The sequence below is a fragment of the Micromonospora sp. BQ32 genome (assembly GCF_059358895.1).
The window spans coordinates 57,427-115,097 of the sequence record NZ_JCADBI010000004.1 but is presented as its reverse complement, the minus strand read 5'-3'; the positions used below and the strand labels follow the sequence as shown (position 1 = coordinate 115,097).

At 68.2% G+C, this 57,671-nt stretch carries 47 protein-coding genes and 2 pseudogenes (2 of these 49 only partly in view); 11 read left to right on the top strand and 38 right to left on the bottom strand.

All coding sequences use genetic code 11. From position 1 onward, the window contains the following. Nucleotides 1-850: the 3' end of an MMPL family transporter gene (locus tag AC5L30_RS10095; protein WP_494866696.1), read on the top strand. The gene continues 1,445 nt to the left of window position 1, outside the view; 850 of the gene's 2,295 nt are visible here — the last part of the coding sequence; its start codon lies beyond the left edge, outside the window; it ends in the stop codon at nucleotides 848-850. Between the two features lie 224 nt (nucleotides 851-1,074). On the opposite strand, the gene AC5L30_RS10090 is transcribed toward AC5L30_RS10095, so the two are convergent. Beyond that, nucleotides 1,075-1,338 (bottom strand): MerR family DNA-binding transcriptional regulator, encoded by a 264-nt coding sequence (locus AC5L30_RS10090; protein ID WP_494866694.1) that lies wholly within the window; start codon nucleotides 1,336-1,338, stop codon nucleotides 1,075-1,077. Between AC5L30_RS10090 and AC5L30_RS10085 the strand changes: the two genes are divergently transcribed. Continuing rightward, the gene (locus AC5L30_RS10085) at nucleotides 1,325-2,362 is read left to right on the top strand and encodes a zinc-binding dehydrogenase (RefSeq protein WP_494866692.1); all 1,038 of its coding nucleotides are present in this window, start codon (nucleotides 1,325-1,327) and stop codon (nucleotides 2,360-2,362) included. The genes AC5L30_RS10090 and AC5L30_RS10085 overlap by 14 nt on opposite strands. A gap of 107 nt (nucleotides 2,363-2,469) precedes the next feature. On the opposite strand, the gene AC5L30_RS10080 is transcribed toward AC5L30_RS10085, so the two are convergent. From AC5L30_RS10080 to AC5L30_RS10060, 5 genes are read right to left on the bottom strand one after another with little or no spacing between them, the layout of a single operon-like run. Beyond that, nucleotides 2,470-3,888 carry a nitrosuccinate lyase gene (locus tag AC5L30_RS10080; RefSeq protein ID WP_494866690.1) on the bottom strand — a complete coding sequence of 473 codons (1,419 nt, stop codon included), beginning with the start codon at nucleotides 3,886-3,888 and terminating at the stop codon, nucleotides 2,470-2,472. Further along, the gene (locus tag AC5L30_RS10075; protein WP_494866688.1) at nucleotides 3,888-5,864 is read right to left on the bottom strand and encodes an FAD/NAD(P)-binding protein; all 1,977 of its coding nucleotides are present in this window, start codon (nucleotides 5,862-5,864) and stop codon (nucleotides 3,888-3,890) included. Before AC5L30_RS10075 ends, AC5L30_RS10080 begins: the two co-directional genes overlap by 1 nt. Then, a complete protein-coding gene (locus tag AC5L30_RS10070; RefSeq protein WP_494866686.1) occupies nucleotides 5,861-7,069 on the bottom strand; it encodes an FAD-dependent monooxygenase in 1,209 nt (402 codons plus the stop codon). The genes AC5L30_RS10075 and AC5L30_RS10070 overlap by 4 nt, the downstream gene beginning before the upstream one ends. Beyond that, nucleotides 7,066-8,637, bottom strand: a complete 1,572-nt coding sequence (locus AC5L30_RS10065; protein ID WP_494866685.1) for a class I adenylate-forming enzyme family protein — start codon at nucleotides 8,635-8,637, stop codon at nucleotides 7,066-7,068. The genes AC5L30_RS10070 and AC5L30_RS10065 overlap by 4 nt, the downstream gene beginning before the upstream one ends. 10 nt (nucleotides 8,638-8,647) lie before the next feature. After that, nucleotides 8,648-9,190 (bottom strand): SRPBCC family protein, encoded by a 543-nt coding sequence (locus tag AC5L30_RS10060; protein WP_494866683.1) that lies wholly within the window; start codon nucleotides 9,188-9,190, stop codon nucleotides 8,648-8,650. 263 nt (nucleotides 9,191-9,453) lie between these two features. Between AC5L30_RS10060 and AC5L30_RS10055 the strand changes: the two genes are divergently transcribed. Then, nucleotides 9,454-11,232: a helix-turn-helix domain-containing protein gene (locus tag AC5L30_RS10055; protein WP_494866682.1), complete on the top strand. Its 1,779-nt coding sequence runs from the start codon at nucleotides 9,454-9,456 to the stop codon at nucleotides 11,230-11,232. An 11-nt stretch (nucleotides 11,233-11,243) separates the two neighbouring features. On the opposite strand, the gene AC5L30_RS10050 is transcribed toward AC5L30_RS10055, so the two are convergent. The 4 genes from AC5L30_RS10050 to AC5L30_RS10035 are packed head-to-tail and all read right to left on the bottom strand — an operon-like array spanning nucleotide 11,244 to nucleotide 14,903. Next, the gene (locus tag AC5L30_RS10050) at nucleotides 11,244-12,227 is read right to left on the bottom strand and encodes an NADPH:quinone reductase (protein WP_494866680.1); all 984 of its coding nucleotides are present in this window, start codon (nucleotides 12,225-12,227) and stop codon (nucleotides 11,244-11,246) included. Next, nucleotides 12,224-13,069, bottom strand: a complete 846-nt coding sequence (locus AC5L30_RS10045) for an arylamine N-acetyltransferase family protein (protein ID WP_494866678.1) — start codon at nucleotides 13,067-13,069, stop codon at nucleotides 12,224-12,226. Before AC5L30_RS10045 ends, AC5L30_RS10050 begins: the two co-directional genes overlap by 4 nt. A 3-nt stretch (nucleotides 13,070-13,072) precedes the next feature. After that, nucleotides 13,073-13,882 (bottom strand): arylamine N-acetyltransferase family protein, encoded by an 810-nt coding sequence (locus AC5L30_RS10040; protein ID WP_357252416.1) that lies wholly within the window; start codon nucleotides 13,880-13,882, stop codon nucleotides 13,073-13,075. 4 nt (nucleotides 13,883-13,886) lie between these two features. After that, nucleotides 13,887-14,903 carry an amidohydrolase family protein gene (locus tag AC5L30_RS10035; protein ID WP_494866676.1) on the bottom strand — a complete coding sequence of 339 codons (1,017 nt, stop codon included), beginning with the start codon at nucleotides 14,901-14,903 and terminating at the stop codon, nucleotides 13,887-13,889. 171 nt (nucleotides 14,904-15,074) lie between these two features. Between AC5L30_RS10035 and AC5L30_RS10030 the strand changes: the two genes are divergently transcribed. Continuing rightward, on the top strand, nucleotides 15,075-16,082 hold the full coding sequence (locus AC5L30_RS10030; RefSeq protein WP_494866675.1) for a 3-oxoacyl-ACP synthase III family protein: 1,008 nt from the start codon (nucleotides 15,075-15,077) through the stop codon (nucleotides 16,080-16,082). A 55-nt stretch (nucleotides 16,083-16,137) separates the two neighbouring features. On the opposite strand, the gene AC5L30_RS10025 is transcribed toward AC5L30_RS10030, so the two are convergent. From AC5L30_RS10025 to AC5L30_RS10015, 3 genes are all read right to left on the bottom strand, one after another. Beyond that, complete coding sequence (locus tag AC5L30_RS10025; RefSeq protein WP_494866673.1) at nucleotides 16,138-17,232, bottom strand: IS701 family transposase; 1,095 nt, start codon at nucleotides 17,230-17,232, stop codon at nucleotides 16,138-16,140. A gap of 418 nt (nucleotides 17,233-17,650) precedes the next feature. Next, complete coding sequence (locus tag AC5L30_RS10020) at nucleotides 17,651-18,346, bottom strand: NAD(P)-dependent oxidoreductase (protein WP_494866672.1); 696 nt, start codon at nucleotides 18,344-18,346, stop codon at nucleotides 17,651-17,653. A gap of 20 nt (nucleotides 18,347-18,366) precedes the next feature. Continuing rightward, on the bottom strand, nucleotides 18,367-19,803 hold the full coding sequence (locus AC5L30_RS10015; RefSeq protein WP_494866671.1) for an MFS transporter: 1,437 nt from the start codon (nucleotides 19,801-19,803) through the stop codon (nucleotides 18,367-18,369). A gap of 156 nt (nucleotides 19,804-19,959) precedes the next feature. Between AC5L30_RS10015 and AC5L30_RS10010 the strand changes: the two genes are divergently transcribed. Further along, entirely contained in the window at nucleotides 19,960-20,661 is a 702-nt protein-coding gene (locus tag AC5L30_RS10010; protein ID WP_494866669.1) for a TetR/AcrR family transcriptional regulator, read from the top strand. A gap of 46 nt (nucleotides 20,662-20,707) precedes the next feature. Here AC5L30_RS10010 and AC5L30_RS10005 read toward each other — a convergent pair whose 3' ends face one another. Beyond that, on the bottom strand, nucleotides 20,708-21,373 hold the full coding sequence (locus tag AC5L30_RS10005) for a flavodoxin family protein (protein ID WP_494866667.1): 666 nt from the start codon (nucleotides 21,371-21,373) through the stop codon (nucleotides 20,708-20,710). Nucleotides 21,374-21,563: 190 nt separating this feature from the next. On the opposite strand from AC5L30_RS10005, the gene AC5L30_RS10000 reads away from it, so the two are divergent. Together AC5L30_RS10000 and AC5L30_RS09995 are read left to right on the top strand one after the other, a co-directional pair. After that, nucleotides 21,564-21,983, top strand: coding sequence for a YybH family protein (locus AC5L30_RS10000; RefSeq protein WP_357252435.1), 420 nt, complete (start codon nucleotides 21,564-21,566; stop codon nucleotides 21,981-21,983). A gap of 203 nt (nucleotides 21,984-22,186) precedes the next feature. Beyond that, nucleotides 22,187-22,822 (top strand): NADPH-dependent FMN reductase, encoded by a 636-nt coding sequence (locus tag AC5L30_RS09995; protein ID WP_494866665.1) that lies wholly within the window; start codon nucleotides 22,187-22,189, stop codon nucleotides 22,820-22,822. A gap of 826 nt (nucleotides 22,823-23,648) precedes the next feature. Here AC5L30_RS09995 and AC5L30_RS09990 read toward each other — a convergent pair. The 13 genes from AC5L30_RS09990 to AC5L30_RS09930 all read right to left on the bottom strand — a co-directional run bounded on the left by AC5L30_RS09990 (nucleotide 23,649) and on the right by AC5L30_RS09930 (nucleotide 42,161). Further along, on the bottom strand, nucleotides 23,649-29,123 hold the full coding sequence (locus tag AC5L30_RS09990; RefSeq protein WP_494866664.1) for an ATP-binding protein: 5,475 nt from the start codon (nucleotides 29,121-29,123) through the stop codon (nucleotides 23,649-23,651). A gap of 12 nt (nucleotides 29,124-29,135) precedes the next feature. After that, nucleotides 29,136-29,324: a hypothetical protein gene (locus AC5L30_RS09985; protein ID WP_494866663.1), complete on the bottom strand. Its 189-nt coding sequence runs from the start codon at nucleotides 29,322-29,324 to the stop codon at nucleotides 29,136-29,138. A gap of 14 nt (nucleotides 29,325-29,338) precedes the next feature. Continuing rightward, nucleotides 29,339-30,499 (bottom strand): FAD-dependent oxidoreductase, encoded by a 1,161-nt coding sequence (locus AC5L30_RS09980; RefSeq protein WP_494866662.1) that lies wholly within the window; start codon nucleotides 30,497-30,499, stop codon nucleotides 29,339-29,341. 103 nt (nucleotides 30,500-30,602) lie between these two features. Then, entirely contained in the window at nucleotides 30,603-31,364 is a 762-nt protein-coding gene (locus AC5L30_RS09975) for an alpha/beta fold hydrolase (RefSeq protein ID WP_494866661.1), read from the bottom strand. Beyond that, a complete protein-coding gene (locus AC5L30_RS09970; protein ID WP_494867183.1) occupies nucleotides 31,361-33,667 on the bottom strand; it encodes a beta-ketoacyl synthase N-terminal-like domain-containing protein in 2,307 nt (768 codons plus the stop codon). The genes AC5L30_RS09975 and AC5L30_RS09970 overlap by 4 nt, the downstream gene beginning before the upstream one ends. After that, nucleotides 33,667-34,938, bottom strand: coding sequence for a beta-ketoacyl-[acyl-carrier-protein] synthase family protein (locus AC5L30_RS09965; protein ID WP_494866660.1), 1,272 nt, complete (start codon nucleotides 34,936-34,938; stop codon nucleotides 33,667-33,669). The genes AC5L30_RS09970 and AC5L30_RS09965 overlap by 1 nt, the downstream gene beginning before the upstream one ends. Further along, nucleotides 34,935-35,339, bottom strand: a complete 405-nt coding sequence (locus AC5L30_RS09960) for a 3-hydroxyacyl-ACP dehydratase FabZ family protein (protein ID WP_494866659.1) — start codon at nucleotides 35,337-35,339, stop codon at nucleotides 34,935-34,937. The genes AC5L30_RS09965 and AC5L30_RS09960 overlap by 4 nt, the downstream gene beginning before the upstream one ends. After that, on the bottom strand, nucleotides 35,336-36,592 hold the full coding sequence (locus AC5L30_RS09955; protein ID WP_494867181.1) for a beta-ketoacyl-[acyl-carrier-protein] synthase family protein: 1,257 nt from the start codon (nucleotides 36,590-36,592) through the stop codon (nucleotides 35,336-35,338). Before AC5L30_RS09955 ends, AC5L30_RS09960 begins: the two co-directional genes overlap by 4 nt. Then, nucleotides 36,589-37,029, bottom strand: a complete 441-nt coding sequence (locus AC5L30_RS09950) for a hotdog family protein (protein WP_494866657.1) — start codon at nucleotides 37,027-37,029, stop codon at nucleotides 36,589-36,591. The genes AC5L30_RS09955 and AC5L30_RS09950 overlap by 4 nt, the downstream gene beginning before the upstream one ends. A gap of 170 nt (nucleotides 37,030-37,199) precedes the next feature. Further along, nucleotides 37,200-37,970 carry a 3-oxoacyl-ACP reductase family protein gene (locus AC5L30_RS09945; RefSeq protein WP_494866656.1) on the bottom strand — a complete coding sequence of 257 codons (771 nt, stop codon included), beginning with the start codon at nucleotides 37,968-37,970 and terminating at the stop codon, nucleotides 37,200-37,202. Further along, on the bottom strand, nucleotides 37,967-38,473 hold the full coding sequence (locus AC5L30_RS09940) for an ester cyclase (RefSeq protein ID WP_357252461.1): 507 nt from the start codon (nucleotides 38,471-38,473) through the stop codon (nucleotides 37,967-37,969). The genes AC5L30_RS09945 and AC5L30_RS09940 overlap by 4 nt, the downstream gene beginning before the upstream one ends. Then, complete coding sequence (locus AC5L30_RS09935) at nucleotides 38,460-39,650, bottom strand: FAD-dependent oxidoreductase (protein WP_494866655.1); 1,191 nt, start codon at nucleotides 39,648-39,650, stop codon at nucleotides 38,460-38,462. The genes AC5L30_RS09940 and AC5L30_RS09935 overlap by 14 nt, the downstream gene beginning before the upstream one ends. A gap of 948 nt (nucleotides 39,651-40,598) precedes the next feature. After that, a complete protein-coding gene (locus AC5L30_RS09930; RefSeq protein WP_494866654.1) occupies nucleotides 40,599-42,161 on the bottom strand; it encodes a DHA2 family efflux MFS transporter permease subunit in 1,563 nt (520 codons plus the stop codon). 130 nt (nucleotides 42,162-42,291) lie between these two features. Between AC5L30_RS09930 and AC5L30_RS09925 the strand changes: the two genes are divergently transcribed. Then, nucleotides 42,292-42,885 (top strand): TetR/AcrR family transcriptional regulator, encoded by a 594-nt coding sequence (locus tag AC5L30_RS09925; protein WP_494866653.1) that lies wholly within the window; start codon nucleotides 42,292-42,294, stop codon nucleotides 42,883-42,885. A gap of 24 nt (nucleotides 42,886-42,909) precedes the next feature. On the opposite strand, the pseudogene AC5L30_RS09920 reads toward AC5L30_RS09925, so the two are convergent. From AC5L30_RS09920 to AC5L30_RS09885, 8 genes and pseudogenes are all read right to left on the bottom strand, one after another. Next, a pseudogene (locus AC5L30_RS09920) lies at nucleotides 42,910-43,422 on the bottom strand (IS630 family transposase); the annotation flags it as partial. A 158-nt stretch (nucleotides 43,423-43,580) separates the two neighbouring features. Next, entirely contained in the window at nucleotides 43,581-45,110 is a 1,530-nt protein-coding gene (locus tag AC5L30_RS09915) for a phytoene desaturase family protein (RefSeq protein ID WP_452301367.1), read from the bottom strand. Beyond that, nucleotides 45,110-46,213, bottom strand: a complete 1,104-nt coding sequence (locus AC5L30_RS09910) for a 3-oxoacyl-ACP synthase III family protein (RefSeq protein ID WP_494866652.1) — start codon at nucleotides 46,211-46,213, stop codon at nucleotides 45,110-45,112. The genes AC5L30_RS09915 and AC5L30_RS09910 overlap by 1 nt, the downstream gene beginning before the upstream one ends. A gap of 10 nt (nucleotides 46,214-46,223) precedes the next feature. After that, on the bottom strand, nucleotides 46,224-47,201 hold the full coding sequence (gene fabD, locus AC5L30_RS09905; RefSeq protein WP_494866651.1) for an ACP S-malonyltransferase: 978 nt from the start codon (nucleotides 47,199-47,201) through the stop codon (nucleotides 46,224-46,226). A gap of 145 nt (nucleotides 47,202-47,346) precedes the next feature. Beyond that, complete coding sequence (locus tag AC5L30_RS09900; protein WP_494866650.1) at nucleotides 47,347-48,351, bottom strand: ParB/RepB/Spo0J family partition protein; 1,005 nt, start codon at nucleotides 48,349-48,351, stop codon at nucleotides 47,347-47,349. A gap of 388 nt (nucleotides 48,352-48,739) precedes the next feature. Beyond that, entirely contained in the window at nucleotides 48,740-49,189 is a 450-nt protein-coding gene (gene acpS / locus AC5L30_RS09895) for a holo-ACP synthase (RefSeq protein WP_357252480.1), read from the bottom strand. 4 nt (nucleotides 49,190-49,193) lie between these two features. Further along, a complete protein-coding gene (locus tag AC5L30_RS09890) occupies nucleotides 49,194-49,601 on the bottom strand; it encodes an acyl carrier protein (protein ID WP_387198915.1) in 408 nt (135 codons plus the stop codon). A gap of 747 nt (nucleotides 49,602-50,348) precedes the next feature. Continuing rightward, on the bottom strand, nucleotides 50,349-50,966 hold the full coding sequence (locus AC5L30_RS09885; RefSeq protein WP_494866648.1) for a TetR/AcrR family transcriptional regulator: 618 nt from the start codon (nucleotides 50,964-50,966) through the stop codon (nucleotides 50,349-50,351). A gap of 196 nt (nucleotides 50,967-51,162) precedes the next feature. Here AC5L30_RS09885 and AC5L30_RS09880 point away from each other — a divergent pair, with 196 nt between their 5' ends. Both AC5L30_RS09880 and AC5L30_RS09875 read left to right on the top strand, forming a co-directional pair. After that, nucleotides 51,163-51,618, top strand: a complete 456-nt coding sequence (locus AC5L30_RS09880) for an anthrone oxygenase family protein (protein ID WP_357252489.1) — start codon at nucleotides 51,163-51,165, stop codon at nucleotides 51,616-51,618. A gap of 1,194 nt (nucleotides 51,619-52,812) precedes the next feature. Continuing rightward, nucleotides 52,813-53,007: pseudogene (locus tag AC5L30_RS09875) on the top strand (IS630 family transposase); the annotation flags it as partial. A 43-nt stretch (nucleotides 53,008-53,050) separates the two neighbouring features. Here the strand turns inward: AC5L30_RS09875 and AC5L30_RS09870 are convergent. Beyond that, nucleotides 53,051-53,914 (bottom strand): RNA polymerase sigma factor, encoded by an 864-nt coding sequence (locus AC5L30_RS09870; protein WP_494866647.1) that lies wholly within the window; start codon nucleotides 53,912-53,914, stop codon nucleotides 53,051-53,053. Between the two features lie 314 nt (nucleotides 53,915-54,228). Then, entirely contained in the window at nucleotides 54,229-56,496 is a 2,268-nt protein-coding gene (locus AC5L30_RS09865; protein ID WP_494866645.1) for an MMPL family transporter, read from the bottom strand. A 292-nt stretch (nucleotides 56,497-56,788) separates the two neighbouring features. Between AC5L30_RS09865 and AC5L30_RS09860 the strand changes: the two genes are divergently transcribed. Further along, nucleotides 56,789-57,328: a PadR family transcriptional regulator gene (locus AC5L30_RS09860; protein ID WP_494866644.1), complete on the top strand. Its 540-nt coding sequence runs from the start codon at nucleotides 56,789-56,791 to the stop codon at nucleotides 57,326-57,328. Between the two features lie 257 nt (nucleotides 57,329-57,585). Here AC5L30_RS09860 and AC5L30_RS09855 read toward each other — a convergent pair whose 3' ends face one another. Next, on the bottom strand, nucleotides 57,586-57,671 hold the end of the coding sequence (locus AC5L30_RS09855; protein ID WP_494866642.1) for a DUF808 domain-containing protein. Its footprint extends 943 nt past the window's final position; the window shows 86 of its 1,029 coding nt (coding positions 944-1,029); its start codon lies off the right edge, out of view; its stop codon occupies nucleotides 57,586-57,588.

Genomic DNA, 57,671 nt, shown 5'->3' with positions numbered 1-57,671 from the left:
CCTGAGCCCCGTCGTCGAGGCGGTCCGGAACACCGAGGGCATCGCCTACTCGACTCCACCACGGATCAGCGAGGACGGGCAGGCCGCCATCTTCATGGCGTTCCCCAAGACCGGGTACCAGGACGAGGCGACCGCGGACCTGGTGCACGAGCTGCGCGACGACGTGCTGCCCGCGACGCCAGGCGGCGAAGACGTCTACCTCGGCGGCCCGAACGCCGGCGCGATCGACTACGCGGAAGACACCAGCTCACGACTGCCCCTGATGATCGGGGTCGTCATCGTGCTGTCCCTGGTGCTGCTGCTCCTGCTGGTCCGGTCGGTCACGATCGCGCTGCAGGCCGCGGTGATGAACCTGCTGTCGATCGGCGCGGCCTATGGCGTGCTGGTCGCGGTCGTGCAGTGGGGATGGCTCGGCTCGGTCCTCGGGTTCCCCACCGAGATGCCGATCACGACCTGGGTGCCGATGATGATGTTCCCGCTCCTGTTCGGCCTGTCGATGGACTACGAGGTCTTCCTGATCTCGCGGATCCGGGAGGAGTACGAGGCCACCGGCGACACCCGCAGGGCCGTCACGCGCGGCTTGGCACGGACCGCCAAGGTCATCACCGCCGCCGCCGCCATCATGATCGCCGTCTTCACGACCGCCCTGCTCGGCCCCGACGTCTCGGTCAAGCAGATCGGTCTCGGCATGGCTGTCGCCGTGCTCGTTGACGCCACGATCATCCGGATGATCCTCGTCCCAGCGGTGATGGAACTGTGCGGCAACGCCAACTGGTGGATGCCCGGACGTCGGGCGCCAAAGATCACCTCGGCACCCCCGGCCGAGGTTGAGGAAGCGGCCAGAGTCTGACCCTTCCTCGGGAGGAGTGCGGGGAACCCCCTGAACACATTCCCCGCACTCCTTCCCCAAGCCCCCACCGCAATAGGGTCCGACATACGGCGAGTCGCTCGGCCCGATCGTGGTCGCGCCGATCGCCGGTGCCCCCGCCGCTCAAAGCTCGCAGAGTTTTCGGTGGAAACTGATGTCGTCGAGTGTCTGGTGAAGTTCGGCAATACGTCTGTGGGCTTCGGCGGTCAGTTCCGTGTGGAGCCGCTTCCAGTCATCGAAGTTGGACTCGGGCCAAGGGTCCCCAGCAGGGTTGCGGTCTCGTTGATGCTGAGCCCGATCCGCTGGGCGACCTGTGCAACTCTCACCCGGCAGGCGGCGTGGTCATCGAACCGGCGCTGGTTGCTGCTGGTACGGATGGCGGTGATCAGGCCACGAGCCTCGTAGAACCGGACCGCCGAACTGCTTACACCGCTGTCCCGGGCGACGTCTCCGACGGTGAACGTTGCCAACAGAAATTGTCAACGGCGATCCGGCACCGGCGGGCCAGACGGATCAGGGGAAAACACATGCGTGATTCAGGTAACCAAGTACGGCGGTCCGGCGGTACTGGTGCCGGTAGACCTGCCCGACCCGCAAACAGGGACCGGCGAGGTTGTCGTACGGGCCGAGGCTATCGACACCATCTATCTTGAAACCCAGATCCGGGGTGGTTGGGGCGAGGTGTTCGGTGTCACTCCGCCGTATGTACCCGGCGGCGCAGCAGCGGGAACGGTGGTCTCCACCGGTTCGGGCGTCCCCGCATCCTGGGTGGGCCGACGAGTCGTTGCCGGCCCCGGAACGCGGGGATCCTATGCCGAGCTGATCCGCACCGGCACGGACCGGCTGGTGCCGGTCCCCGACGGCCTGGACCTGCGGGCCGCGGCTGCTCTTGCGCACGACGGCGTCACCGCCATCGCCATCATCGATGGGGTTGGAGTCAAGCCGGGCGACCGGGTGCTGATCCTGGGAGCCGCGGGCGGCATGGGAACGCTGCTGGTCCAGCTTGTGCACCAGCTTGGTGCACAGGTCGTCGGGGCTGCCCGTGGCGCGGTCAAGCTCGCGCTGGTGCGGCGGCTCGGCGCCGACGCTGTCGTCGACTACACCGAGGACAGCTGGACCGACGCGGTACGTGACGCGTTTGGCGGCCTGCCGGTCGACGTGCTGCTGGACGGCGTCGGGGGCCCTCTAGGCAGGCAGGCATTCCATCTGGTGGCCGACGGCGGACGCGTGTCGTCGCATGGGGCGGCGAGCGGCGACTTCGCCACAACGGACCAACAGAGCACCGGCTCCCGCGGCATTGTGGTGCGTGGTATCGCGGACGTTCAGTTCGAGGCGCCGGACATGGTGCGGCTCGCAAGCAAGGCTCTGACCGACGCCGCGGCGGGACGGGTACGTCCGGTCATCGCACAGGAATATCCGCTGTCCATGGCAGCCGACGCTCACCGTGCGATGGAGGCTCGGTCGATCCCGGGTAAGGCGCTGCTCATTCCGTGATGGGCCGGTCGACCGCTCCCAATCGCCTGTGGTTTTCGGCGTTCATCAGCACCAGGTAGGTGCCGTCCGGGTCTGGACGAGCCGTATGGCGGGCACGGACCAGCTCATCACCGTGCTCCCTTAGGGCCCGGCCGGTCGCCGAGCACCCCGTCCACCAAGTGGCCCGCCGCGCCGAGATACCGGGACGGATCGCCGATCCGAGCCAGGTCTTCGGCGGTGTAACGGTCCCGCAGTTCCGGTGTTTCCGCCAGAACGTCGAACAGGCTACGCAGGGTGGCCTCTGCTTCCGCTGAGGCCCGGGTCAGCACCTCCTTGATCCGGTCCCGGCCGACCGTACGGGAGAGCTGGGCGGCGATCCGCTCGGAGGTGAGCTGACCGCGAGTGATCGTGAGGTTGACAGCCATCCGATCCGGGTGGACCACCAGCCCTCGTGCCAGTGTCACGGCCGTCTCGGCGGCACCGCCGGTCAGCCGCAGGCACTCGCGCAGCAACAACCACTCGGCGTGCCACACCCCGGCGGACCGCTCGTCCTCACTGACCAGCGCCTGGGTGAGTCCGGCCGCCATCGGCGCCACCTGGAGAGCGGCGCTGCGGATCAGCGTGGCGAAGACCGGATTCCGCTTGTGCGGCATTGCCGAGGAAACACCTCGACCGCTGGCCGCAGGCTCCGCCACCTCTCCCACCTCGCTGCGGGCCAGCGAGAGCACGTCGACCGCGATCTTGCCCAGAGCGCCGGCCACGAAGGCGAGCACCGCGGCGAGGTCCGCCAACGGAGTACGCAGCGTGTGCCACGGCAGCGCCGGCCGGCTCAGCCCAGTCTCCTCCGCGAACGCCACCACCAGGCGGTCCACGTACTCGGGACCGGGCTCGGTGACGCCGTCCAGCGCCGCGTACTCGAGATAGCCGGCCAAGGTACCGGCCGCCCCGCCCAGCGACACGGGCAGGCCCTCGTCCCGTACCCGACGCAGGCGGACACGCGCGTCCACCAGCAACTGATGCCAGCCCGCCGCCTTCAGCCCGAATGTCGTGGGCGCGGCGTGCAGGGCCAGCGTGCGCCCGGCCATCGGCACGTCGCGGTGAACGAGGGCCAGCTCGGCGAACGCGTCGGCGGCCTCGCCGAGATGGCCGTCCACCACGGTCAGTGCGTGGTGTGCGACCATCATCGCCGCGGTGTCCAAAATGTCCTGGCTGGTTGAGCCCCGATGGACGTACTCGGCGGATGCGGGGTCGAGCTCCGCGACGGCTCGGGTGAGTCGGCTGACGAGTGCCACCACCGGATTCGCGGTGTCCCGGGCGGCCAGCGCGATCTCCCGGAGGTCAAAGAGCTCGGCCCGGGCAGTACGGGTGATCACCGCGGCGGCCTGCGGCGGCATGGTGCCCAACCGGGCCTGTGCCCGGGCCAGCGCCGCCTCGGCGTCCAGCATGGCCTGCAGCCATGCCCGGTCCCCGACGACCTGCTCGACCCTCGTGCCGGCGCGCACCGGCGACAGCAGCCCGCTGTCTACCGCCACGTCCACGTCGCCCATCACACGATCACCCCGTGGATGCCGGCGACCCCCGAGGCGTCACGGTCGGTCACCGTAGGCCCCACTGGCGGCAGTGACCTGAGTTCCGACGCGATCGCGTCGGCGTCGGCCAGGATCACCGAGTCGACGCCGGGCCGGACGCCGGCCGCGGTGACCCAGTGCACCGACTCGGTGGGCACACCGAACGCGAACCGGCGAGGGTGCGCCTGGTCCTGGGCGTCGATGACCCGGTACGGACGTTCGGTCACGGCCAGTCCTCCTGTTTCATGTCTGCCTCCGTTGCCGTACGGGATCCGGTACGGCCGGCATTGTTCGGTGTCGAGCATGTGGCGCAGCAACGGCTCGGCTGTGCCGGGCAGATCCGCCTCGGGTAGTCGCGCCTCGATGAGAACTCCGGCACGCACCGGCGGCCCGGGCACCACCCGCGACGTCGCGACGAACGCCGGCGTCTGCGTGTCGATGACGATCTGGGTACCGGGCCCGGTCAGCTCCAGGACACCCGCCTCGATCAGCGCGACCATCTCCTCGACGCGCCGAGCCGGTGGACCGATCGACAGGAATGCGTTGAGCGGCGTGTACCACCCGGTCAGCTCGTCGCGGTAGGAGTCGCCGTCGATGCCGCCGTGATCGACCGCCAGGCGGATTTCGTTGCGCAGATCACGAAGAACGTCCAGAGCGGCCTTCAGCGGCCCACGAACATTGCCCGCGTGCGCCTCGGCCACGTCGCGAGCCAGGTACTCGATGAGCCAGGCCCGGAAATCATCCCGATTGCCGAAGGTGCGATCACGGTACGGATGGGCCAGCCGCTCCCAGTCCCAGCGGTCCACCGTCGGTACCTGGCACTCGTCGAGCAGAGCCGCGTGCCGCCCTTCCGGCGCAGCCAGGTAGCGCTCCACGAAGGAATCGGCCTGGTCGACCGACCCCGCCCGGCGCAGCCACGTCGCGTAGTAGACGCTCTCCACCTCGGCGGCGATCAGTGGCCACAGGTCCCGCCGGAACCGGATCGACTCGCCGCGCGCACGACGCGCTCGCAACTGCGCCACCGCCTCCGCGGTCAGCAGCCGGGGCATGTACCGGCCGGACACCCCCTTCTGGTTGTCGCCGCGGGCGTGCGCCGGCACTCCGCGCCGCGAACTGGCGTACAGCATCGGCTCGGCCCCGCTCGGTCGGTACCGCAGGCGCCGGTCGGCCCGGTCAAACGTTCCCCCCCGACCCACCGTCAGCAGGATCAAAAAATCGAAGAAGGTCAGCCCGAGCCCCCGCAACAGCACCGGCTCACCCGCGGCGATGTGATCCAGATCGACGTCGGCCGGACTGGCTGGGGGCAGGTAGGTCAGCCCGTGGATCCGGGACAGGCTCGCGGCGCGGGCCTGCCGGGGATCCAGCCGGGAGGCCACGTGACCCAGGGTGAGCACGACGGCGTCCAGGTGGTGCAGCCGGGTGCCGTCGGCCATGCGTACGCCCTGCGGGCCGCCGGTGACGCCCGAGGTGTCGGCGATCGCCACCGCCCGGGAGCGGTGACAGCGAACCGACATGTGCGGCGGCGCGTTCGCGACGACCCGACGGAAACTGTCCCGCAGGTAATGGCCGTAGAACGCCCGGCTGGGATAGTCGTCGGGGCCGAGTTCCCGGGCCTCGTCGAGGATGGCCTGGTCGTGCCCGCCGAGCGGGCCGAGCAGCGCCACGCTCTTCGCCCACTCGTAGAGGCTGGGTCCAGGCTCGATCGGGCCGCCCAGCCGAGAACTCGGGTCGGTGTAGACGGTGATTTGCGAGGCGACCGTATTGGTGAGCAGCAGCCGTGACTGGTCCGTGCGCCACACCGCGCCGGAACCAGGGACGGCGGGATCCACCACGTGCACGGTGATGCTGGCGCAGGCCCGATCGCGACGTTCCTGGGCACAGAGTCGTTCCAGGACGGACAGGCCGCGCGGTCCGGCGCCGACGACACAGATCTCCAGATGACCGGTACGGGTCATTGCACGGCTTCACTCGGTCGTCGGGCGGCTACCCGGGCCCCGTGCATCCAGGCCACCGTGTCGTACAGGTGCTCCGGCGCCATCGCGGCGAGTGCGCGGTTGCGGGCCGACGCGGCGTCGCCGGCAGCGTGCCAGAGCCGGATGCTGTCGCGGGAGATGCCCTGTACCGCCGAGGTTCGCTCCCGTCGCGCAGCGGCGTACTGGAGGAGCACCCGGCGCACCGGCTCGACGCCGTGGCCGAGCAGGTCGCCGAGTACCACCGCGTCCTCCAGGGCCTGGCAGGCCCCCTGCGCGGCGTAGTGCAGCATGGGGTGCGCGGCGTCGCCGAGCAGGGCGACCCGGCCGTCGGTCCAGCCGTCGATCGGTGGCCGGTCGACCAGCACCCAGGCACGCCATTCGTCGCTCAGGCTCAGCAGGTCGCGGACCGCAGGGAGCTGGGACATCGCGGCCCGCACCAGGGCGCCCTCGGTCGGACGGCCGGCGATCAGCGTCGGCGCACCGTTGGAGTGGCTGGCCGCCATGTTGAGGTAGGCGCCGCCGCTGATCGGGTAGTGCACGAAGTGGCAGTCCGGGCCGGCCCACCAGGTGACGGCGTCCCGGCGTACCCGGGCGGGAACCCGGTCCATGGGGACGATGGCGCGGTATGCGGTGATGCCGGAGTTACGCGGCTCGCCGTCGTCGATCATCTGACGGCGGATCCGGGAATGGATGCCGTCGGCGCCGATGATCACGTCGGCCGGCAGCTGTTCGCGGGAATCCAGATGGACGGTGGCGCCGGCCGCGGACTGTGTGTACCTGGCGACGGACGCGTTGGGGCGCAGGGTTATCCGGGGCCGCCCTCGGCAGGCGTCGAGCAGCTGGCGGTGCAGCTCTGCGCGATGGACCACCACGTACGGGCTGCCGAATCGACGCTCGTACTCCTCGGTCAGCGGCATGCTGGTGACGTGCTCGCCACTCACTCCGTCCATGAACCGCAGCTCGGACATCGCGACGGCGCTCGCCCGGACCTGCGGGCCCAGGCCCAGCACGTCCAGCGCGTACAGGCCGTTGGGCGCCAGCTGGATACCCGCGCCCAGCTCGGTGAACTCCGGCTGGCGTTCCAGGACCGTCACGTGATGTCCGTGTGCCGCCACCGCGAGGGCGACGGCGAGCCCGCCGATGCCGCCTCCGGCGACCAGGACACGTACGGGTGCTCGCGTGCTCATTTCGCCGCGCTGCCCCGGTCGAGCAGCTGTCGGGCCAGCTCCAGCCGCTTGATCTTGGTGGTGGCGGTCTCCGGGAGGTCCTGCAGACGCCACTGCACGGGCTGTGCCATGGGAGGCAGGGTGGCGACCGCGGCGGCCCAGCGGGCGATGTCGAGCGGGCGGTCCCCGTCAGTGCAGATCACCGGGACCGGTGGCCCTTGCGGAGCCGGCAGGATGATCACTTCGACGAGTTCGTCGAGTTGGGTGAAGAGGGTGTCCTCGACCGCGAGCGTGCTGCCGAACCCGTCGATCTCGTCCACCTCACGGTCCAGCAAGTGCAGGCAACCCCACCGGGTCCGGTAGCCCAGGTCGCCCATCCGCCACCACGATCCGTGGCGCTGACCCTCGTACCGCTCCTGCTCGCCGAGGTAGGTCACGATGCGCCCGTCGGTACGCACCTCGATGTAGCCGGGATTCTCGGAGGTGGGGCGGCGCCCGTCCCGGCTCACCACCCGCACGTCGGTCATGCCGGGGAACGGCATGCCGACGCAGCGCCCGTCGGCGCCCTCCGGCCGCTGGCGGGTGAAGGCGCGGGCAGCCACCGGACCGACCTCGCTTTGCCCGTACAACTGACCGAAGACCGGATTCGGATACGCGGACGCCGCGAGCATCCGCCGCACGGTCCGTGGATGGATGGCATCGAACGTGCTGCTGAAGTAGCGCACCGCGGCGAGCGGCCGACGAGGGTCGTCCGCCAACCGCTCCCAGCGCAGGAACGAGTTGGGATGGGTCTCCAGCACGCCCGGCCGGTGGGCCGCGAACAGATCCGCGGCGCGGTCCGGGTCGTTGTCGGCCAGCACGATCAGCGGAAACCCCCGCAACAGGGTGATCGCCAGAGCGGTGAACAGCCGGGAGTGCACGAAGGAGACGTGAATGGCCACCGGGCAGCGGCGCCGGACCAGCGCGGCGATCGACGCCTGCGGCCGGTAGCGCGCCTGGAGCGTCCGGCTGGTGTGGACGGCCAGCTTCGGTATGCCGGTGGTGCCCGAGGTGTGGGTGATCAGGGTGGGCTGATCCGGCACCATGATGATCGGAGCGACCTCCGGCACGCCGGTCAGCGCCCGCAGGGCGGTGGCACGGGGATGCTCGCCGGCTGCGAGCAGCACCCCGGCGGTCTCGGTGAAGACCGGCTCCGGCAGCTCGTGCTCGAGCTTGGCGCGGTCGGTCAGCAAGTATGGCCGGCCGGCGCGACGGATCAGCTGAAGGACCGTGGCGCCGTCGAGCTGGGGAGAGAGCAGCACCGGCACGGCGCCGATCCGGGCCAGCGCGCATGCGGTCAGCGTGATGTCGAAATTGTGAGACTTGTACACCACCACGCGGTCCGTGGGCCGCACACCCACGGCGTGCAGCCGGGAGGCGACGTCGGCGATCAGGTCGGCGATGGCACCGACGGTGATCCGCCGCCCCAGCTCCGGCGCCACGTCGAGGTCGTGGTCGAGGGTGATGTCGGTGCCCGGGTGGGCGGCCGCGGCTCGCTCGAAGAGCGTGCCCAATCGGATGCCGCGGTTGGCGATTCTCTGCAGCAACATGTCAAGACTCCTACCGCTCGCTCTCGACGATCGCCCTGATGCGGCGCAGCGTCTCGTGCAGGTCGGCGCCGACCTTGGCGCCCCATTCGGTGATGAACCGCCGGCGCTCGTCGTCGCCCATGTCCTGGATGATCTTTCGGATTCCCTCGGTGGGCGTATCCATCCGGAAGTGGTGCACGAGCCGGCAGCCGTTCGGCTCCCGGATCATCCGGAAGCCCCACACGCTCGTCTGGGCACGGCCCTGGCTGTCTCGCATCGCCCAGCTGAACTCCGTGCCGGGGACGGCCGTGTGGATCTCCGCCTCGGTGGTCCAGGTGCCGCGCACGACCGGCGCCCAGGAGACGACGTCCTCGCCGCGCAGGTTGTGCCCGCGGAACACCGCGCCGGGCGTACCGGGGGTGCCGCTGATCCACTCGCCTCCGGTGCACTCGGGGCTCCACTCCCGGCTGCGGGGAAGGTCGCTGACGAGCGCGTACACCTCGGTCGGGGTGGCTTCGACGATGAGTTCCGCCTGTGATTCGAACAGTGGCGTGGTGGTCTCGGTTTGGGCCATGGGGAGAATCGTCGGTAGCGACTTCCGGGGGGTCAAAGCGTTCGGAGCTGATCCATCAGGTCGCCACCGTCGCTCGCGCCGACCGGCGAATTACTTGATTCACGCCATATTCTTCGCGCCGTCCGACGCTCTAGCCTGAATCTCGGGTAGCGATCCAAGTGCGCGGCGTGACGATGGGTGATGCGACATGCACACCCGCTCGGCATCGTCGGAAGGTGCCGCGCGCCAACGCCCGGGACGCGACTATGGACACGGGGAGAGTCATGTCTACGAAGATCGACCAAGGCGCCACCGTGCTTGCGGAACCGCTGCTGTCGGCCCACCCACGTTACGGATCCGTACACGTCGCTGAGCCGGACGGAGTTGCCGGCCAGGTGCAGGGCCTCGCGCCACCGCAGGACGAGGGAACCCTGCTCCAGGACATCGCCCGTCAGGGGCGGCGGCTGCTCGACGCACCGGTCGCATTCGTCGCCGTCGTGTCTGAGGAGGGGCCCGCGATCACGGTACGCGCGGTGGACGGCTCCGGCATGGGCAACGAACTGCGCCTGCCGGGGAGCCACCCGTCCGCTGCGGCGCTGCTCGACGGCTCGTCTCTCTGGTGCCTCTCGGACGATGCCCGGGGGGCCGCCGGACAGCCCGGGGTCGGCCCGCGCGACCCCCGCGAGGAACCGTTGCACCCGGTGATCGCCGTACGACTCGGCCGCGTTCATGGATCCGCCCCCCGCCGTTCGGTCACCGCGCTGTACCTCAGCGACCGGCGGCCCCGGGCGATCATCGTCAGCGAGCGCATCCAGCTGACCTCGTTCGCCCGGCTGGCCGGTGCGGCGATGGAAAAGACGCAACTGCTCGACCTCGCGATCGCCCGGCTCTATGGGCTCGAGCAGCAGTCCGCCCGCGCCGCCGCCGACCTGGACCGGCTACAGGCTCTGCGCTCGGTGCACTACGGCTTCATCGACCTGGCCGTGGCTAGGGGTGACGCACAGGCTTTCGTCGACGAGGCGGACCGGCGGATCGGCGGATCGGTGCGTCTGTGCACCGCCGACGGCCTCGTGGTTGCCGCGAGCCGCCCCACGGCCGGACGCGGCGGCCTCACCGAGGCGCTCCCTGGTCCGGCCGCCTCCGGTCGGGATCCGATCGCCCACGACGTGCGTTCCTGGGTGGTCCCGGTACTGGCCGGTGACCGGCGAATGGGAAGCCTGCTCGTCGAGATCGACAAAGCGCCGGGCGAGCCCGATCACCAGCTACTGCTCCTGATCGGCCAAGCGGCGGCGGTCATCCTGCGGCAACTCGACGACAGCATGGAGAGTCAGGCCCGGCGGGCGCTGCTCAATGAAATGATCACCACGCCGAAGCCCGCCGACACACTCGTGGAACAGGCCCGCAGGCTCGACGTCCACCTGGACCGGCCGTACGTCGTGGTGGTCCTGCGTCCGGACGGCGTCAGCCCGCACTGGGCGTCGGTGTGGAGCGCGGCATTCGCCGCCCGTAGCGGTGGGCTGTCCGCCATGCACGACGGCGACATCGTGCTGCTACTGCCGGGAGACACCGACCCGGCCGAGGTCGCCCGAACGGCCGCCGACGAGTCGGGATCGCTCTTCGGCCGGCCGGTGACGGCAGCCGCCTCCAACCCCAGCTCCGGCCCCGTAGGCGTGGCCGCACGGTACCGGCAGGCCCTGCGCTGCCTGGAAATCATGATCCTGATGGACCTGGGCGGCCGTGGCGTATCCGTGCAGGAGCTCGGTTTCCTGCCCATGCTGCTGGCCGGGCGGGAGGGCATCGACCAGTTCATCGACACCACGCTCCAGCCGATCCTGGACTACGACCGGCACCGCAACGGCGACCTGGGCCGAACGCTTGACGCGTACTTCCAGTCCGGGCGCAGCCCGACCAACGCGGCGAAACTGCTGCACATGCACCCGAACACCGTCACCCGGCGGCTGGAGCGGGTGACGCGGCTGCTCGGCCCGACCTGGCAGCGCCCGTCACGGGCACTGGAGATACAGCTCGCGCTCCGCCTCCACCGCCTGCTCACCGAGCTGTGACACCCGCCGGGTCAGCCGGGTACGACGAGTGCCCGGCGCCCGCGCATCTCTCCGTCCTCCACCATCTGGTGCACCTTCGCCATGTCGGACAACGGGAAGCGGACCACCTCCCGTGGGTTCAGCCGGCCCGCGGCCAGCAGCCGGTTGACGGCGCCGGCAGCCTCCGCGAGCTCGGCGGTCGTCGCGTGCGAGATGACGAAGCCGACGATCGACCGATCCATCATGTAAAGGTCACCGACGGGCAGTGCCGGCCTGGTTCGGGCACCGGCGAGCAACACGATCCGGCCGCGGGCCGCGAGCCGCCCGACCACCAGATCCAAATCGTTGGTGCCGGAGGTGTCCAGGTAGATGTCGATGCCCTCCGGGCAGGCCGCCGACAACCGTTCCCCGAGATCGGGCGCCGCGTAGTCGATGACCTCCGCAGCGCCCGCGGACCGGCAGAACGTCTCGTCCCGGGGCGCGACGGTCGCCACCACGCGACCTCCCAGGGCCACCGCCAGCGTGATCAACGCCGTGCCGACGTTGCCGCCGCCCCCGCCGACCACTACCGTCTCGCCGGGACGCAGGCGTCCGTGCACGGCCAACGCCAGGTACGCGGTCGCGGCCGGATGCAGCACGGTTACCGCCTCCGCCGACGCCTCCGCAGGCAGGTGATAGAGCCGATCCGCGGGCACCACGACCCGCTGCGCCGCGGCGCCCTGGCGGCCTCCGTGGCCGAGGCTGTTGCACCAGACCCGCCCCCCGGCGTGGAAATCGGCGACACCATCACCGGCGCGTGCGACCACACCGACCAGGTCGCGGCCCACGACGAACGGCAGCGGGACGTGCGTCCGGAACACGCCCGAGCGAACAAATGTGTCGACATGATTGACCGTCGTGGCCACGACGTCGACAAGCACATCGGTCGGTCCGGGATGCGGCGTGGGCAGATCGCCGTACCGGATCGCGGCGGCCGGCCCGAGCCGGTCGATGTACGCGGCACGCACGGTCGTCACCGCAGCACCAGGCTTTTAAGGCCGTCGTCACTCTGGAAGAAAGACATGCGCATGGAATCGTCGGCGTACGGACCCGGCGCCGGGGGCTCGTCCAGGGTGATCCCGAACCAGCGCTGGTATGCCTCGAGCACGGCGGCGTCGCCGACCAGGGTCTCGGTGGTCTGCCGGCCGTCGGCGAGGACGGTCAGCTTGTTGCCCTGCAGGGTGACGCGGCCATTCTCCAGGGGCAGGGAGCAGAACATGTTCTGCAGGAACGGTGACGCCGGATGGGTGCGGTACCACCACAGGTTCTGCCGGAAGTCTGGCAACTCGGCCGGCTCGTCATAGAAGCGGTACTGCAGCAGATCGTTGCGGTACACGTCGGTGGTGTCCGGCTCCGGGCGTCGTGTGCTGAACCGGCCGTGCGGATCCACATGCGGCTCGGTCGTGCCGAGCCGCATCGGAAAACGACTGCTCTTGCCGAAGCCGACGTCGGACATCCAGCGTGAGCCGGTGTCCGGGAAGTGGACGGTCATCATCACGTGATTGTGCGGGGCGGTGAACCGCCCGGAGATCCAGACCCGGCACTGGTGCAGCGTCACCGGGAAGTTCAGTGCCTGCAACAGCAGGTAGAAAGCGGTGTTGATCTCGTAGCAGCCGCCGCCCCGCCGCCGGTACACCACCTTGTCCACGATCCGCTCGTCCATGTAGATCTCGTGACCGAGGTGATAGTCGATGCTCTCAAACGGCACCGTGAGGGTGTGACGCTCCTGCAGGTCACGCAGTGCGGCGAGGTCCGGGCGCTCGGGTCGGTCGGCGCCGATCCGGACCAGGTAGTCCTGTACTTGCTGCTCGGTCAGCACGGTTCAGTCCTGTTCGTACGACATACGCATTGACTTGTTGGCGTGCGGGCTCGGCACCGGCGGCTTGTCGAGCGTGATGCCGAAGTACTTGTCGTACGCCGCCAGCAGATCCTCGTCGTTGGTGATCCGTTCGATCCGCCGCTGATCCCCGTCGATCACCACGAGCTTGTTCTCGCGCAGGATGACCCGCCCGTTCTCCGTCGGCAGGGTGGTGGACAGGTTCTTCAGGAACGGCGAGTCGGGCGAGGTGCGGTACCACCACACGACCTGCATGCCGTCGCTGGCCACGATCGGCTCGTCGTAGAAGCGGAACTGCAACACGTCGGCCCGGTAGACGTCGGTGGCGTTGTCGGCGACCCGCTTGGTCGAGAAGGTGCCGTGCGGGTCGTCCTGCGGCTGCGGCGACTCCAGCAACAGCGGATAGCGACTACTGCGGCCCAGCCCCACATCGACCAGCCACCGATCGTCACCGAACCGCACGGTGCTCACGGAGTGGTTGTACGGGGGCGTGAATTCCTGCCCGAGCCAGACCCGGCCCTGGTGCATGGTGATGTCGAAGCCCAGCGATTCAAGCAGATAGTGGAACGAGGTGTTGATCTCCCCGCAGCCGCCGCCCCGGCGCTGGTACACGATCTTCTCGACCACGCGCTCGTCGACGAAGATCTCCTTGCCGAGGTGGTAGTCGATGGTCTCGAACGGCACCGTCAGCGAGTGTCGCGCGTGCAGCAGCCGCAGCGCGTCGGCGTCGAGACGCTCCGGCCGCGAGGTGCCGATCCGGTCCAGGTACGCGGCGACCGTCGTGTCGTCGAGCATGTCTTCACCTCTCTGTGGATGGGAAGCTCTCCGTGGGGCGGAAGCGGGGAAAGAGCCTCTCCGCGTTGGCGCGATTGACCGCGGCCCATTCCGGCGGGTCGAACTGCGCGAGGCGAGCCACTCCCTCACCGTTCGAGGCGCCAAAGTTCTCCGGCATGAACGGGTAGTCGGAGCCGACCAAGATCCGTTCGACGTTGGCGAAGAGCCGGAGTGAGGCGAACGAGTGCCGGCCACCACACATCGCCACGTCGAAATACAACCGTCGGAGCGCGGCGATCGGATCGTCGGGGAGGCGGGCGGCGAGCTCGCCGTTGATGATCGAGCCATAGGTGAGCCGGTCGGCGTAGTAGCTGATCCCACCACCGCCATGCGGCAGGATCATCGGCAGGTCAGGGAATCGTTCCAGGGTGCCGTTGTAGAGAAGCTGGGCGGCCAGCCGCACCGACTCGAACGGGAACTCGTAGAGGGAGAGCGGCAGGCCGAAGGTGGGCTGACCGACCGAGGGCGGAACTCCCGGGTGGATGAAGATCGGTGTGCGCCGCCGCTCGGCCTCGGCCAGCAGCGGATCGAGCCGACGGTCCCCGACGTAGATACCGTCGTAGTTGGTCAGCAGCCCGAGCCCGTCGAGGCCGAGCACGTCGATCGCGTACACGAACTCCTCGACGCAGTCGTCGAGGTGCGGGAACGGCAGCACCGCGAACGCGCCGAAACGGCCAGCGCCGTCGGCCACGAATTCGGCGAGATACTCGTTCAGTCGGCGCGCGAAAGCGCGGGATCGGGAACGCTCCAGCATCGGCACGCCCGGCCACAGGTTGACCACGGCCGCGCGTATTCCCTGCCGATCCATCATGGCGAGGCTGCTGGCGACGCTCCAGGACGGCCGATCGACACCGGAAAGCACGGCGACGCCGCCCATATCGCGGACTTCTGCGCTGTAAAAGTCCGGAATGATGTGGTGGTGCACGTCGATGGCATCCATCCACGGCGATCCGGTCGACTCGTTGTCGGGGTTGACGTCCACATTCGAATTCTTGCTATCGCACATGTCCCTGCCAAGGACGCCGGAGCTAATGTGTCACCTCTCTTTCGACTGTTGCTCGGGCGGTCCGGGTGCCATACATTAAGCGACAGAATCCGCGCCCGTCCGTATCGCTTTCGTCGACGGGCTCCGGCGAAGGAATGGATTTGGTGAATGCTCACATTTCCACGAGGCGAACGGCCGGTCGGCGTGCTCGGCACCGGCTCGTACCTGCCGGGCAGGGTGGTGACCAACGCCGAGGCGGCCGAGCACGCCGGCGTGACCGGCGACTGGGTGTTCGAGAAGACGGCGATCCGGGAACGGCGATGGGCCAAGGCCGACGAGGCGACCTCTGACCTCGCGATCAGCGCCGCGCGAATGGCCCTCGCGGATGCCGGCATCGACGCCGCGGACCTGGCGCTCGTCGTCGTGGCCACCTCGACCCCGGATTCCCCGCAACCCCCCACCGCCAGCATCGTCGCGAGCGAGATCGGCGCTGGCCGCGGCACGGTCGCGTTTGATGTCAACGCGGTGTGCAGCGGCTTCAGCTACGGCCTGGCCGTCGCCGAGCGGCTGGTGGCCGCGAATGGCGACCGCCCGGCGCTGGTGATCGGCGCCGACGTCTACTCGCGCATCCTGTCTCCGCGCGATCGCCGCACGACGGTCCTCTTCGGTGACGGGGCCGGAGCCGCGGTGATCGGCGTCGGCGCGGCGCACAGCATCCTTGCCACCCGGCTGGTCAGCTTCAGCGAGGCGCACGGCCTGGTCGGGGTGGCGGCCGGCGGCAGCCGCTTGCCGGCCTCGGAGCAAACCATGCGTGACGGCTCGCACTACTTCACCATGGACGGGCGCGGTGTACGCGACTTCATCGACGACCACGTAACCCCCGGCATCGCCGGGTTCCTGTCCGAGCACGGGATACGGCCGCAGGAGATCAGCCACCTGGTGTCACACCAGGCCAACGGACGGATCCTCGCCACCATGGCGGATCGGCTCGGAGTGTCGTTCGAGCGGTTCGCCACCACGTTGGGCGTCTACGGCAACACCGGGGCGGCGTCGGTACCGATCACCTACGACCAACTGCGCCGCTCCGGTGCGGTCCGCCCCGGTGACCTGCTACTCCTCGCCGCGTTTGGTGGCGGGATGACCATGGGGATAACTCTTCTGCAGGCGGCCCGGTAGAAGGAACTCGGGTACGGCGGGCGCCGCCGCGGTGAGCGCGGCGCCCGCCCACCGCTCAGGACGTACGCCGAAGGGCCGGTTCCGCGCAGCCCCGCGCCGCGAGGACGGTGTGCGCCGCCGAGGCCAGCGTGACGTGTCGGTGCCAGCCCCGGTACGAGCGACCGGTGAAGGCGCGCATACCCACCCGGTCACCGGTCATCTCCAGATCGTGTCCCACCCGTGGGACCAACGACGTCAGGCGGACCAGGTCAGCGAGGCCGACATCGCCGCGGCTGGTCAGCCACAACTGGCCGGGACCGGACCCGCCGGGCGCGCTGAGCTCGACCATGAGCAGTGGGTCGTGTGCCCGGGTGCTGGGCAACCGAACCGCGACGGTGCCGGCCAGCACCGGCGGATTCGCCGTCAGGCCAAAGACCGGCCGCCGGCTGTGCCGTGCCGCCGCCGCCAGGTCACCGGCGCACTCGGCGGCCGACCGCCCGGCGGCGACGAGGCGCAGACCGGCTGGGATGCGAATCAGCACCGGCGCGCCACTGGCGCGGAGCCGGCGGACCACCGTCCCGGCCTCCATCTCCCGTGCGTCGACCAGCACGAGGTCGTCCGCCGCAACGCTCAGTTCGAGATAGGTCTCCACGGTGCAGGCGCCCAGGGACTGCGCGACCATGTCGTCCGGGATGGCCGCGCGCCGCCGGCGGTGCTCGTCGGCCAGCCAGTCCTCGTTGAGGTGCAGACGCCAGTTGACCGGGGCGACGAAGTCGGGCGTGGCGGCCCAGAGGCCCACGGCGTGCTGCGCGTTGAGCGACTGTCCCAGGCCCGGCGAGTACTTCCGGCCTACCCCCACCGAGTGCGTCCCGGCCTTGCGGATTAACGTCGGGTGCAGCACCCAGGCCGACACGTTGGCAACCCGGGCGACATGGCGGGTGAGTGCCTGGCGGACCGGCATCCAGTCCCAGGTGGAATCGCTTACGAAATGGTGCAACGCCTGCTCCGCCGCGGGTTCTTCCGATATGGCGGCAATGTTGCGAATGGATTTGCGCCCACGGGTCAGGAGGAGCCCTCGGATGTATTCCGTGCCACGCCTGCGTTGGTCACTTCGCGGTAGTCCGGCCAAGATGTCCGTACACAAGTCCGTGACGTCGTCGTGCAGACGCATCCTGCCTCCTCGGGGCATCCAGCGGCGAACACAATGAGCTTGTAATGCGCAGCGGGGATGGTCGAGGTGCTGACAGCACCGCCTTTGAGGCAGCGGTGGTTGCCGGAGGCGCATCTCACGCGATGACGCCGGAGAGAGCGACTCGGACGGCGCTGAACCTGACATAATCGATTGCCGGCAAATGCTGAGGCCCGCCGGGGTCGTCCACGACGGGCCTTGTAGATCGGTCTCTCCTGGTGGAATCCACGTGATGCCCTGGTGACCGCAGCCGGCTGATCGCGCAGCGTCTACGCCGGTACAGGCGACCTGATGACCGCGGTCGACCTCCCCGCCCGGACCATCTCCCGGCTGATGGGCCTGGCTGGGCAGCCGACCGTCGCCCCGGCCGCTGCTGTCGCGGCAGCCGGGGCGATGCCGTTCACTTGCCGATGTGAAGCGCTTCCCGGACGAACATCTGGGCGAACGTCGGGGCGCCGGTGGTCGTGACCACGTCGATGAACTGACCGAGGTGATTGTCTTCGGTCGCCTCGCGAATCAGCAGGTCAGCCAGATCGATGCGGGACGTGAACCGGCCGGGCAGCCGGCGCGGCTCGGCGCGGTAGTCGGTGACGACGTCGCCGTCGAACAGACCGGCGGGACGGATCACCGTCCAGTCCAGGCCGCTCGCCCCGACCAGCTTCTCCATCCGGGCCATGTCGTCGTAGACGGTGCGGCCCATCCGGAGCAGGATCGGCGCGATGATCTTCTTGAAGGTGAACGTCTCACCCTCGGCGTGCTCGCCGGTGGTGCCGGTCGACGTCACGCAGACCAATCGGCGCAGGCCGTGGTCCTTCATCGCGGCGATGATGTTGGCCGCCCCCTGCGAGTAGACCCGCACCGTCTCCTTGGTGTACGGGACGCCGAGACTGGAAATGACCGCCTGCTGCCCCGCGATCACGGCGTCCACCGCGGCCGCGTCCAGCACATCCGTGCCGACCACCCGCAGCCCCGCTCCACTGATCGGGAAGGACTCCGGGCGGCGGGTCACCGCCGTGACGAGGTGTCCCCGAGCCAGTGCCATCTCCGTTGTCAGCCGGCCGGTCGGGCCGTTCGCGCCGAACACCACGAGTTTCATCGAACCTCACCTCTTCTTGACTACGTTCCTACCGATCGATGGTCCGGCCGGCCGGTCGTCCGGGCCACGACGACCGCGCCGAGTACGACGCCGGCCGCGACGGTCAGCGCCGTCGCGTAGCCGGTCACCGTCGCCTCATTCCGCGTCGGGGCGTCGGTGCCCGAGCCGATCAGCAGCGCCGCGGTGGTGCTCGTGGCGACGGTGTTGAACAGAGCGGTGCCCACCGCCGCCCCGACCTGCTGCACGGCGTTGTAGAGGCCCGACGCGACGCCGCTGCCGGCGGAGTCGGTGCCTGCGGTCACCTCGCTGGTCAGCGGGGTGAGCACAGAGCCAAGCCCCATCCCGGCGAGGATCTGTGCCGGCAGCAGGTAGAGCAGGAAGACATCGGGGGTGTCCGCCCGTGCCCGGGACAGGATCAGGATGCCGGCGCCGAGGGCCAGCAGGCCCGGCACGGTGATCACCCGGGTCGACACACGGCCGTGTAACAGTCCGGCGACCACCGCGCCGGCCACCGCGCCCACGCTCGTCACCACCAGGACCAGACCGGCCCGGACGGGGGAATACCCCAGCACCGTCTGGGTGAAGTAGGTCATGAACAGGTAGCAGCCGAACAGCGCCAGCTGTAGCAGGAAGACGGTGAGAAGGGCGCCGCCGCGCCGACGGTGAGCGACGATGCGCGGGGGCACCAGCGGGTCGCGGGACCGCCGTTCCACCACGACGAAGGCCGCGAGCAGTGCCCCGCCGGCCAGCAGCAGGACGAGCGTGTACGGGTCCGCCCAGCCGTGTGACGCCCCCGCGCTGAACCCGGCCACCACCGTGACCACCGACGCCACGCTCAGCAGGACCTCGGTGGCTGCTGGGAAGCGGCCGCCGGTGAGGCGCTCGCCCCGCGGCAGCGCACGAGCGCCGAACAGGCCGATCGGCACGATCACCAGGTTGATGAACAGGCACCAGCGCCAGCCCGCGTACTCGGTGAGCAGGCCGCCCGCGATCAGGCCGATGGCCGAGCCGGCCGCGCTCACCGCCGCGAACGCGCCGAAGGCCCGACCCCGCTCCCGCCCCTCGGCGAATATCGTGGAGAGCAACGCGAGCGCGGCCGGCGCGAGCAGGGCCGCGCAGCATCCCTGTAGTGCCCGCCCGGCGATGAGCGCCGGCGCGTTCGGCGCGGAACCGGCCAGGGCCGAGGCCACGGCGAAGCCGGCCAGCCCCCAGACCAGTGCCCTGGGGTGCCCGACGATGCCGCTGATCCGGCCGCCGGCCAGGAGCAGCGCGCCGAACGGCAGGACGTAGGCCGTGATCACCCACTGCCGGGCCCCGTCCGACATCTGGAGAGCGTCCTGCACGGACGGCAACGCGATGCTCACGATGGTCGAATCGAGCACGATCATCAATTGCGTCAGGCAGATCGTCGCCAGGATCCATCGCGAGCGGATCGCAGCCGGTGCCGCCGTGGTCACGTCGTTCACCTTTGTCGCACTCGCCCCCCCTGGCCGGGCTCGCGCAAGAGCCACTGGAACGCCGGTCGGGCACCAGAACGTTGTTCCGGTGCCCGACCAATGTACTACGCTCACCTCGAGAACGGTCAAGCGAGGGCTCGGAAGGCAGGTGACGCCATGGCCGGTCAGGCACGTCCCGGCAAGAGTGTGTGGCTCAGGACCACCTCCCCACGTCACCACAACCCGCCACTGAGCCTCACGCGCATCGCGACCGCCGCCGTCGAGCTACTCGATCGGGACGGCGTCGGTCAGCTCACCATGCGCCGGCTCGCCGAGCATCTGGGCGTGGGCACGACGACCCTGTACTGGCACCTCGATACCAAGGACGACGTGCTCGACCTGGCGGTCGACGCGGTGTTCGCCGAGTCGGCACCGAAGCAACACAGCGACGACTGGCGGGCGGACATCACCGCCCACCTCACCGACTGGCGCGAGACACTGCTGCGACACCCATGGTCGGCGGCGCTCCCCCTGCGGCAGCGTCCCGCCGTCGGCCCCGGCTTTTTGTCCTGGATGGAATTTCTCCAAGCCGCCCTGACCCGGGCCGGATTCAGCCACCGCGACGTGGCCGCGGCGAGCTGGGTCCTGTACAGCCATGTCCAGGGGTCCGCAGGCAGCCAGACCGCGCTGCGCTGGTCGGCCGAGGAACGTCAGGAGGGTCAGCGGTTACTGGACGACCAGCGTGCCCTCTACCCGACCCTGGTCGCGCAACAGCACCTGCTCGACGACGACTGGGCCGGAAACTTCCAGCTCGGGCTGGCGTACGTGCTGGACGGCCTCGCCGCCCGCATCCGCCCGCCCGGCAACCAGGCCCGATAAACGCCGGACCGGCCCGCACCATGTGCGGGCCGGTCCGGAACGGGAATCAGAGGTCGTACTTCTTCAGCACCTCGTGACCCACGTACTGGATCGCCGAGGTGGTCTGCTCCCGGCCGATCTTGAATGCGGTGGCCACCTCGACCAGACGCAGCGCCTGGTACTCGATCGCCGCGAGGTTGTCCTCGTGGACGTTGCTCGCCTCGTGCCGGGAAACGCTGCACGTGCCGTACGGGGCGCCGTTGTTCGGCAGCCCCAGCACCGCGACGCTGGAACCGTTGGGCACGATCAGCGAACCCCAGTGGCAGATGCAGTTGTGCAGAGCCAGGATGGCCGTCTGCGCGCCAGCGTGCGGCATCGAGCCGGACGCGAAAACGCTCACCACCTTGTTGGCCAGGTCACCCGGAATGGCAACCGGGCCGGAGTGGTCGATGAAGTCGATAATCTGCGGAGCCGGCAGGCCGAAGTGCACCGGCGTGCCAATCATGATGGCGTCAGCCGCCACCAGATCCGCCATGGTCGCCACCGGCACATCCGCCGTCTCGGCGTTGAGCTCGGCGTACGCCTTGCGGTCCAACACGATGGGATTGGGCAGGTCGGGAACCCTGTAGAGCTGCGCTTCGGCGCCAGCCTTCACCGCCGCGGCGGCCGCGGCCACGGCGAGCTGGTGGGTATTCCCGCTGCGGGAGTGGAAGACGATTGCCACCTTGATCACAGAACGCTCCTCACGGGTCGATGCGCCTGGGCATCGCACGGACCATCTATGGGCATCCTGTCGACCGCGACCGCGCCGACAAACGGCACGAACCTTAGTTAGTCACCTCCGGGCCGTTTCCGCCCCCGACCTGACACAACCGGGCCGCCACCGTTGACCGGCGCGTCCCGGTCCCGATGTGCTGCGACCCATGTCGAACGCACCCGAGAAGCCGCTCACCGCACCGGCCGATCCCGAGGAACTCGTGCCGCTGTTCGAGCACGCCTTCAACACCCGCAACCTCGACCTGCTCGAGGAACTCTTCGAGCCCGACGCGCTGCTGGTCCTGGCCCCCGGCGAGGTCCTGGCCGGCGACGAACGGCGCGCACGCAACCAGGAGAAGCTCCCGCACTTCCTGCCTATCAAGGTCGCCATCCGCCACCAGTACATCACCGGGGACATCGCCCTGCTGATCAACGACTACGTGCACGAGGGAACCACCCCGGATGGCAAGCACCTGCGTATCGAAGGCACCGCCGTCGATGTGCTCCGGCGCGGCGCCGATGGCGCCTGGCGCTGCCTTATCAGCAACCCGGCAGGCATCAAGACCGCGGGCGAACTCCCGCACTGACGACGCGGGTGGACCCTGCGGTGCCCAGCCCGGCCACCTGGCGGCGGCCTCTTACGCGATCCTTCGCCGGGAACGGCGCCGGTCCCGCGCCGCGCCGGCCCGCTGCCTTCCGGTGAACGGGCCCGCATCCGCACCGGCGAGTAGATCCGCCCGGCGCGCGGTCCTCATGCCGCCGCCGGGCCCTACGGATACGGAGAACAGGTATGACGAAGCTCCTGGTCGTCGTCGGCAGCATCCGCCCCGTCCGGGCTGCCGACCTGGTCCTGCCCTGGCTGGCGCGGCGGGTCAGCGCGCACGGTGGCTTCGAGGTCGAGATCGCCGATCTGCGGGACTGGGCGTTGCCGATGTTCGCCGAACACCTGGGTACGGTCGGCGACATCGACGACCCCACCTGCTCCGACCCGGTCCTGCGAGCCTGGAACACGAGGGTGCAGGAGGCCGACGCCTTCATCGTCATCACCCCGGAGTACCACCACAGTCTGCCCGGCAGCCTGAAGAACGCCATCGACAGCGTGTGGCCCGCATTCGGCTTCCGGAACAAGCCGGTGGCAGCCGTCGGCTACAGCGCTGGCATCGGGGGTGGCAGCCGGGCCGTCCAGCATCTGGCGCAGATCGTCATCGCGGCCGATGCCGTGCCGCTGCGCAGCACCGTGTTGCTGCCCTTCGTACAGACGGCCTTCACCGCAGCCGGGGAGCCGGTCGACCGCGCGACGGACGTCGGTCTGCGAATCATGCTCGACGACCTCGCCTGGTGGGCGACCGCGCTGAACAAGGCCCGCGCGGAAGGCGAACTCGCGCCTGGCCAGGCGCGCATGATGTCAGCGCTGACGTCGGCCTAGTGTCGTGCGCTGGGGCGACTGCGGATTCGGCGGCTCCGTCTCGCATTCGCTGTCGGCGATGCGTGACGCTGTTCGCTCGGCTGTCCGGGACAGTCCCGGACAGTCCGGTATACCCGCGGGCCATGCCGCCCCGCCCGAATGCCCGTGATGCTGCTGACGGCAATCGATCAGATGCCCTGCCGCAGTGGCCGACGGTGGAGCGCATTGCCGGACGCCGCCCGCGGGTCGTCGTCCTCGGCAACACCGACCCGTCGGTAACCGAATTGGGTAAAGGGCTGCTCGTGGGACGAGCCTTACCGGATCGGGTCCTGCCGGGCCGGGCTCGCTGACCATCGCGGTCACCGTACTCCTCAGCCTCGGCGGGGGTCTGGTCCTTCTCCTCTCAACGGTGCGACACCCCGAACGGCTGAAGCTCGTCGTGAGCGGGATCTGGGCCGTGGCCGGACCCGCACTGGCGTACCCGGTCGGCGCCTGGCAGGTGGTGCCGGCGCTGGTGTGGGCCGTCGGTGCTGGCCTGTCGGCAGCGGCACTGATCCTCGCGGGCACACGCTGGAATTCGGCCCGGACATACCATGGCCGCTGGGCGTGGCTACGCTGGCTGAGCGCCGGCCTGTCTGTCCTGGCGGCAGGCGCCGTAGTAGCCATTTTCGGCATTCGGTAGCCCGGCCACCGGCATGGGTGTTCACGAGGTCTCCGTGCAGATGTTCTTCTTCGTCGATGAAACATCTACCGGAGACCTCGCTATATCCGGATCACCAATACACCCTCAAAACACCAGCGCAGCGGCAACGACCAACGCCTCCGGTGTCACCGACTGTGGTCATAGTCAGCCTGTCCGCTCGATCGCCGCCGCGATCCGCGCGCGCAGTTCGGATGCCGGTATGACCGCATCGACCGAGCCGACCCGCACCGCGCGTTCGATGCTGTGCACCCTGTCGAATTCTGCAGCCAGGGCGGACAGGTGCTCAGCTCGCACAGCGGTGCGTAGGTCAGCGAGTTCAGTCACCAGGTCGGCGCGTTTCTCCGCAACATCACTGGCGGCGATGCGCTGCTCGAGCCCGCGAATGCGTGGATCGTCGGTGGTGCGGGCGTCGACGGTACGGGCGAAAACGACCGCGGCGGCGGGGGCGCCGCCGATGACCGAGGCGAACGAGCCCTCGACGGCGAGCACGGTCATGTTCGGATTGAGCGCCTTGGAGAACACCACAAACGCACCGCCGTGGTAGCGGGAAATGACACAGAACACCACCTTGCCATCGAAGTTGACGATGGCGCGGCCGATTTCGGCGCCGTACTCAAGTTGCAGCCGCCGCAGAGACTCCGGTGATCCATCGAACCCGGACAGGTTCGCCAGTATTACCACCGGACGGTTGCCGCTGGCGGTGTTGATCGCTCGCGCCACCTTCTTCGACGACAATGGGAAAAGCGTTCCGGCGGTGAAGGATTCGGGTCCGTCCGCAGGCGGGAAGCCATGCCGTGCGACCGGCGCGGACTCGATGCCGATCAGGCATACTGGCCAACCGTCGATGCGGGAGTCGGCCACGACCGCGGTCTCAGCCTCGGCCATGTCTGCCCAGCGTTCCACCAATGGGTGGTCCTGGTCCGAGACCGCCTGCAGCACCGCGCGAATCGCGAACGGCTTCTTTCGGTCCGGATTCGCGGTCGCGGAAAAGATGTCGCCGACGGTGGTGAAGTCACTGTCGGGGTAATAGTGCGGAAAGCCGGTGACGTCTCGGGTGACCGGGTCGATGGTCGACGCGCGGCGTGGTCCCCGCTCACCCTGGGTCACGTACGTGTGCGCGTAGTGGCTCAGCAGAACTTCCTGCGCCGCAGCCAGGGTCGGGACGAAGTACTGGGCCTGCCCGTTGGGTCCCATCACCCGGGCGTAGCCGCCGATGCCGAAGTTGTCCTCCGCCGAGACACCGCCGGAGAAATCGAGCGACTGCTTGCCGGTCAGCACCATCGCACCGGCGGGCGTCATCACCAGAATTCCCTTGGTGTGCATCAGCATCGTCGCCTCGGCGTTCCAGTACGGCTGAGCGCCGACGTTGATTCCGGCGACCACAATGTTGATCTCGCCGCCGTCCTGGGTGAACTGCACTATCCGACGCAGCGCCCGGGCCACCCAGTCCATGTTCTCGGTGCCGGAGTCCATCGAGATCCGTGCGCCCGCCGATATCGCATACCACTCCACCGGCATGCGTTCCCGCTCAGCGAGGTCCAGTGCCGCGACAATCCGGGCACACTCGGGTTCGGCCAGCGCGCCCAGCGCCCGATGGGGATCCCCGAACAGCGCGACGCGGCGTACGCCCTCGGGATACAGCGCGGTTGGCGTGGACACCAACCCGACCACGATGCCCGCGCGGTTGCGTCCGCGCGGCCGGTCCACCTGGACGAGAGACTCCCCTTCGAGGTCGAATTCGGTGAACTCGCCTCCGGGGCCGCGCACAAGGTCAATCAGCTCGTAGGGATACACCGCACCGCGCCGGCGCACCCGCAGCACCTTCTGGTCGTAGTCGTTCAGTGGCGCAACCGGTTCCGCCGGCGGGGTGTCGACCGAGACTTCGGTGCCACCGCTGAGGTCGTAGCAGAACCGGGTGACCTGGAATTCGTACGAGTCGTTGGGCTGGCGCACCCGCCCGTGCACCACCACGTCCTGGATGCCGGCCCGCACGATCTGCGGCGCGGTGGCGTGTAGCCAGTCCGCCAACTGCGCCGTGTCGACGTCGATGAACGGGCGAATGTCGAGCCAGACGTGGTTCAGATCGAGCCGGTCCCCTGCCGGGTCCAACTCGCGGCGCGCCTTGGCGACCGCCTCGGCGCAGACGCTGAGGACGGTCTCTGCACCACGTACGGCGATGACCGCCCCGTCGGAGTCGCGAACCGGTTCGAAGCGCCGCAACTGCGCCATGGCGACCAGTCGCTGATCGGTCGGATTGTCCTTGGCTACGGCGTGATACAGCAGCATGTCCGGCGGTGCGGGAAGCTGGTTCAGGTGGAAGTTGCGCAGCCGCCAGAGATGCAGCCGCCGCCCGATCAGCGGATGCACACCACGGATCACCGTGTCCTCCACCAGGCCCGCCGCGCGCCGCCGGAACGTGAAGTGTTCCAACGGCCCGCCGTCGGGAGGTGGCAACGCGACGCTGATACGGCGCGCATGCCGCGCCAGCCCGGCATGCCGCAGCGCGGCCAGCAGTTCGGCCGCCCGCTCCTCGACCGAGGCGGGCGCGTCCGGCCAGGCCAGCAGGAGGTCCGCCACCGGCACATGGTTGGCCGGTGCGGCGTCGAGCAAATCACGTAGCGTGCTCACCAATGTGCCGGACGCGCCATCGCGCAGGTCCGTCATCCGGCCTACGGTCGCGGCGCAGACTGTAGGCACGGCGTGGCGCGGGCGCAACTCAAGCCGGTAGTCGCAGACCACGAACGCCCGACCGGCCACAGTGAGGGTGCGTACCGCGCCCAGCCGTTGCTCACCGTAACGGCGGCGGCACAGCACCTCCAGCAATGGATCCACCGGGGCATAGGTGTCCTGGAGCAGCCTCGCTACCACGATGCGGTCCAGTGATTCCGGAATGTCGGCGATGGCCGCGATTCGCCGGGAGCGCTCGGGGGAATCCGGCATGTCGGCGAGCGCACGAAGCTCGTCGGGTACCCCGGCCAGCATCGCCGCCCGGGCACCCTCCGCCTCCGGGTGCAGATACCAGCGGAACACCACGCTACGGGCCAGATCGGCCAGCAGGGGCGAGCGGCCGGCGACGACTCTGATCAGCCGATCCAACGCGGGGCGGATACCGTCCTCGACCGGGCGCGGCTCACCAAGCCACACCTTCAACAGCTCCTGCACTACCCGGGAGCTGTCATTGAAGCGCCTGCAGGCCAGTACGATGCGATACACCGCCTGCTCCAGCTCAGGCGCGCGATCGACTTCCGTGACTCCGTAGCGGGCCAGGACGCTCTGCAGCGTGTGCCGGAAGCCCGGTGACAGTGCGCCTCGGTTCACGTCCAGGCTTTGCAGGTAGGTGTGCAGCTGTTCGTGGCGGCTGCGGTGCGACGACTCCTCCGGCTCCGGGGTGGACAGTTCGACGATGTCGCAGAACGACTCGATCAGGGCGGCTTCGCCGGCCAAAGGCGCGCCGTGTTCGGCCACCAGGCCACTACGGTCGCGCAGGTAGCGCGACAGCGCCGGATGCGGATCGTCCGCTCGATCGAAACCCAGTACCGCGCTGGACAATTCATTCAGCGTCAGCTGCGCGCGGAGGGCCGCAGAGTCGTCGGCAGACAATAGCGGCAGCATCAGGTCGACCGGATCGTGTCGCACTGTGTCGGCGTCTTCCCCTACTGGATCCAGTTGTGCCAGTAGCGTTCCCGTGTCGACCTGGCTGCCGACTGAGACCAGCAGCTTGCGCACCCGGGCGCCGAACGGCGCGGGTAGCACGGTCTCCATCTTCATGCTTTCCAGCACGAGCACCGGAGCGCCGGCGGCGATCTCGGCGCCTTCTGGAACCGGTGTGGCCACGACCAGCGCGGGTGCGGGTGCCCGCACCGCACCGCCCTCGTCCCGGCTGACCCGGTGCGCGACGCCGTCGACCTCGACGACGTGCACCGTGCCGTGAATCGCGGTGATGATCCGGTAGCTACGGTCGCCGACTGTCAGCCGGCTCGAGTACCGGTCTTGCCGTTCGATATCGGCGTCGAACGAAGTGTCGTCGATGCCGATCCGGTAGCGGTGCGCGCCGATGCGGGCAGCCGTCACCGGATAGCCGCGGCCTGCCAGTTTCACTTCGACGGCCCGGGCGGGTTCATCCAGAGTCTGCGGCCGTCCGCCGCGGCCGGTTTCCCATAAGCGGGTCCTGCGCGCCTGCTCCTCCTCGTCGTAGCTGGCGATGGCGGCGGCGGCCAGGGCGATGCCGATCTGCTGGATGGCAGTCAGTCCGCCCGCTGCCCGGACTCGATCCACCCAGCGGGTGTCGGCGGTGGCGTCGATGACCTCGGGGGCGTCCAGCAGCGACATCAGCAAGCTCTTGTTGGTGGCGCCGCCCTCGATGACGACGGTGGTCTCGGCGACCGCGCGGCGTAGCCGGGCCAGCGCCTCGTCGCGATCGCGACCGTAGGCAATGATCTTCGCGATCATCGAGTCGAAATCCGGTGGTATCTCGTCGCCTTCGACGATACCGGTGTCGATGCGCACGCCTGGTCCCCCAGGCCAGCGCAGCAGCTCAATACGGCCCGGCGCGGGCGCGAAGTCGCGGTCGGCGTCCTCGGCGTTGAGCCGCGCCTCGACGGCGTGCCCACGTTCGACCGGACGATCGCCGCGCAACGGCAGCCCGGCTGCCACCTCGATCTGTGCCTTGACCAGATCAATGCCGGTGGTCAGCTCGGTAACCGGGTGCTCGACCTGCAGTCGGGTGTTCACCTCGAGGAAGGCGAAGAGTTGCTCCTGCGGCTGGTACAGGAATTCGACCGTGCACGCGCCGCGGTAGCCGACGGCCAGAGCGAGCCGTTCGGCCGAATCCTTCACCGTCGCGATTTGTTCCTGGTTCAGCAGCGGTGAGGCTGACTCCTCGATGATCTTCTGGTTGCGCCGCTGCACGGTGCAGTCACGCACCCCCAGGGCCCAGGCGGTGCCGTGCGCGTCGGCAATCACCTGCACCTCGACGTGGCGGGCACCGGTGACCAGCCGCTCGAGGAACACCACCCCGTTGCCAAAGGCTCGCGTCGCCTCCTCGCTGGTGCGGGCGTAGGCATCGCGCAGTTCGTCGGACGATCTGACGATGCGGATGCCACGGCCGCCGCCACCGGCGGTTGCCTTGAGCATCATCGGATATCCGATCTCGGCCGCCTGCGCCAGGGCGGCGTCAAGCGACTGGACGGGTCCCCGGCTCCACGCCGCGACCGGGATGCCGACCTGCTCGGCCAGCAGCTTCGCACCGATCTTGTCGCCCAGTGCCCGCATCGCTTCCGCACTCGGGCCGATGAAGGTAACCCCGAGCCGGTCGCACAGTTCCACAAATGCGGGATCCTCGGCGACAAAACCCCAACCAGCCCAGGCGGCGTCGGCCCCGGTATCGGTCAGCGCCCGCTCCAGCACCGCCAGGTCCAGGTACGGACGTGCCGAGGCGGGACCAAGGCAGTATCGCTGGTCGGCCTCGCGCACGAAACCGGCGTGCCGTTCACCATCGGTGTACAGCGCAATGGTCTGGATCGGTTCGCGGTCGCGGTGTTCCGCATTGCACTCACGGACCGCGTGGATCAGGCGGCGAGCTGCCTCACCACGGTTGACGATGGCGATACGCGTGAACACGCCAGTCACTCCTCAGCGGAAATCTTCGACAAGACGGGTTCGATCCGGCCATCGACGCAGCAGAGCCGCGCCGAGACTTACCAACCCGACGGTCAGCGTGGACATCATGGTCAGCAGCAGCAATCCGGCGACGCGACGGGTCGACTTGGACAATGCCGGCGCCTGCACGAACGGGGGCTTGGTTGCAGCCTCGACGGACATGAGGCTGCGTCTTTCTACGGTTGGGCAATGAGATCGGTGCGAGCTTTGGAGCGGGACCGCTGGATGGCGTAGACGGCGCGCAGCACGACGTTGTCGCGCGCCACCCGCAGCCGAGCGGCATCGAGCAAGCTCATCCGGCTCACCATCCGCGAGGTTTTGACGAACTCGTTGGCGCGGTCCGTGCGGCGCTGCTCGTACTCGCGAAGCGCCGCGACGGGATCGGCCGCCGCTTTGAGGACGTGGGCCAGACAGACCGCGTCCTCGACGGCCTGCCCCGCGCCCTGCGCCATGTCGGGCGTCATCGGGTGCGCGGCGTCACCGAGCAGACTGGCGCGTTCGAATCCCCAGTGCTGCAGGGGATCCCGGTCGACGATGTCGCTGCGCAGGATGGCATCGGGCTCGGTGGCGGCGATCATCCGCTGGATGTGGGCGGGCCAGCCGCGATACGCCTTCAGTACCGCGGCCTGGCGTCCGGCTGGCGGCTCGGGCATGCAGGGCGGCGATTTCAGCATCGCGAGCCAGTACAGGCGTTGACCGGTCACGTGATAGTGCAGGATCCGCGCACCCGGACCCCAATAGATCCGCATCTCGCTGACGGGGATCTGCGGATCGGTGTAGTCGGTGATGCCGTGCCAGGCCGCCATTCCGGAATACCGGGGCTTAGTCGGGCCGTGCAACTGCCGGCGGACCATCGATGCGATGCCGTCCGCGCCGATCAGCAGATCACCGCGCTCCACGCTGCCGTCGGCGAGGCGGGCCACCACACGCTTGGTGTTCTGCTCGAAGCCGATCAGCTCCGAGTTCAGCCTCAGCACATCCGGACCGAGGGTCTGCAGCAGCAGGCGGTGAAGATCAGGGTGGCTCATTCCCACCGACGGCGCGCCGAGCTCATCACTCAGCGCTGCCAGGTCGAACGAACCCAGCCGACGGCCCCGCCAGTCGAGGTTGCGGTGCGCGGTGACCTTTGTGCCGATCTCAGCCACCTGATCGGCGAGGTCGATGTGCTGCAGGGCGCGCATGGCGTTGCTCCACAGGTGGACTCCCACGCCCTTGGCGAGCTCGTCGGCACCTGCCCTCTCGATGACGACGACATCGATTCCGATGCGGCGCAGGGCGATAGCGGTGGTCAGCCCGCCGATACCGGCGCCGACGATGACGACCCTGCGAGTACTCATTGCGCCGCATCCAATTCCACGCCGCCGCGCAGGCGGTGCAGTGGTGAGCGGATGATCATCGAGGGAAACAGGTTACTCGCGCGGTCTGCGAGGGCGGGCATGATCAGCTCCTGATCGACTGGGTGGGCCGATGGAATTCACGGAAAGCGTCGGCGACTCGGGCAGAGTCCTCGATGTGCAGGCCGTGCCCGACGCCGTCGAGGCGGATGTGGCGGACGTCGGCGAGCAGCTTGGTCGCCCGCCGGACGTCGTTGTCGGACATGAACCCGCCACAATCGGGGTCGGCCTGTATCAGCAGGGTCGGGCAGCGCACCCGCACCAGCAGTTCGTCCGGGTGGTAGTCGCGGGTCATGCGCCTGTCGTGATACTGGTTGAGCACTTCGGTATCGAACTGGTGCAACGATGTCGCCAGCGATCGCAAGGCCAGCGGCAGCCCGGCCAGCCAGGCTGTCCTCACCTCATGCGGGATGTCGTCCGGATAGATGCCGGAGTCAGCGATGATCAGCGACCGCACCAGGTCCGCTCGGCGGGCGGCGACGGTCAGCGCGATCCAGCCGCCCAGCGAGTGCCCGAACAGGTGCACCGGTGCGCCGACCACGTTGTCGACGAAGTCGATGATGTCGGAGGCGAAGCCGTCGATGCGGTAGTCGGATGCCCGGCCCGAAACGCCGTGGCCGCGCAAGTCGGGGGCGTACTGGTGGTAGCCGGCCTGCAGTGCGAGCATCAGCGGTCGGTACACCTGCCAACGGGCCGCGGCACCGTGCACCAGTAGCAGCGGCGGGCCGCTACCCGGCAGGATGCCGTAACCCAGTCGCCGGCCACCGATTTCGACCTCGCGGGTAAGCGGTCGCGCCTTACCGGTCAACGCACCGGCCCAAGGACAAGACCGATGTGAGTGCCACCTAGCGAGCTGCTCACAACCAGTGCCGGACCATCCATCTCACCGGCGGTCGCCACGGCCAACGCCAGCGGGGCGCCGGCACCGATCGGCTCGCCGAACAACCGCTTCGGCGCGAACCTCGGCGGTGCGGCAGAACCCTCGAAAAGCCGTGCCAAAGCCAAGTTTTCGGGATCGTCTACGTCCGGCAAACCGATCGTGTTGGTCCACACGGCGGCGACGTCTGACGGTCGCAGCCCGGCCCGCTCCAACGCATCCCGCAGCGCTCGCTCGATGCCGTGCCCGTCGCGATCCCAGCGGCCGACCCCCCTACCGTCCGACGCGATTCCGTAGCCGAGCAGTTCGGCTCGCGGACTCGCGCCACGGGCGGCTGCCGCACTCGCCCGCTCAAGCAGCACGGCGATACCGGCCTCGGCCAGGCCGAATCCGTCGGTGGTGAGTGGCCCGATCTCGCCGTAGGCGTCGATCACGGTGTCGGTGAGGGTATCCGCGGCGATCGCCAGCATGCCGTCGGCCTCGTCGCGGGACAGAATGTCGAAGGCATAGGCCAACGCGCCCGCACCGGCCGCGTGCCCGGTGGTGACTGTGGTGGTCGGGCCGACCGCGCCGACGTGCATGCTCACCTGCCCGGTCGCGGCGTTGTAGACAGTGTTCGGGAACAGGGCAGGGTTGGCCGCGCGGGGGCCGTTTTCGAACAACGGGCGTGCGAATGCCTCGATGGTGTCCATCGGGCCGATTCCGGTGCCCAGGACGGTGCCGACACGGGTCCGGTTGCCGTCATCCAGGGTGAGGCCCGCGTCCTGTAGGGCCAACCGAGAGGCGACGACGCTGAAGATACCGAGCCGGTCCATCCGACGACGCGCCTTGGTCGTCAGGTACTCGCCGACGTCGAGCGGGACACGACCGACTCGGGCGCCGGACTCGTCGGTGGTGCATCGGCGGTCGTTCGCGAAGGCTTCGCGCAGCACCTCGGTACCCACTCCAGCCGAGGAGAGGACGCCGACTCCGGTGATCACGATGCGGTCGGCGGTCGGGGTAGCGGGCGGGGACGCGTCGCGGGTCAGCACCAGGGAGGCGTTGGCACCACCAAAGGCGAAGTTGTTCGACATGGCGACGCCGATGTCGAGACGGCGGGCGACATTCGGCGTGTAGTCCAGATCGCAGTCCGGATCACCGGCGGTGAAGCTCGCGGTGGGTGGGGCCAGTTGTTCCTCGATCGCCTTCACGGTCACGATCGCCTCGACTGCCCCTGCCGCGCCCAGCAGGTGACCGATCATCGATTTGGTGCTGCTGACCGCTACCGACCGGCTGGCATCGCCGAGACCGACCTTCATCGCCATGGTTTCGGCCGGGTCGTTCTTAGCGGTGCCGGTGCCATGGCTGTTGACGTAGCCCACGTCCTCGGCCGCGCGGCCCGCAGACCGTAGCGCGGCCTGGATGGCCCGCGCGGCGCCGGTGCCGTCCGGACGCGGCGCGGTGGCGTGATAGCCGTCGGCCGAAAGCCCGAGCCCGGCCACCTCGGCCAGGATCGGACGGCCCAGTTCGCGGGCCAGGTCGGCGCGCACCAGCACCAGCATGCCGCTGCCCTCACCTAGCGACAGCCCTTGCCGGTCTTTGGAGTACGGCGCCGCGGGCACGGGGGACAGCGACTCCAGCGAGTTGAATCCGGCGACCAGCACATCCGACAGCGCGTCGGTGCCGCCGGCGAGCACGGCGTCGGCGCGGCCGGAGCGGATCAGATCGGCGGCGTAGCCGATGGCGTTCGCGCCCGCCGCGCAGGCGGTGTTCACCGACAGCACAGGACCGCACACGCCGAACGCGCCGGCCAGTGCCTCCGCGATGGCCTGCGGTGGGGTGAACAGCAGCACCCGCGGATCGACGGGCTCGCCGTGCTCGCGTGCCAAGTACCAGTGCCGGGCGCTGAGCAGTCCGGCGTTGCAGGTGCCGAGCACCACGCCCCAACGCTCGGCCGGGACAGCGTCGTTGCCCAGTCCTACCGACCCCATCGCCTCCTCGGCCGCGATAAGCGCGAAATCCAGTGCGCGGTCGGTGAATTCGGTCGGATAGCCCACGTCGTGCTTAGGGGAGTGGCCGGCCACGACCTCACCGGCCAAGCGGGTGCGGTACCCGTCCATCGACATGTGCTCGACCGGACGGATCGCGACCTGGCCCTGGCTGGCGCCGAGCCACAGATCCTCGGCGGTCGGTCCTTGGGAGGTGATGGCGCCGACGCCGACGACGACGACGCGGCCCTGGCTGGGGGTGTTCATCACTGCGGTGTCCTTCCTGTGTATGTCCGGAGGACGAGTGCGACATGCTGGCCGGCGAACCCGCGGGTCAGTGCAAGGGCGTAGCCCACTGACTGCTCGCGGGCCACATCGACGACCCAGTTCGGTCCTGCGCACGCGGGGTCCGGGTCGGTCATGTTGAGCAATGGCGGCACCATGCCGTGCCGAGTGGCCAATGCGGCGACCGCGATGTTGAGCGCGCCCGCCCCAGCGACCAGATACCCGGTCGCCGCCGTGACCGCGGTCGCCGACAGTCGCGGCAACGCGTCGCCGAGGACCGAACGCAGCGCCGCGATTTCGGCAATATCACCTGACGGTGAGGCGGCGCCCTCGGTGACGACCAAGCTGAGTGCGTCCGGCTCGATACCGGCTTCGGCGAGCGCCGATTCGATAGCCCCGACCACTCCCGCGGTGCCCTCCGGATCGAAACCGCGCCCAAATCCGGCGATCTCGGCGTACACCGAGGCACCACGGCTGGCGGCGGATTCGGCGTCCTCGAGTACCAAGAATGCGGCGCCCTCACCCGGTACGAATCCGTCTCGGTTGCGGTCGTAGGGCCGTGTCGCGCCTGCGCCCAGATCGTTTCGGGTGGTGAGCACACCCATCGGGTCCAGTTTCGTCATGCTCCACCAGGAGGTGGGATCGTCGAAGCCGCCTGCGACGGCCACGGCCGCTTCACCGCGCAGCACGGCCCGGTAGGCCCGACCGATCGCGGTGGCGCCGGCCTCGCCGGTGCCAGCGAAATACGTGTTGGTACCGCGCAATCCGTGCGCCTGCGAGATATAGAACAGCGCCGCCGCCTGCAGGCCCTCGACGTAGAACAGTGGATAGAACCGTGCCGCGCCCTCGGCGCCCATCCGCGCCAGGTCGGCGGTGCCGTCCGGGTTGCGAGCCAGCAGCACCGCGTCGAGCACCTTGGCCGGTTCGGAGATCTCCTTGTTGCCGCCGAGGAACAACCCTGTGCGATCCGGATCGTCGATAGTCACCGCGGCGTCGGCGAGCGCCAAAGCCGCACCGGCAACGCCGAATTGGTCGTTGCGTGTCATGTTCCGCAGCACCCGCCGATTCACCGCGAACGGTGCCGGATCGAAGTCGATGACCTCGGCCCCGAGCCGCGACTGTAGCGAGCTCGCGTCAAAACCGCGCAGGGCCCCGACCGCACTCTTACCGTCCAGCAGCGCATCCCACGTCTGCGCTGTGCCGACACCGAGCCCGGTGACCAGTCCGACGCCGGTCACGACCACCCGCTTCATCGCGCACCGCCGACATCGCTCTGCGAAAGAACAAGACGAGCAACAGTTGTCACCCGCTTGCCGTCCACCAGCACGCGTGCCGAGCAGGCGCCGAGTTCGATCAGATCGACCCTCAATTCCATGCGGTCGCCCGGCCGCACGAAGTGGCGATAGCGCACGCTGTGGGCTGCGGCCAACTGCCAGGTGCCATCGAAGGTCTCGGTCATCAGCAACCCCGCCAGCTCGGCCAGGGACCCGAGGATCAGCACGCCCGGTAGTACCGGAAAAAGCGGGAAGTGGCTGTCGAAGATGTCGAGGGTGCTGGGCACATTACGCACCGCCGTCGCGGCGCGGCTCGGCTCAAGGGTGACGATCCGGTCCAATCCGACCAGCGTCGGAGCTGGTGCCATGATGGCGATCATGGGGTGTCCCTCCGCAGGATCAGGCAGGCGTTGGTACCGCCGAACGCGAATGCGTTGACCATGACGGCATCGGTTTCCACCGGTTTGGCGACGCCGGCGACATAGTCGAGGTTCAGCGCGGGATCCGGGCGGTCGAGGTTGATGGTCGGCGGCGCGTATCCGGTGCGCAGCACGCCCAACGCCCCCAGCAGGCCCGCGGCGGCGGCTGCCGCGGTGATGTGGCCGATCATGGATTTCACCGAGCTGATGGCGACCCGGTCGGCGTGCTCGCCGAAGACGTCCTTGATTGCCCTCGTCTCGCAGATGTCGTTGCCGGGTGTCGAAGTGCCGTGCGCGGCGATGTATCCGATGTCGGACGGTTGCAGCCCTGCGTCGTCGAGCGCGTGTGCCATCGCAAGGCTGACGCCGCCGCCGTCCGGTGGTGGATCGGTCATCCGGTAGGCGTTCATCGTGGCCGCGTATCCGACGATCTCGGCGTGTACGTGGGCACCGCGTTGCCGCGCGGATTCCAGATCCTCGAGCACGAACATCACCGCGCCCTCGCCGAGCACGAAGCCCGACCGATCGGCGCTGAACGGTCGCGACGCCCGCTCGGGCTCGTCGGCGTGCTCGGTGGTGAGCGCACCGAGCAGCGAGAAACCGAGCACATCCAGCCAGGAGATGAGCGAGTCGTATCCCCCAGCCACCATCATCCGGGCCTCCCCCTCCTGGATCAGCCGGTACGCCTCGCCGAGGGCGTGACCGGAGGCGGTACAGGCGGTCGAGACTCCGACCATGGGTCCGGCACACCCACCGGCCCGGGCGATGGCGGCGGCCGGGGTGTTCTGATCGCGTTCGAGCACATGCTCGACCGGCTGCCGGTACAGCGGCAGCGACTCCCGTAGTCGGTGAAAGATCTCCGCCATCTCGGCCAGCGATGGCCGTCCGGCAGTGGCGCCGACGCTCACGCCGCGCTCGCCCGGCCGGTAATCGCCTCCGCCCGACAGTCCTGCATCGGCGAGGGCTTCCAGGGCGGCGGCGACTCCGAAGGCGCCCGGGCGCGACAGGTTGCGCCGTAGCGCGGCATCCGGGATAGCGACATCCGCATCGAAGTTCTTCACCATGCCGGCGATCCGGACGGCAAAGGTCGACACGTCGAAGGAGGTGATGGGACCGACGCCGGATCGCCCGGCCCGCAGAGCACTCCAGGTGGCGTCGGCGTCGTTACCGACCGGCGTCACCGCGCCAATACCGGTAATGGCTACGCGTCTCATGCCCGCACCAGCCCTTCGAGCAGACGGCCGCTGTGCGCGTCGTCCTGCAGATCGCCCGCGTCGATGAGGGCGCACATGATGTCGGTAGCGCGCATCAGCACGCTGCCGTCGACCTGCGCCGTGCCCGAGAACACGGCCATCTCGTCCGACATCGACTCCACGGTGCCCTCGAGAACCACCACGTCGCCCGGCCGGGCGACGCCGGTGAACTCGACGCCGCCGATCTGCAGCAGCGCGGCTCGTTTGCGACGCTCGGTGGACAGCATGATCAGCCACGTGCCGGCCTGGCACAGCGCCTCGAGTACGAGCGCGGATTCGAGGACCGGTCCGTCCGCGGACTCGCGCAGGCCCGACTCCGCGGCCGAGACGAGTTTGCGGCCGCGAACACGGCTGCGGGGCTCGTACTCGTCGATCCGGTCGATCAGGTGGAATCGCACGGCACTCAGGCGGTTACGGCCGCGCGGGACTCGACCAGCGTGACCAAGCCGAGCTCGTCGGGCAGGGCCGCCGCGTCCGCGGCGACGGCGGTGCGGACCTGGGGGAACAGGGTGTCGTTCATTACGACGTTCCTTCTCTCCAATTGGGCGATCAGAATCGGTGGCGGGCCTTACCACTCGGGACGGCCGAGGCCGAGCTGAGCGCTGGCGCCGCCGTCTACGGCGATCGTGGCGCCGGTGGTGTAGGCCGAGTCGGGGCTGGCCAGGTGGACGACCATGGCGGCGATGTGCTCGAGCCGGGCGAAGTCGCGCATCGGGATCTGCTTCTTGATGCCCTTGCCGCCCTTGTCGACCAGTTCCGCCACGAGATCGGTCGGGGTAAAGCCGGGCAGCACCGCGTTGACGCGGATGCCGAAGCGGGCCAATTCGACTGCGGCGCATCGGGTGAACGCGTTGACCGCACCCTTGGACGCGGAGTAGTTGGCCTGCCCGGTCCAGCCGCGCTCGCCCATCACCGAGGAGATGTTGACGATCGCGCCCTCCCGCTGAACCATGAAGTGGTCCAGCACCGCCTTGGTGCCGTTGAAGACGCCGCCAAAGTTGACGTCCATCACCGATCGCCAGTCGTCGGCCGTCATGTGGTAAATGAGCTTGTCGTGGGCTATGCCGGCGTTGTTCACCAATATGTGCAGGCCGCCCAGTTCCGAAACCGCCTGTGTGGCCATCGCTTTGGCTGCGTTCGGGTCCGCGACGTCGCCGCCGATGGCGATCGCTCGCCGCCCGCTCGACTCGATCTCGGCGACGAGCTCCTTGGCCGCGGCTTCACTCGAGCGGTAGTTCACGGCCACGTCGGCCCCCTCGGCGGCCAAGGCGAGCGAAATCGCGCGGCCGATACCGCGGGCACCGCCGGTGACGAGCGCCACCTTGCCGCCCAGGTTCATCGCGTGCGCACCATGCGGTCACGGGTACGGATCCCGAAGGCGAGTAGGCTCCCGACCGGCCGCGGCAGTTCGGATTTCGGGACCATGCCCAGTTCGCGGCCCACACCGAGCTGGTCGGCCTCCTGCCAGCCTTCGATGATCTTGCCGTCCTTCATCCGCACCATGCTCATGGCGTGCAGGGTCACGACGCGGTTCGTGGCGGGCAGGCCGTTGAAGATCCCCGCGTGGGTTCCGGTGGCGCTCCACACGACCGCCACCAGGTCGTGCTCGGCCACGAGATGCTGCAGGTCCATCACGAAGTCGGGTATGCCGGTACGGATGTCATTCATCGCCGCACGCAGGCCCTCGCGGCCCTTCGGGTACTTGCCGTCGCGGACCATGTCGTGGAAGACCACGTTCTCGTCGACGACTTCTTCGGCCACGCTCCAGTCGCCCTCGTTCCATGCCTTCTGGAGGTAGTGCTTAATGATTGCCTTGTTCTTTTCCGCTTCATCTGACGGCATGCGACAACTCCATATCGAGTGCGGAATGACTGCGGGCGTCCAGTGCGAGCAAAGTGGGGGTGATCCGGGCACCGATCGTGCGCAGGATCAGGTGGTTCATTTGCGGGCCGAGCGGTCCGCGCCACCCGGTGGCCTCGCCGATGCGCCGCGAGGCGAGCGCCAGCGGCACAGTCACCGCGCGGCGGGCCCGCTCGTAGTCGCGCAGCGCGGCGATGGGGGCGCCGCGCCGGGACAGATGATGGGCCAGCGTGACCCCGTCGGTGAGCGAGGTGCCGGCGCCCTGGCCCAGATCGAAGGTCATGGCGTGGGCGGCGTCGCCGAGCAGGGTAATCCGGCCGCGGCCCCACCGCCTCAAGGGTGGGCGGTCGACGGTGTCACGGCGGTGCACGGACTCCGGCGCAGTCGCTGCGAGCAGGTCGCCGACGATCGGATGCCAGCCACGGTAGGCCGTTTCGAGCGCGCGAAGCTCTCCGAGGTGGTCGCCGTCCGAGCCCGCGGGAGCGTTGCGGGTACACCACCAGTTGACCCGTCCGTCACCGAGATGAAAGAACGCGAACCGGGCCGCGTTGCCGTGCATAATCCGGAAAACGTGTTTGGGCGCGCCGCAATCGGTCTCGGCGATCCCGGACCAGTGCGCGTAGCCAGGGTGCCGGGCCGGGCTCAGGCCGTGCAGGTGCGCGCGGACCCTCGAATGCAGCCCATCGGCGCCGATCAGCACCGGGCCGGTTTCGACCCGGCCGTTGGTGAAGATCGCGTCGACACCGGCAGCGGTCTCACGGAACTCCCGCAGCGTCGAGTTCAACTGCAAGGCTTCGGATCCGAGCTCGGCATGCAGGATGTCGACCACGTCGGCCCGGCGGATCGCCAGCGGGCGAAGGCCCGGCTCGACGGAGCGCGAGTCCATGTCGACGCGGTACAGCAGGCGGCCGCGTTCGTCGCACATCTCGAACCGGTCCACCCGATGGCCCGCCGCGCGCACCTTGTCGGCCACGCCGAGTCGCCGCAGTGAGCGCATGCCCGCGTACCAAAGCACATAGCAGCCGCCGTAGCGGGTGCCGCGTTGACTGCGTGCCTCGTAGACGACGGCGTCGAGGCCGGCCTGCCGCAGCGCGAGTGCGGCTGCGGCGCCGCCGATACCGCCACCGATAATGAGAATGGGTCTTTTGGACGTGAGCATGTGCCCCCCGGAGAATTCACCGGGCCATCGGAATCGCATGGCACGGCAGAAATGTTGGCGCCTGCTGCGCCGTTCACCTTGCCCGCAGTGAGTATCGCAGCGAATTCAGGTTTCTGCACTTGTTGGTCGAGTTCACTGCGACCCCACGAACACGACCCAGGTCGGCAAGAAAGGACGCACAGTTGACTGGATAGGCCCCGGGTTGGCGCGGCGTCTGTTGTGGAGATTTGTAAGTTGACGGATCGTGCTTGCCTAGTCGTCGCCGATGCCCTCGTTTGAGGAGTTGGTGGCGCGTGGACCCCGCGTCGCCGGGATCGGGGTGCATCTCAGGAGCACCTGCTTCGATCGACCCTCATGCTCGGCGCGACAGTCGCCCTCTAGCGGACAGGCGAGCCACAACGCAGGCACCACGCCTTGCTCGTGTGGCTGCGGGACCGCCGAGACGACCACCTACGCTTCGTCAGCGGCGCTGCGGTGTCCCTCGACGACGGTCGCCGCCGGGCAGGGCATGTGCCTGCCGAAACTGAGGATCAAGGTCTCTGGCTACCCGCGTACGCACTTCATCCAGGCCGTTACCAGCAGCCCCTGGATCCCCACCACGGCCTGATCCACACCGACGTGCCCAAGGACCAGGGAGGCGGCGTCTGTCCGGTCAGGCCACGCACATTGGAATAGCCGTAGCCCGTCGGGGGTTACGGCAGTATTCCGTTCAGGCTACCTGCCGACCCTGTTCGGTCAGTCGTTCTGCGGCGGTTCCTCGGGCTCCAGCTCCGCCCCGTCACCGACCACATCCGACAGGTCCGGGCACCTCGCTTCGGACACCATCTCCCACGCAAGTAGGCGGATGCGAAATCGATTGGTGTTGGCCTGGCGTAGATCACGCCTCTCTCGTCGCCGCGACCGAGTCCGCCTTCGGATTTCGGCCGGGCTATCGCTTGGACCCGGGCCTCACCGCCTCAGGCCCGGCATGAGCAGCGCGACTACCCCTGCCGCAGCGGCGGTCGCGATCGCCGCCGCCAGCGAACCGGCGTGCAGCGCCGACATGAACGCGTCCCGGGTCGTCTGCAGCGCCTGTTCCGCCACCTGGGGGGGCAGTTGCTGAACCACTCCCACCGCCGCCACCAGCGACTCCGATGCCGGTTCCGATGGCAACCCAAGTGTGGCGAATCCACTGGTAATCCGGTCACCGTAGACCTGGTTCATCACCGAGCCGATCACCGCGATGCCCAGCGCCGCGCCGATCTGGCGGGTGGTGTCGTTGACCGCGGACCCGGCGCCGAGGCGGTTCGCCGACAGCACGCTCATGATCGTGTCCGTGGCGGGAGCAGTCCCCCAGGCGAGCCCAGCGGCCATCAGCACCATCGAACCGACCACCGGCCCCCAGTAGTTGGACTCGGCGGTGAGCTGCATGGCCACCACGAAACCCGCGCTCAGTGACAGCATGCCGAGCGAGATCACGAGCCGGGGTCCGATCCGGACGGTCAGCGCCATACTCAATGGCGCCATTACGCCCATGACCGCCGCGAACGGCAGGATGGCCAGGCCGGCCTTCAAGGTGTCGTAGCCGCGGATTACCTGGAAGTACTGGGTGATCAGGAAGACGAAACCGAGCAGCCCGAGGAAGGCCATCATGATCGCGACGCACGCCGCCGTCACCCGCCGGTCGCGGAACATACTCACATCGAGCAGCGGCTCGACAGTGCGCGATTCCCACCAGGCGAACAGCGCGAGAAGCACGGCAGCACCGGCGAATCCGCCCAACGTCACCGCCGACAGCCAGCCGTCGCTCGGGCCTTCGATCACCGTACGCACCAGCAGCCCGACACCGACCATGGACAGCAAAGCGCCGAGTACGTCGAACCGACCGGTCGACTCCGCACGCGACCTCGGCAGCAGCAGGAGCCCGCCGACCAGCGCCACCGCGATCAGCGGCAGGTTCACCAGGAACACCGATTGCCATGAGAAGTGCCGAAGCAGCAGACCACCCGCGACCGGGCCGACGGCGGCCCCCAGGCCGGAGACCGCCGACCAGATGCCAATGGCGACGGCTCGCTCCTTGCGGTCGGTAAAGATCGCCGACAGCAGCGCCAGCGTTGCCGGATAGACGAATGCGGCCGCCACGCCCATCGCTGCCTGGGCGGCGATCAGCTGGCCGGTGCTGGTGGCGTTCGCCGCCGCCAGGGAGGAGGCCGCGAAGAGCACCAGGCCAACATGCAGCGTGCGTTTGCGGCCAAATCGGTCGCCGAGACCGCCGCCGGTGAGCAGCATGACCGCGAACACCAGGGTGTAGGCGTTGACGATCCACTGCATTGCGGTGGTGGACGCACCCAGGTCCCGCCCCAGCGTTGGCAGGGCGACGTTGACCACGGTGCTGTTGATCACCGCCAGCATCACGCTCACACACACGACCGCCAGCGCCAGCCAGCGGCGTGCCCCGGTGTGTGTGGCCGGGTCGGAAGTACCCAGAGTCTGCTCAGAGGTATCAGCCCGCTCGAAAGTGGGTGTGGACACGGCATGCCTCCTGTGGAACAGACTGCGGTATCTGTATAACGTTGTTCTACAGTATCGTCATCGAGCCGTCAACCAGGTTCAAGCGGCTAAGGTGACAGTCCGGCAGCGCGAACCAAGGAGACCGAAACAGATGGCTGGCCGCACCCGCACGCCGAGCAAGGACGTCGAGCGTGCCCTCATCGACGCCGCCGAGGCGGTCCTGATCCGTGACGGCTTGGCCGGGGTCACTGTGCGGGCGGTCGCCGCCGAGGCCGGGGTGGCGCTGATGGGCGTCTACAACCGGTTCGGCGGCAAGGACGGCCTGGAGTCGGAGCTGCTGATCCGTGGCTTCGAACGGCTGCGGGCCGAGGTCGCCGCACCGGCCGACGCCGACCCGATCGTCCGGTTGCGAGCGGCCTCCGCAGGTTACCGCGCGTTCGCTACCAAGCACCCGCAGCACTACCTGATCATGTTCCATGCCTCGGCTGGCAGGCACTTCACCAATAAAGCGGTGCAGGAGAGCGCCAGCCGGGCGTTCGGGGAACTGGTCTCGCACATCCGTTACGCCATGGCCTGCGGCGCGATCACCGAGAGCGATAACGTCGAGCTCGCCCGGCAGGTCTGGGCGGCGCTACACGGCGCGGTCTCGCTGGAACTCAACGGCGCCCTGCGCTCCCCCGACCTGGGGAGCAGCTACACCAGGCTGGTGGACCTGATCATCCGCGGATTGCAGGCACACCGCTAGTGTTCCGTCTCCGCTTTGATTAGCCACTTGTTTGAGGGCGACTCGTCCACGTCGGACTTTTGTCAGGATCGATTCGGCGGTTGCGGTCCAGACGAAGGGTTTCGGGTCGTCGTTGTGTACGCGCAGGTACTCCTCGATCGCCTTGACGAGGTCGTCGACGCTGTGGAACACGCCCCGGCGGATCATCTTGTCGGTCAGAGCGGCGAACCAACGCTCGACCATGTTCAGCCAGGAGGAACTGGTCGGGGTGAGGTGCAGATGGAAACGCGGGTGTTTGGCCAGCCACGCCTTCACGTTCGGGTGAGTGTGGGCGCCGTAGTTGTCGACGATCAGGTGGACCCACAGCTTGCGAGGCACCGACGTGTCGATGGTGCGCAGAAACCGCAGGAACTCGTCGTGCCAATGGCGGGCGAAACACTTGCCGATGACCTTGCCTGTCAACACGTCCAGGGCCGCGAACAGGGTCGTGGTGCCGTGCCGCTTGTACTCGTGGGTCATCGTGCCGGCCCGGCCCGGCTTCAATGGCAGGCTCGGCTGTATTAATGAGACAGAACACTAGTCGGCAACAACAAGCGGCGATCCAGCGAAACCCGGTGCAGCCGCGTGATATCCGGGCCCGGTGATCCGAAGGACCGCCGCATCGGCTCGACGACCAACGTCGCTGTCTCAGCCCATCGGCGCGATCGCTCCTACCGCTACTGGCGCGCCCCCGTCAGTAGCTCGTTGACGAACGACGGGCCGCCGAAATCCGGTATCGCCGTGGGGTGTTCGAGGTCGGCAGCCACCATGGCGGCCGTGGCTCGACCCGAGGTGAGGGTCCGCAGCGAGGAGGTGCCCTCCTCGGCCCATTGGCCGGACAGATACAGGCCCGGCAGCGAGGTGCGGTGCGGCAGCCGTTTGCTGGCGGTCTGCGCGGGGGTGTTCTCCCAGCCGTAGGCGGTTCCGCCAGCGCTGCGGCCGTAGCGGAAAAGCGTGTCGGGGGTGGCCATGTCGACGATCTCGAAGGCGTCGCGCCAGCCGGGCACACCCGCCTCGACCGTGGACAGCAGGGCGTCGGCGTGCGCGTCCCGGATCGCGCGCCAGCTACCGTCGGCGCCGGCTCGGACCAGGCTGGTGACCACACCCAGATGCCCACCTCCTGGTGCCAGTTCCGGGTCGGCCAGGGTCGGCACGGTCACCCAAATGCCACCGGGCCGGGCCGCCTGCACGTCAGCCCAGATGGCGTCATGGTCCCATGATCCGAACACGAAGTTCTCGTGTGCCAGGCCCAGTTCCGCCGGATCGGCGTGCAGCACGCCGTAGAGCACGAATGCCGAGGGCGCCAGGCGGTACCGGTCAACTCTGCGCCGCAGCGCGGCCGGTAGGAGGTCCCAGCCGACCAGTTCGCCGAACGTCTGCCGCGCGTCGGCGTTCGAGACCACCGCGCGAGCGTGCAGCACGGTCCCGCCCGCCGTCTCGACACCTACGGCGCGACCGTCCTCGACCAGGATGCGCCGCACCTCGTCGTTCAGCAGCAGCTCGCCGCCGTTGTCGCGTACCGCGGCGGCCAGGGCGTCGACCAGGGTCCCGAAACCTCCGCGCGGGTAGAAGGTTCCGTGATGCAGGGTCTCCAGCATCTGGTTGAACAGTGGGAACGACATCCGCGACGGCGGCGAGCCGATGTAGGGCCAGATGCTGCCTATCGCCGCCGCACACTGCGGGTCGTCCAGAAACTCGTCCAGCACCTCGGTCAAGGTCGACAGCCGATAGCGGAAGACCAGGGGTGCCGCCGCCATTGCGGCATCGAGTCCACCTGGGCCGACATGCTGCGGCAGCGCAGCGAACTGGGTGAACATCTCGCGGCGCAGTTCGAACAGCCGCGCCAATCCGTCGGCCTGTCGCGGGAACAGCCGTTGATGCAGCTCGAGGAACGCCAGCCGGCCAGGCGGCGCATCGACAGTCAGGCTCGGGAACCGCGCCTGATACGTCTGAGGCAACTCGCGGAACTCGACGCGATCAGCGACATTCAGGTGGTCCAGCACCCCGGGGATGAACCCGGCGGGACCTGCATCCAGGGTGAAGTGAATGGCCGGGTCGAACAAGTAGGGACCTCGGCGGAAGGGCTGCGCATAGCCACCGGGCGCCGCGTTGCGCTCGACCACCGCGACTCGCAGACCGGCGCGCGCCAGCAGCGCCCCGGCCGACAGCCCGCCCAGGCCGCTGCCGATGACGACAACATCAAACATCAGACGGACTCGTTGCTCTGCGTAGCGGGAGAGGGGGTGGGGGCGGTCCAGTCGCACACGATCCCCCCGTACATCCATTTCGTCGCTTCGACGCCGATGATGGCGACGCGCTGCCCAGGCTGGATCATGCCGTTGCGCCACGCGTTGTCGAGGAACAGCGGCACCGCCGCGCAGCCGCAGGCGCCGGTCATCGCCAAATTGTCGAAGATGCGGCCCTCCAGGGCCTCCCAGTCCGCGGTCTTTACACCGGCGTCGCGCATCGAATCGAGCATCCAGCCGGCATTGCCCTCGGGGATCAGGCACCAGTCGGCGTCGGCTGCGGCCAGTTGGCCGGCCTCGAGCGTGTGCGACAGCGCTTCGGACACCATCACCGGCGTGAAGTCCCCGGCACCGACCACATCGACCCTGAGGTCCACCAGCTTCTTCGACCGCTGCTGCTGCAGCAGCGGGGCATGGGTGCCACCACCGATGGCCCAGATGCCCGGCTTGCGCAGGCCACCGATGGCCTTGGTGGCACCACGGCGCAGTCCGCCGTGCTCTCCCGCGCGCACCACGATCGCCCCTGCCCCATCGCCGAACATGTAGAGCGGGATTCGGTCGCGCATCCGGATTTTGTCCGGCTCGGTCTCCAGGAATACCGGCGCGATGGCGGGCGAGATGGCCTCCACCCCGATGACCAACGCCGTGGTGGCATTTCCCTGTTCGATCCAGAGCCGCGCGATGTCCAATGCCTGCGCGGCGCCCGCGCCACCGGAGCGGATCTCCAGTGTGGCGCAGGACTCGAGACCGAGCTTTTCCTGCACGAGGTTGACCGACGGCGGCAGCGTGTAGTCCGGGGTCCCGGTCGCCAGGATCATCAGATCCACCTCGGCCGGCTCGACCTCGGCGGCGGCCAACGCCGCCACCGCAGCCTTGTACGCCATCCCGGAGTTGCTGTCGAGGTGCTCGCCGGTCCGAGGATCGATCATCCAGAAGCGCTGCTCGATGGTCAGCCCGTTCAGCACGTCGTCCGGCAGCGGGCCAACGAGCTTTTCAATGGTGGCGTTGTCGATCGGGTCACCGGGCTGGTATCCGCCGGTGCCGATGATCTGGGCGGTGCGCATGGGAGTCCTTTCAGACGGTGCGAGGCAGAACGCTGGCTTCGAGCAGAGCGGCAATGCGGCGAGCATCGGAGGCGGAATGGCAGTCCAGGTCGGGGTACGTGCGCCGGCAGATGCCCGTCAGCACCCGGCCGGGCCCGACCTCGGCGAACGTGTTGACGCCGGAGTCGACGAGAGTGGCAAGGCTGTCCGTCCAGCGGACCGGCCCGGCCAACTGCCGGCACAGCGAGTCACGCGCCTCGGCTCCGGTGGTGACGAAGCCGCCGGTGGCGTTGGCCACCACCGGAATACGGGGATCGCGGAAGTCGACGGTGGCCAGCTCGGTGGCGAACTTCTCCTCCACCGGTGCCATCAGTGAGCAGTGGAACGGCGCGCCGACCCCGATCTTCTTGATCTTTCCGTCGGGGGGCAGCTCGGCCGTGGCCCGGCGCAGAAATTCCGCGACCGCCTCGGTCCTTCCAGACACGACGGTCTGCGTCGGCTCGTTGTAGTTGGCCACCTCGACCACCACACCGGAGGCTGCGGAGGCTTCCGCGCACAACCGCTCGACCACCGATGCGGTCAATCCCAGCGCGACCGCCATCGTGCCTGGGGTGGTCTCGTTGACCGCGGCCATGAGCTCGCCGCGGTGGCGGACCAGTCGCAGCGCGTCGGTCCACTCCAGAACACCAGCCGCGACCAACGCGGTGTACTCCCCCAGGCTGTGTCCGGCGACGGCCACCGGTTCGGGCATTCGCTCGGCGAGCACACGATATGCCGCGTAACTCGCCACGAATATCGCGGGCTGCGTGATCTCGGTACGGCGCAGCCGATCCTCGGGCCCGGTCCAGGCTATTTCCGAGAGCGGCAAGCCCAGCAGCTCATCTGCGGTTTCGAAGATTTCCGCGACGAGATCGGGACGTTGTACGTAGAGGTCTCTTCCCATACCGATACGCTGGGAACCTTGACCTGGGAACAAAAAACACCAACGGCGTTGCACGTCATTGTTCATCAGTCCAACCTAACGCGCGCAGACGAGTATTTCATATAAGGGGACAGCGGTCATCCGACCTATCGCGGGGCGCCAGTAGAACATCGTTACACAACGACTGTCAATGCGGCGGTCGACCGCGGACGAATTACGAAATGTTCACCTCTCAGTTCGACCGCGTACGCTCCTCGATTCGCCCCGCGAGGCGCAGCCACACCGCGCCCCGGTGCCGCGCCAGTCGTGCGACGGTCTCGAGGTGGTAGGGCGGCAGGCAAGCGACAGCCCGCTCACAGCCTTGCTCGTCGAAGGTCATCGTCGCGAGCCAGCGCAGCACCCACCGACCGCCAGCCGTCCGACGCACCGCCGGGTCGCTACGCAACCGCTGCATCATCACCTCTGCGGCCATCGCATCCGCCTCACCGAACTCGGGCTCTGCAACCACAGCGCCGGACAACGTCGCTCGCTGTCGGGCGGGCAGCGGATCCTTACCGCACCGCACCCGATTGCGCACGTCCTTAGCGGTAGTTAAGGAGATCCCGGCCTCGTCGGCAATCTGCCGCAGCGGCGCGTGCGGCCGCGACCGGATCAGTTCGGCCGCTCGCAGCCGACCCTCCACCAACGGGCGGCGGCTGATCGTTCCGTCACGGGCAACCCGGTCGGTCGGCTGCGGAATCTCCGCGGGCGACCGCCGCCGGATTGCCCCAACCGTCTTGTCGGAGACGCCAGTCACCGAGGCGATCGAGCGGTCGGACCACTCGGGATAGTCGTGGAGGATGCGGGTCGCCGCCGCTTTCCGCTCCGCCAGCGACAGTGGCAGACCATGTGTGACATTGAGCCGAACCGCGAGGACGAACGCCTCGCGGTCGCAACCGTCGAACAGCACTGCTGTGATCGTCCGCTGACCGCACAACAGCGCTGCCCGCACCCGATGAGCACCGTCAATTACACGCATGGTGCTGCGCTGCACCAGAATCGGCGGCAGCTCCGCCCCCGACTCGGCCAGCACACGCGCGTACGCCAGGTTCACACCACCGAATCGCAACGCCTCGACTCCGTGAAGATCCGCGATTGGCAGCTCAGCGATCGCAGCATCGGACCGGTCATGCCCGTGAACATCCGTCACATTCCGCTCGAGCAGCGCGGCACCACCAACCGAATACCGGCCTGACATCAGTTCTCCCCCGCAATCCGCCCGGACCTCCCACAGGAGGTTCGGATATGTCGTATCGGCTGTGCTGCAACAGGACTAACAAATGTCTGGATCGCCGATCGCAGGACCTACTGCGCCCTGCCAGTGGTCAGCCGCACGATCCGGCAACCCCCAAATCCGACCGGCCCGCCGCAGCACCTCGATCGCTGCGACGCCCCCGTACCCGGCGGATCGGGAGAGATGCCGTGGGTCGGCTCCCGCCAGTGCGTCTCGACCCTCGACGTGACCACACGCACGCTGACCCACTGGGTGTCTGACCAACGAGTCGATCCGTCAGGTGGAATTCATCGCTGTCCAATCCGTCCTCGACGTACGTGCTGTCTCGGACGTCTGGGTGGCCCGCCTGCCCCTATCCATCGCCGTGCACTTCGGAACTGGGCTCGGGGGTGACCGCCGAGTGCCCGGATACGCAGGCACAGGCGGCCGTTTCCACCAGAACGGCGTGGGCGAGGGCGAGACCGGCAGTGTGCGAAATGGAAATCTCTACCTGACCCGCGCCCCGCCTTCGCCAGACCGCCTCCACCTCGCCGTACAGGTGAACCCGCGGCTTACCCCACGGCTCGTTGACGATCTCGACATCCGTCCACCGCATCCGTGGACCTAGGCCGGTGCCGAGCGCCTTCAGGACCGCCTCCTTGGCGGCGAACCGGCCGGCGAGCCGCACGAACCGGTCTCGCCGGCCGGAGCAGGCGGCCAGTTCCCGTTCTGTGAACAGCTCACTGCTGGCGGCCGGCTGCTGCTTCAGCAATGTCTGTACGCGGTCCACCTCGACGAGATCGACACCGACCCGTACCCCCATGAAATCAGCCGACGAGCTCGGTGTTCCGGTCGAGCACCAGATCCACGAGATTGTCCGCAGTGAACAACCCCATGACCTCCTCCGCCGGCAGCTTCCCTCGCAGGTCCTCCACCGCGATCTGTGGCATGACCTTCTTCAGGTGGGCAAGCCCGACCTCGGAGACGACCCCCTCCGGCGTACCGAACTCCTCCTCAGGGATACCACCCTGGATGCGTTCGGCCAGGTCGCCGGCGGTGACCTTGATTCCGAGGCTGCGCTCCAGCCGGAAGAGGATGTCCAGGAGATCGATGGACTCCGCGCCGAGATCACCGAACAGTGTCGCCTCCGGCGTCACCTCCTCGGGCTCGACGCCAAGCGCGTCCACCATTGCCGCTTTGACGGCGCCCACAACAACATCGTGCGTGACAGCCACAATGGGTCCCTTCTCGTTGTCACCGAGCGGTCCTCGAAAGACCTCTCGCTTTTAAAGACCCGACGTGGCTCCGAGTTCGTACACCTCCACGCGAAAAATTTTTGTCCGGCTCTTGGAACTGCTCGACCCGTCCCACACCGCCACACATCAAAGCGCTGCGGGTTATCCTCGCCAATAACAGACCTAAGCCGGACAAGAGCAGCCGATCACTAACCAGGCCGACAACACGTCCAGCCACCTGCCGCAACCGGGTCCGTCGTTAAAAGGGTGTAACTCCGAACAAAGGGAGACACCGAGATGGGAAACGCGGCGCGCGTGAGGTTGGCGACTGCGACACCCCCAGGTCATCAAACGCCACCCGGGCGTGCAGTGGCGTCACCGCGGTGAAGATCGGCTTGACGTCGCGTTTCCCAATGTCAACCAGAACATTACGGATCAAGTGGAGCCGTGAGGAAATACCACATTGCTCCATGCTTCGGCGTCATTGGCGTGGTCCGCGGATTCCGAGAATTATTCACGACCGCTTGTGATGCGCCTAGAGGTGTTGTTGCCGCATCTGAAGAGCGGCAGCGACGGTTGGCGTTGGCGACCGCCGCCAGGTTGTTTGGCCCCGCCGACACCACCACCCGGGTGGTCACCGTGCGGGTCGGTTGGCCAGCCGTGGCCCGCCCCCACCACCACGGCGGGGAGTCGCTCGACCGCACCTGCGGCGAGGATCCACAACACCACCGGCAAACCCGGCGAACGTCAGTGGACACCGGCACTAGAAGCGGCGTCACCATCGCATGCGTTGGTGACGGCCCTGAGGAGGCCAACATTGCTCGGGTAGGTCGCCGAGAGGAATTCGCGTATGACGGGCTCACGGTCATAGTCATCGGCCAGGCGTAAGCCGAGGATGACGTTGGCCATCATGCCGGCGGCGAGGGTCTGACTGGCTTGTTCGGGTGTGAGCTTGCCGCGGTCGACGAGCACTCGGTAGACGCGAAGGAAACCGTCTCTGGCGAGTGGCCCGATCTCCGGATCGCTGCCGGCGGTGAAGGCGTGCGCGAGGCAGAGTTGCAAGCCCTGCTCCTTGAACAGGCGAAGGTAGGCGATACCGATACGCGGCGCGAGGTCGCCGGGTGCGTCGTCGTCGATCGTCTGCTCGAACACCTCGACCACCCTGTCGAGCGCGTGCTCGATCACGGCTCGTATGAGCGCGTCCTTGCTGCCGAACAGGGACACCACGTAGGGCTGGCTCACGGCGGCCTCGCGGGCGATGTCTGCCGTGGTGGTTGCGGCGAAGCCCTTACTGCCGAAGATCCGGATCGCCGCAGCGAGCACGGAAGCACGCCGCTGGGACGAGGAGACTCGTTTCTGGCCCATGGTTGACATGTTATCAATCAATCAATAATCTTCGCGGCGTGCGCTGCCGATCAGCCACCTCCGCGGGAGCACCGGCCATCGCGGCGACCGACTCCTGTCGTGCCTTCCCATGTGCGGTGTCACGTCGCGGATGCTGCGGCAGTGCTCGCCGATGTGGCTTGGCGCCGCGCAGGCCGCCACGACGAGAGGAGCGGGTATGGACGTGCTGATGTTCGCCACCGTCGCCGTGTTGGGGTTCACGGCGTGCGCCGAGTTCGGTTCATATGCTTTTGTGCATCCGGTGGTCAAGCGTCTGGCGCCGCGTGACCACATCCTGGTCGAACAGGGCCTGCTGCGTACCTTCGGCATTGTGATGCCGGTGGCGATGACGGCTTCGCTCGTGCTGGCTATCAGCTACGCGGCCCGCCCTGATGGGGCGGGGTTGCCCGAGGTGTTGCGCTGGGTAGCGGCCGCAGCCTGGGCCACGGGCATCGTCACGACCGTGGTCGTGAACGTGCCGATCAACCTGTCGACGCTGCGCTGGGACAAGGATTCCCCTCCCGAACGCTGGCAGGAGCGCCGCAACCGCTGGGAGTGGTTTCAGGGATACCGTTCGTGGGCCTATCTCGCGGCCTTCCTGCTCGTCGTTCTCTCGATCGCCACGGTCGACTGAGCCTGAGTGGGAGGAGTAGTGACCCTCCCCACGCTCCGCGGCTCCGTCGTTTTTGATTTGTCCCGCCTAGGTGATGAGACCGCGTGCAGGGCCTTGCCGACCTTGAAGGCGTCCTGCCGGTGGGGCTTGAGCCCGTGCCCGCGCCGCAGCGTGGCCATCCAGTGGCGGGAGACCCGCACACCCTCAATCCGTCCGATGCAGATGGTCATTTGCCGCGCCGCCCAGTGTGACAACCCGGTCTCGCTGAGCGGAGTCGTACTCATCAGCGTGCGGATCCGCGCGGGCAGCTGCTCACGAGGAGCGGCGTGCGAGGCATCGGTCAGGGCTGCCCAGCCAACGCGGCCACGTCCTTACGACGACGACGCCATAAACGGTGACGGCCTGGACGCAGCGGTCGGCGGATACGTCACCGATGTGCTCGCGGGACACCCGAACATCGGCCACACTCGCAACGACCCCCACCACCGCGCGGACTTTTTCGCCGTTCACGGCAGATTCTTTATCCGACTTTTCCGAACGTACCGCGTCCCTATCACTCTGTCCACACACTACAACTGTGTGTTACAGTGTCCATAACGGACGTAAGCCGGACAAGAGCAGGCGATCACGAGCCAGGCTGACAACACACACATCACTCGGAATCCCATGCACATGATCAGGAACCGTGGACAGCTAGGCGGTCGTCGGATCGTGGAATGCAGACAGCGGTTGATGTGGATCGATCAAGGATCCACACAATGCGGGCGGCCTGGCTAGGTGCATCGCCGGGTTTGACCGGTATGAAAGATCCGCGGACCGCCATACGGCGGGTCTGGGCAGGCGGATTCTTGCGGGGGCAAAGAAATTAACAAAACTGGTACGATCGGTTCAAGGCACGGGGGCCACGTCAGGCGCGGGGCATGAATATGTCATCGAGCCCGATCGGAATGCTTACACGGCCTTAGGAGGTAGGGCATGGTTCGGCGAGTGACGCCCGATGACCCACGTCCGGCAGCGGATGAGCAGCTCCTCGCAGACCTCCGACTCGCCCTCGGAGGCGGCGTGCGCGCAGCGGAGATCGACCTCGCCATCAAGGTCCAGCAGGTCGCGCCGCCTTGGCGTGGTGCCGGCACCACGCCCGACGTGGCCCCTGGGCCAAACGTCACTAGTGCCCTGACCACAAACGTTGGCCAGGTTGGGTGACACACCGGGCCGGGTCCGCTGCGTGGACCCGGGGACGGTCAAGGCCAAAACCACGTCGCACTGGGCCGCCACCTGCACCGATACCTACGCTGGCGCAACGCCAACGCTCGCCACCCCGACGTCCTGGCCGCTCAACGCTGCGAACGCGCACGCGTCCGCAGCGAACGACAACACCGCTGGGGCCACCCCGCAGCCAAGGCCGCCTAACCAACCCGGCGAAGGTTTGTGCTCAGGGCACTAGCACCGCGGGCTAGAGAGCGTCTCGACGAGGTGGCTCGGCGACCAAACGTCGTCCAGCGCCGGCTGTTGAGTTGCCGACACCCGGCGCTGGCAACCCGAAGCGGGGACAATCAGCCTCGGACGGATGCCGCCGTTTGCGGATGTCCCTCGCCGCAGGTGATGCAGAGGCTCGCGTCAGTTCTCGGCCCCCAAGTCTAGCGCTGGTACGCTCGTCCGCCCCCGAGACGCAAGCCGGGACCTGCTCGTCCACCGGGGACATCCGGCCGGCATCGACTTGATTCAGCGCCCTGCGAAGGTCGTTCAGGCACCGGGACCGCACCGGCCCGACCGACCCGGGAGCCAGGCCGAGTGACTGCGCGACCTGCGCGTAGCTGAACTCGTCCATCAGGAGCGCGAGCATGTGCTGACAACGAGGGGACAGCAGCTGGAATGCCTGCCGCAGCCGCTCCGCCCCTTCCCGGGAGAGGACCTCCTCCTCCGCCGAGGCCGCGCTACGCTGCCCGCGTTCAAGAACCACGACCTCGTCTGTCGGTGCCGGCAATCGCCTGCCACCCAGATGTCGTAGCACCTCGCGCCGAGCCACCATCGAAAGCCACTCGGCCAGTCGCTCCGGCTGACGCAATTGATCGAGCCGACGCCAGAGCCGCAGCCAGGTGGCCTGGCTGACATCCTCGCAGTCCGCCTGGCTCAGCCCATACGAGCGCGCGATCGCGCTGACCAACGGACCGAACCGGCGTACCAGAGTTGCCCAGGCAACCTCGTCCCCCCCTCGACATGTCAACACGAGCGACTCCGTTGTGGCCGACTTCTTCACGAGGCCCCCTACCGAAGGTGAAGAAATGCCCAATTGCGCCTCGGTGACACGTGGGACCATCCCGGAGATCCGTACCGGGCGACCACGTTCGACCGGGCATGCCTGCTGCACGATTCCTTTGCGCTTGGTCCGGGTGATGACATGATGAACTCAAATTATGTGAAGCAAATTAAGGACCCAGCATAGGAGAACGTTGATGATCTGTCAAAAAGTTATGGCCGTGGGTCGCATTTATTTACGTGCCCGTAAAGTGACCACGCGGGCGCGCACGCGCGACCGACGTGGCATAATTCCTTGCTCTCGCCGCGTCCATGTAGGCCCACCTGGGCATCGTCGTACGTCATTCGACCGGCGACGTGCCCGACCCGGAAATCTCAACTCTTCCGGTTGATCACCACATCGACGCCCCCGCTGGCGTTCGCCGAACCAGGACCGCCCGGCACCCCGTTCCCGGCGGGCGCCGGCTCTTGGCCCGGGCCGTCCGGAAGACCGTCGTGCTCCTTGATGCCGTACCGATCCCACCAGCCGGCGACGGGCGCCGGCAGCCACCACGCGGCACGTCCGAGAAGCCGCATCGTGGCCGGCACCAGCAGTCCCCGCACGATGGTGGCGTCCACCACGATGGCGATCACCAACCCGACACCGACCATCTTGATGAAGACGACTCCAGAGGTGGCGAACGCCCCCACGACCACCACCAGCAGGAGAGCCGCACTGGTGATGATGCCGGCCGTACGTTGGACGCCGACTGCGATGGACTCGATCGGGTCACCGGTGCGGTCCCACTGTTCCCGGATCCGCGACAGCAGGAAGACCTCATAGTCCATCGAGAGACCGAAGGCGATGGCCAGCATGAGGACAGGCATCGTCACGTCGACCATGCCGGTGGGTGTGAAGGCGAGCGGTCCGGCCAGGTTGCCATCTTGGAAGATCAGCACCAGCGCGCCGAAGGACGCGCTCAACGAGAGCAGGTTCATCACGACGGACTTGAGCGGCAGCAGCACCGAGCCGAACGCGATGAACAGCAGCACTAGCGAGGTCACCAGGACAAAGAGCCCCATCCAGGGCAACCGCTTGCCGACAGACGCGAGCAGATCGACCAGTTGGGCCGGACCACCGGTGAAGAGCACCTCGGTCCCCGACGGCGGGGGCACGGCACGCAGCGCGGCGAGCAGCTCCCGTGCCTGCTCGGACTGCGGGTCGAGTGCGTACCGGACGTCGATGCGCGACACGTCCTGCCCGGTGGCGACGAGTTGGGCGCCGTCCACCCCGGACACCGCGTCGAGCCGGCTGACGTAATCCTGGACAACGGCCTGCTGCTCGGCGCTCTGAGTCGCACCGTCCGACCGGATCACCGCGGCGCTGATCATTCGTGGCGGGCCGCCTGGGAACCGCTCGTCGAGCACCTCTGCCACGGTCCGGCTCTCCGACCCCACCGGAAGCACTCGCTCGTCCGCGTTACCCCACTCGACCCGCAGGAAGGGAGAGCCCAGGACCAACAGGAGGGCGACGATGCCGATGCTGGTCAGCACTGGACGGCGCATCACCCTGTGCACGAAGAGGTACCAGCCACGACCGGGATCCTTCGACGACGCCTCGGCCGACCTGCGCCGACGCGGCAACGGCACCCGCAGCGCGTTGATCCGATGCCCGACGACGGCCAGCACCGCCGGCAGCATCGTCATTGAGCCGACCAGCGCCAAGAGCACCGCCGCCACGCCCCCGAACCCCATCGAGCGTAGAAAGACCTGGGGGAAGAGGGTGAGACTGGCGAGCGAGATGGCGATGGTGAGGCCCGAGAAGAAGACGGTCCGCCCGGCCGTGTTCATGGTGCGTACGATCGCGTCGCTGACCGATCTGCTGATCGGCAGTTCCTCCCGGAAGCGGCTGACGATGAACAGCGCGTAGTCGATGGCGAAGCCGAGACCGAGCATCGTGACGATGTTGATAGAGAACGGCGACACGTCGAACCAGTAGGTGAGCACCCGCAGCAGGGTGAATGACCCCAGAATCACCAGGCCCCCGACGAGCAGCGGCACCAGCGCCGCGACCGCGCTGCGGAAGATCAGCACCAGCAACACAAGCAGCAGCGGGATGGAGATCGCTTCAGCGAAGAGGATGTCCTCGGCGACCTGGGCGCTGATGTCGCGTGACACCGCCGCTGGCCCGCCGAGCTGCACCGTCAAGCCGGGCGCGGCCAGGTCGTCTTCGATTTCCCGCAACGCCTCGCCACGGTCGGCCGCGTTCTCGCCGGCGAGTTGTATCGCCACGTACGTGGCGCCCCGGTCGGTCGAGACGAAAGCATCCTGGTTGGTGGACCAGTAGGACGTGGTCCGGGCGACCAGGTCGGCCGGCAGTGCGGCGATGACGCCATCCACTGCGGCGCGGAACGACGGATCGTCAACGGTTCGGCCCTCGCCGTCGTACAGCGCGATCACGTCGACCGTCTCGCGCCCCAGGGCCTGCTGGATGCGTTCCTGAGCGCGATAGGACTCGCTGGCCGGGTCGTCGAACCCGCCTTCGGCGTGCATGACACCGAACAGTCCGGTGCCCCAGACACCGGAAAATACTACAAATGCTAGGGAAAGTGCCAAGAACAACCAACGTCCGCGCACAGCGGCGCGACCCAGAACACCGAACACATCGACCCCCCGTGTTAACGCATCGGCGCAGCGTCGCCCCACCCATCGACGACCGTCCGGCCCATCGCCACTCTGGCATCTGGCACAGTGGAACGTCAAGACCTTCCCTTATGCTAGGTCGTCAGAGAGAAGGCTCCACCCAAATCAAAGATTTGCCCAGGCCGCTGGTGCCCGCGACGACACCGGGGCGGGCCAGATGAGCGGGCACCAGACCCGGTGCCGGCACCACCGCACGGGGCGCGACGGGCTGCCAACCCGGACACGGCCGGCACCACGACGCAGGAGGTCGGCTATGCCCAGCAAACCGTTAAACTCTACTGCCGCCTCGATGCTGGGTCTCCTGCACCAGGGGCCGATGACAGGCTGGGACCTCCTGAACGCCGCCGAGCGGTTGATCGGCAATTTCTGGTCGCTCACGCAGAGCCAGGTCTACCGCGAACTCGCCGCTATGGAGACGGCCGGGCTGATCACCGCCGGCACCCGCGGCCCCCGGGACCGCCGGCCCTACGAGCTGACCGATTCCGGCCGGGACGCCTTCGCCGAATGGGTCAACCGCGAACCGGGGAAGGAGAACATCCGCTTCCCACTGCTGCTCTCCATTGGATTCGGCCAGCACATCGACCCTGAACTACTAGCGCACTATGTCGCCGAGCACCGGGCCCGGCACGCCGAACGGCTAGCGAATTACGTGGATGTGATTCGGAATGCCGAGGAAAGCGGGCTCGTGCCCGACCTGTACCGGCGGGCGACCCTGCGCTTCGGCCTCATATACGAGCAAGCGGTACTGGAGTGGTTCGACAGCCTGCCGGCCGAGGTACGCGGCGAGAGTTGACCCGCGGCCGCCCGGTTCGCCGCCCAGCACGACCAGGACGAACAGAAGCGGATCCGATGACTGACGCACGCAGCCCCACCTCTTGGCGGTCGCGGGCGCTACAGGCGGTCGCCTCCCTCGCGGGCCTGGTCGTCGTACTGGGCGATGGTGCGCGAACCCGACCAGGCTGCCCGACCTTCATCTGCGTCGACCCTCGGCAGCGACGAAAGCCGACCGTGGCGATCTGACCGGGAGGTCAAGTTGCCGAAGATGTGCGGTCAGGTGCGCGGCGCCCCGTCCGCAGAAGCGTCGCTACGCCGAGCTGCGGGGAGCGGTGCCGCGGGGGCGCCGTCAGTGCGAGTCG

Bases quoted from the DNA above. Each gene is read 5' to 3' on its own strand.
- AC5L30_RS10080 (WP_494866690.1), bottom strand. From the start codon at position 3,888: ATGGGCGACGTGGACGTGGCGGTAGACAGCGGGCTGCTGTCGCCGGTG.
- AC5L30_RS10075 (WP_494866688.1), bottom strand. From the start codon at position 5,864: ATGACCCGTACCGGTCATCTGGAGATCTGTGTCGTCGGCGCCGGACCG.
- AC5L30_RS10070 (WP_494866686.1), bottom strand. From the start codon at position 7,069: ATGAGCACGCGAGCACCCGTACGTGTCCTGGTCGCCGGAGGCGGCATC.
- AC5L30_RS10065 (WP_494866685.1), bottom strand. From the start codon at position 8,637: ATGTTGCTGCAGAGAATCGCCAACCGCGGCATCCGATTGGGCACGCTC.
- AC5L30_RS10060 (WP_494866683.1), bottom strand. From the start codon at position 9,190: ATGGCCCAAACCGAGACCACCACGCCACTGTTCGAATCACAGGCGGAA.
- AC5L30_RS10055 (WP_494866682.1), top strand. From the start codon at position 9,454: ATGTCTACGAAGATCGACCAAGGCGCCACCGTGCTTGCGGAACCGCTG.
- AC5L30_RS10040 (WP_357252416.1), bottom strand. From the start codon at position 13,882: ATGCTCGACGACACGACGGTCGCCGCGTACCTGGACCGGATCGGCACC.
- AC5L30_RS10030 (WP_494866675.1), top strand. From the start codon at position 15,075: ATGCTCACATTTCCACGAGGCGAACGGCCGGTCGGCGTGCTCGGCACC.
- AC5L30_RS10025 (WP_494866673.1), bottom strand. From the start codon at position 17,232: ATGCGTCTGCACGACGACGTCACGGACTTGTGTACGGACATCTTGGCC.
- AC5L30_RS10020 (WP_494866672.1), bottom strand. From the start codon at position 18,346: ATGAAACTCGTGGTGTTCGGCGCGAACGGCCCGACCGGCCGGCTGACA.
- AC5L30_RS10010 (WP_494866669.1), top strand. From the start codon at position 19,960: ATGGCCGGTCAGGCACGTCCCGGCAAGAGTGTGTGGCTCAGGACCACC.
- AC5L30_RS10000 (WP_357252435.1), top strand. From the start codon at position 21,564: ATGTCGAACGCACCCGAGAAGCCGCTCACCGCACCGGCCGATCCCGAG.
- AC5L30_RS09995 (WP_494866665.1), top strand. From the start codon at position 22,187: ATGACGAAGCTCCTGGTCGTCGTCGGCAGCATCCGCCCCGTCCGGGCT.
- AC5L30_RS09985 (WP_494866663.1), bottom strand. From the start codon at position 29,324: ATGTCCGTCGAGGCTGCAACCAAGCCCCCGTTCGTGCAGGCGCCGGCA.
- AC5L30_RS09980 (WP_494866662.1), bottom strand. From the start codon at position 30,499: ATGAGTACTCGCAGGGTCGTCATCGTCGGCGCCGGTATCGGCGGGCTG.
- AC5L30_RS09970 (WP_494867183.1), bottom strand. From the start codon at position 33,667: ATGAACACCCCCAGCCAGGGCCGCGTCGTCGTCGTCGGCGTCGGCGCC.
- AC5L30_RS09965 (WP_494866660.1), bottom strand. From the start codon at position 34,938: ATGAAGCGGGTGGTCGTGACCGGCGTCGGACTGGTCACCGGGCTCGGT.
- AC5L30_RS09960 (WP_494866659.1), bottom strand. From the start codon at position 35,339: ATGATCGCCATCATGGCACCAGCTCCGACGCTGGTCGGATTGGACCGG.
- AC5L30_RS09955 (WP_494867181.1), bottom strand. From the start codon at position 36,592: ATGAGACGCGTAGCCATTACCGGTATTGGCGCGGTGACGCCGGTCGGT.
- AC5L30_RS09945 (WP_494866656.1), bottom strand. From the start codon at position 37,970: ATGAACCTGGGCGGCAAGGTGGCGCTCGTCACCGGCGGTGCCCGCGGT.
- AC5L30_RS09940 (WP_357252461.1), bottom strand. From the start codon at position 38,473: ATGCCGTCAGATGAAGCGGAAAAGAACAAGGCAATCATTAAGCACTAC.
- AC5L30_RS09935 (WP_494866655.1), bottom strand. From the start codon at position 39,650: ATGCTCACGTCCAAAAGACCCATTCTCATTATCGGTGGCGGTATCGGC.
- AC5L30_RS09925 (WP_494866653.1), top strand. From the start codon at position 42,292: ATGGCTGGCCGCACCCGCACGCCGAGCAAGGACGTCGAGCGTGCCCTC.
- AC5L30_RS09915 (WP_452301367.1), bottom strand. From the start codon at position 45,110: ATGTTTGATGTTGTCGTCATCGGCAGCGGCCTGGGCGGGCTGTCGGCC.
- AC5L30_RS09910 (WP_494866652.1), bottom strand. From the start codon at position 46,213: ATGCGCACCGCCCAGATCATCGGCACCGGCGGATACCAGCCCGGTGAC.
- fabD (WP_494866651.1), bottom strand. From the start codon at position 47,201: ATGAACAATGACGTGCAACGCCGTTGGTGTTTTTTGTTCCCAGGTCAA.
- AC5L30_RS09900 (WP_494866650.1), bottom strand. From the start codon at position 48,351: ATGTCAGGCCGGTATTCGGTTGGTGGTGCCGCGCTGCTCGAGCGGAAT.
- acpS (WP_357252480.1), bottom strand. From the start codon at position 49,189: ATGGGGGTACGGGTCGGTGTCGATCTCGTCGAGGTGGACCGCGTACAG.
- AC5L30_RS09885 (WP_494866648.1), bottom strand. From the start codon at position 50,966: ATGGGCCAGAAACGAGTCTCCTCGTCCCAGCGGCGTGCTTCCGTGCTC.
- AC5L30_RS09880 (WP_357252489.1), top strand. From the start codon at position 51,163: ATGGACGTGCTGATGTTCGCCACCGTCGCCGTGTTGGGGTTCACGGCG.
- AC5L30_RS09870 (WP_494866647.1), bottom strand. From the start codon at position 53,914: ATGGTCCCACGTGTCACCGAGGCGCAATTGGGCATTTCTTCACCTTCG.
- AC5L30_RS09860 (WP_494866644.1), top strand. From the start codon at position 56,789: ATGCCCAGCAAACCGTTAAACTCTACTGCCGCCTCGATGCTGGGTCTC.